The following is a 56,533-nucleotide window of genomic DNA, read 5'->3' as shown; positions in this document are numbered from 1 at the left end:
AGTCGTCGATCACGTTCAGGATGCGGAACCGGCGCCCCTCGGAAAGTGTGTCTGACACGAAGTCCAGGCTCCAGCGCTGGTTTGGCTCCTGTGGGATCGCCATCGGCGCTCTGGTGCCAATGCCAATGATTTGCACTTCGCTGAAACGGCTTCTCTTCATCGTCTGTCTCCTCAGTTGGAGAACAGCCTAACCTCAAATCGAGGACTTTTCAGGGGAGCACGTCAGCACCTAAAGCGACCAGATCCGCCGCGCGTTGCCCGAAAACAGCGCGCGGCGTTCGGCGTCCGAGGCTTCCGAGAACAGCGCGCGGGTTGCGGCGACCCATTGGCTGAGGCTGGCATTGAGCGTGCAAACGGGGCTGTCCGACCCCCAGACAACCCGCGACCAGCCAAAGCTGGCGATGATATGTTCGGCATAGGGGCGCAACGTGTCCAGCGTCCAGTCCGGCGCGGCATAGGCCGATATGCCCGAGATCTTGGCGCTGACATTGGGGCGCTTCGCAAGCTTGGTAATGTCGCGCGCCCAATCGTCAAAGCCCTCACCCGCAATATCGGGCACACCGCAATGGTCCAGCACGAATTCGGTGCCTTCGCAGCTATCGGCCAGTGCGGCGGCAAGTGGCAATTGCCGCGCGAGAACGCAAATATCGAAGGGCAGGCCCGCTTGCCCCAGCTTGCGGATGTTGGCGCGGAACCGCGCGCCTTGCGAGACCTCATCGGGGACGACATGCAGCACCCGCCGGATGCCCCTGACGACCGCGAGGTCCAGCCCGTCCAGAAAGGCGCCAAAGCCCTCGCTTTCAGGGCGGGCGGATGAGATCGCGCCTTTGATCAGGCTGTCGGGGCGGCGCATCAGTTCGGCAATCCACGCGGTTTCCTTGCCGATGTCGTGTGGCGCGCAATCCACCTCCATGTGCAGCGTGGCGCCGATCCCCAGACGCCGCGCCTCGGCCTCATAGGCATCATAGCTCCAGTCGCGATCCAGCGGCGGCACATCCTTGAGCCACGGATAGGCAATGCGGTCCCGGTCAATCAGATGCAGGTGAGTGTCGATCAGCATGGGGTGTCCTTTCGTGCGCGCGCCTTTTTCACAGTTCGCTTGACTCACCGGCGAAAGTCAAGTTTATATATAAAAGCCGCTTCCGAATATGAAACAACCGATCCGCAATGGCTCCGGATCGACAGACGAAACCGGGGTGCGGTTCGTTCCAACGGGAGGAAGAAATGAAGACTGTATTAGGAATGACCTGCGCAGGTCTGGCCCTGGCGATGGCGCCGGGGGTTCGTGCGGGGGAGTTCGATGGCGTGACCATCGACGCCAAGCTGATCGGTGGTCAGCAATATGAGGCGCTTTATGCGCGCATCGCGGATTGGGAGGCCGCGACGGGCGCCAAGGTCAACATCATCTCGAAGAAAAACCACTTCGAGCTGGACAAGGAATTCAAGTCAGACATCGCGGCAGGCACGACCGATTGGTGCGTGGGATCGAACCATTCGTCCTTTGCCTCGCAATATCCCTCGCTTTACACCGATCTGACCGCTCTGGTTCCGGCGGCAGAGGTCGCGGGCTTTGTGCAGGCGAATATCAAGGCGGCAACGCTTGATGGGCGTCTGGTGATGCTGCCGCGTGCGCAGTTCGACGTTTCGGCGCTGTATTACAACAAGAGCCTTTACGAAGACGCCGCAAGCGCCAAGGCGTTCGAGGCGAAATACGGCTATCCGCTGGCCGTCCCCGAGACCTGGGCGCAAGTCAAGGATCAGGCGACCTTCTTCTCGGACCCGCCGAACCGCTATGGGACGCAATACGCAGGCAAGGACGAGGCCATCGTCGGGCGTTATTACGAAATGGTCGTGGCCGAGGGCGGCACGCTGTTCAATGATGATTTCTCGCCCGCGTTCAATTCGGATGCTGGCAAGCGCGCGCTCCAGTGGTTTGTCGATCTGTATAATGCCAAGGCGGTTCCGGCAGGCACCACGAACTATCTGTGGGATGATCTGGGTAACGGCTTTGCCTCTGGGACCATCGCGCTGAACCTTGACTGGCCGGGCTGGGCGGGTTTCTTCAACGATCCGGCAAGCTCGAAGCTGGCGGGGAAGGTGGGCGTTGCGCCTGCGCCCAAGGGATCGGCAGGGGTGCGCACCGGCTGGTCCGGTTTCCACGGGTTCTCTGTGACCGAGGATTGCGCCAACAAAGAGGCGGCGGCTTCGCTGGTGGCTTTCCTGACGAACGAAGACAGCCAGAAGCTTGAAAGCGCCGCTGGCCCGCTGCCGACACGCACCGCCGTTTGGGATTATGTTTCCGAGCAGGCCAAGGACGATCCCTATCGTTCCGAAGTTCTGGCCGCCTTCAAGGAAACGGCGGCAACCGCCTTTGCCGTGCCGCCAACGCCGCTGTGGATCGAGGCGACGAACCTCATCTACCCCGAGCTTCAGGCCGCGATCCTTGGCGACAAGACCGTGGACGAGGCTCTGGCCGATGCGGCCGATGCCGTTGACGGTCTGATGCGCGAAGAGGGCGTCTACTAAGGCACCCGGTTTCGGGCGGCGCGTTTTGCAAGGGCGCGCCGCCTGTCATTTTTTTGTTGATCCGAAGGCGGGGCCGCGCCCTGCCGATGCACGGGATACCGCAATGAAGCACCTGAAACTTCCGCCGTGGCTTGTGCTGCTGCTGCCTGCCATCGTTATTCTTATGGCTGTTGTGCTGGTCCCGCTGGTGCTGTCGCTTTATTCAAGCTTCACGCCCTACCGCCTGACCAAACCTGAAAGCCTTTATCGCTGGGTCGGGCTGTTCAACTATGAAAAGGCGGTGGGGGATGCGAAGTTCTGGGCGGCCTTCGGGCGCACGGTTCTGCTGCTGACAATCGCGCTGAATCTGGAAATGCTGTTCGGCCTTGGGCTGGCGCTGATGGTGTCCAAAGTGACAAGCGGGCAGCGGGTGCTGCGCACGATGATGATGTTCCCGATGATGTTTTCCCCGATCCTTGTGGGCTTCCAGTTCAAGTTCATCTTCAACGATAACGTGGGGCTGGTGAATAACGCGCTGCAATCTTTGGGGATGACGGATGTTGCGATCCCGTGGCTGGTGGACGGGCAACTGGCGCTGTTCTCGATTATCTTTGCCGAGATTTGGACCTCGACTTCGGTCTTCGCGATCCTGATTTTGGCGGGGCTTTACGCGATCCCGCAAGACCCGCTTGAGGCCGCCAAGGTGGACGGTTGCACGCCGTGGCAATCGTTCCGCTTTGTGACGCTGCCGTTTCTGATGCCGTTCATCTATATTGCGATGGCGATCCGCTCGCTGGATGTGGCGCGGGCCTATGACATCGTGCAGATCATGACCAACGGCGGCCCCGCGCGCCGGACCGAGCTGTTATGGACGCTGATCGGGCGCACGGGCTATGTCGATGCCCGCATGGGGTATGCGAATGCGATGGGGTATATCTCGATCTTCCTCGCGATCTTTTTCACGATCTATTTCTTCCGCAAGCTGACCAAGGCACGGCTTGAGCTTGGGATGGGGATGTAAGCCATGGCCAGCAATCTGACGCATCGAAACCGCCGCCGGACGCTGAAAGCGATGCATTTCGTGGGCCTGCTTCTGGCGATGATGGTGCTGTGTGTGCCGGGGCTGTGGGTGGTGCTGAACTCGTTTCGCCCCACGGTCGAGATTATGGCGAAGCCACCGGTCTGGATTCCGAACGAGCTGAACCTCGATCATTACCGCGCGATGTTTGGGGGCGTGGGCGAGGGCGGCGTGCCGATCCTGACCTATTTCCGCAACTCGCTGGTGATCTCGGTCACATCGACGGTGATTGCGCTTTTGGTGGGGATGGGGGGCGGCTATGCCTTCGCGCGCTACCGCTTCCGGTTCAAAGGCGCGATTTTCGTGGGGCTGATGGCGACGCGCGCGGTGCCGGGGGTTGCGCTCTCGCTGCCGCTGTTCATCATCTTTGCGCGGGTGGGGATCATCGACACGCATTTCGGGATGATCCTTGCCTATGTCGCGATGAATGTGCCCTTCACGATCTGGCTGATCGACGGGTTCTTCCGCCAAGTGCCGCCCGAACTGGCCGAAGCCGCCGAGATCGACGGGTGCACGCGCTGGCAGGCGTTCTGGCGGGTGGAATTTCCGGTTGCGCGTTCTGGCATCGCCTCGGCGGGGATCTTCGCCTTCCTGACCTCGTGGAACGAATATGCGCTCGCCTCGCAGCTTACGCGCTCGGTGACGTCGAAAACGATGCCGGTCGGGCTTTTGGATTTCACTTCGGAATTCACTCTTAACTGGGGCGGAATGTGCGCGCTGGCGGTGCTGATGATTATCCCCGCGCTCATCCTGACCTTCCTTGTGCAGAAACACCTCATTGCCGGCCTGACCTTCGGCGGCGTGAAAGGATAAAGACGATGGCTCAGGTCCAGCTTCGGAATGTGGTCAAGAAATACGGCGCGCTGGAGGTTGTCCACGCGATCAACCTTGAGATTGCGGATAACGAATTTGTCGTGCTGGTCGGCCCGTCGGGCTGTGGGAAATCCACGACTCTGCGGATGATCGCGGGGCTGGAGGATATTTCCGGCGGCGCGGTTCTGATCGGGGATCGGGTGGTGAATGATCTGCCCCCGCGCGAGCGCAATATCTCGATGGTGTTTCAGAACTACGCGCTTTACCCGCATATGACCGTGCGCCAGAACCTTGGGTTTTCTCTGAAAATCGCCAAGCATTCTCAACCCGAAATCGACAAGGCGGTGGATGAGGCCGCCGAGATCCTGTCGCTGACCCCGTTGCTGGATCGCAAGCCCGGCGCGCTGTCGGGCGGGCAGCGTCAGCGGGTTGCGATGGGCCGCGCGATTGTGCGGCATCCGGATGTGTTCCTGTTCGACGAGCCGCTGTCGAACCTTGACGCCAAGCTGCGCACGCAGATGAGGGTCGAGATCAAGAAGCTGCACCAGAAAGTCACCTCGACCATCGTTTATGTGACCCATGACCAGATCGAGGCGATGACGCTGGCGGACCGGATTGTCATCATGAAGGACGGCTATATCGAGCAGGTCGGCACCCCGCTTGAGGTCTTTGAAAACCCCGTGAACACCTTTGTCGCGACCTTTATCGGCTCGCCGCCGATGAACCTTTTGGATGGGGTGATCGAGGGCGGGCAGGTGGTGCTGGCCGATGGCACGCGCATACCCGTGCCGCCCGCGTGTCACGGGCGCGAGGGGCAGGCGGTCCAGTTCGGCGTGCGCGCGGATAACATCATGCCCGAGGGCCACGCGCTGCCGCCCGGCGCGCATATGGCCGGGGTCGAAATGACCGTGAACCTGACCGAGCCTTTGGGCACCGAGACCCTGTTGTTTGCCGAACTGGCGGGGACCGAGGTGCAGGCGAAGATGCTCAACCCCCGTCCGGTGCGCGCGGGCGAGCGGATGGTCTTTCAGATCACGCTCGACAAATGTCACCTGTTTGACGCCGAAACTGGTCTGACGCTGAAAGGGTAACGCATGGCAAGGGTAACACGCGCGCGGGCCTTTATGGTGGATCTGGTGCCCAAGGTCCGACGCACCGATGCGATCCAGTCGTTCAAGTCGCAAGAAACGATCTTTGTCGTGGTCGAGGATGCCGAGGGCGCGCGCGGCATGGGTTATTCTTACACGATCGGGGACGGTGGCCCTTCGGTTCTGGCGCTCTTGCAGCATACGCTTTTGCCGCGCCTGATGGGGCAGGATGCCGACCGGATCGAGGCGGTCTGGCGCGACCTTCTGTTTCATACCCACGCGACGGCGGTGGGGCCGATCATGTCGCTGGCGCTGGCAGCGGTGGATACGGCGCTGTGGGATTTGCGCGGGCATAAGACCGGCCTGCCGCTGCATGTGCTGGCGGGTGGGGCCAAGGCCGAAGTGCCGATGTATACGACCGAGGGCGGCTGGCTGCACCTGTCGCCCGAGGCGCTGGTCGAGGACGCCTTGGCCGCGCAGGCGCAGGGGTTCCGCGGATCGAAGGTCAAGATCGGCAAGCCCGCACTGTCCGAGGATGCGGCGCGTTTGGGCGCGGTGCGCGCGGCCCTTGGGGACAGCTACGAAATCATGACCGACGCCAACCAGTCGATGACCGCCGCCGAGGCGTTGCGGCGCGTGCCGATGCTGGAGCAGTTCAATATCGGCTGGTTCGAAGAGCCTTTGCCTGCCGATGACATCGCGGGGCATCGGCGTTTGCAGGCGCTCTCGCGGGTTCCTGTGGCGGTGGGCGAAAGCCTCTATAGCCCCGGTCAGTTCGCCGATTACATCACCACCGGCGCCTGCGGCATTGTTCAGGCCGATGTCGCGCGGGTGGGGGGCATTACCCCTTGGCTGAAGGTCGCGCATATGGCGGAAGCCTGCAACATGGCGATCTGCCCCCACTTCCTGATGGAACTGCACGTCAGCCTTGTCTGCGCCGTGCCGAATGCGCCGTGGCTGGAATACATCCCGCAGCTTGAGGACATCGCCGCACCAATGGGACGCGCGGACGGTATGGCGCTTGCGCCGCAAGCGGCGGGGCTGGGGATCGAGTGGGACGATGACCGCCTGCGCGCGCAGACCGTTGCGGGCAGCGCGTTCGAGATAACGGAGGGGACACCATGACGCGCCACGGACAGCTTATCGGCATCGGGGCCGAGGCAATCGCCGAATACAAACGCCTTCACGCCGAGGTCTGGCCCGGCGTTCTGGCCAAGATCTCCGCGTGCAATATCCGCAATTACTCGATCTACCTGAAAGAGCCGGAAAACCTGCTGTTCGCCTATTTCGAATATATCGGCACAGATTTCGCCGCCGATATGGCGCAGATGGCGGCCGACCCGGAAACACAGCGCTGGTGGGCGGTTTGTATGCCGCTGCAAAACCCGCTGGACACCCGCGCCGAGGGCGAATGGTGGGCCGAAATGGAGGAGGTGTTCCATCATGACTGAGCTGCGCCAAAGCATCGAGATGCCCGCCACGCCGACGCCTGTGGTGATTTTCGGCGCGGGGTCGATTGTGACGGACGCGCATCTGCCAGCCTACCGCGCGCTGGGCGTGCCGGTCGCGGGAATTTTCGACCCTGACACCGCCAAGGCCGAAGCGGTTGCCGCGACATGGGGAGTGCGCCCCTTTGCCTCGCGCGCGGAGGCGGTGGCGCAGGCGGGCGTGGTGTTCGATCTGGCCGTTCCGCCCGCCGCGATTGCCGATCTGCTGGAGGCTCTGCCCGAGGGCGCAATCGCGATTATCCAAAAGCCGCTTGGGTCCGATCTGGCGGCGGCGAACCGGATTATCTCGGTTCTCCGGCGTAAGAAGATCAAGGCTGCGGTGAATTTCCAGCTTCGCTTTGCGCCGATGTCGCTGGCGCTGAAAGATGCGATTGCGCGGGGGCTTTTGGGCGAAATCGTGGATTTCGACGCATGGCTTGCGCTGGATACGCCGTGGCACCTTTGGGCGTTTCTGGCGAACCTGCCGCGCGTCGAGATCTTGCTCCACTCGATCCACTATCTTGATTTCGTGCGCGACCTTTTGGGCACTCCGAAAGGGGTCCATGCGCGCACGATGGGGCACCCGTCGTCAACCGTGTCGAATACGCGCAGCTCGATGATGCTGGACTATGGGCCGGATGTGCGTTGTGCGCTGTCGATCAACCATAACCACAGCTTCGGGCGCAAGTTTCAGGCCTGCGAGTTCCGCATCTGCGGCACCAAGGGCGCGGCTTATCTCAAGCTGGGCGTAAATCTGGATTACCCCAAGGGCGAGCCGGACGAGCTTTGGCTGAACACCGATGGCGCGTGGCGGCAAATCCCGCTGCAAGGCAACTGGTTTATCGAAGCGTTCCTGGGCCGTTTCGCGCAGGTCCAGCGGTTTGCCGCAGGGCTTGATACAGCGCTTGAAGGCTCGGCCGAGGATGCGTGGCACACGATGGCGCTGGTCGAGGCCGCCTATGAAAGCGCGGCCCGACCAATGCACCCGATTAAGGAGACCCCCGATGCTTGAGCAGGTGAAATACTACGAGGATTACGCCATCGGCGAGGCACGCGATACCGTCGGTCGCACCATCACCGAGACCGATTTTGTCGTCCACGCGGGCCATTCGGGCGACTTTTTCCCGCATCATCTGGACGCCGAGTTTTGCAAGACGCTCCCCTTCGGGCAACGTATCGCGCATGGTACGATGGTGTTCACAATTGGCGTCGGGCTGACCGCGACGATCATCAATCCGGTTGCTTTTTCCTATGGCTATGATCGGATGCGCTTTGTGAAGCCGGTGTTCATCGGGGATACGATCAAAAGCCACGTCGAGATCATCGGCAAAGAGCTGATGGAAAAGCGCCCCGGCTTCGGGCGTGTGACAGAGCGATTGACTGTCACCAAACAGGATGGCGCGACCGTGCTTGTCGCGGATCATATCTACATGGTGGAAACGCAGGCGTAATAGCCGGCGGCATGAAAGGAAAACGGATGCAAAGACTGACTGGAAAGCTGTGTCTGGTGACGGCTGCGGGGCAAGGGATCGGGCGTGCGTCGGCCGAACGCCTGGCCGCCGAGGGTGCGCGGGTGATCGCGACCGACATCAACGATACGGCGCTGGCGGAACTGGATGCAATCGACGGGATCGAGGCGCGCAAGCTGAACGTGCTGGACGGCGCGCAGATCACGGCTTTGATCGAAGAGATCGGGCCGGTGGATGTGCTGTTCAACTGCGCGGGCGTGGTCCACAACGGCACTATTCTGGAGGCGACCGAAGCCGAGTGGGACTTTGCCTTTGACCTGAACGCAAAGGCGCAGTTTCGCATGATCCGCGCGGTTCTGCCGGGGATGATCGAACAGGGCAAAGGCTCGATCATCAATATGGCATCGGTTGCGGGTCCGGTGACGGGTCCGGTCAATCGCTTTGTCTATTCAGCCTCGAAGGCGGCGGTCGCGGGGATGACCAAAGCGATTGCGAACGACTATGTGACCAAAGGCATCCGCTGCAACGCCATTGCGCCGGGCACCGTGGACAGCCCCAGCCTGCACGAGCGTTTGCGCGCCACCGGCGATTATGACGCCGCGCTGAAGGCTTTTGTCGCGCGCCAGCCGATGGGCCGGATCGGCAAGCCCGATGAGGTGGCCGCATTGGTTGCCTATCTTGCCTCGGACGAAAGCGGATTCACGACAGGCGCCATCCATGTAATCGACGGCGGCTGGACCGCCTGAACCAGAAAGGAATAGCCATGAAACTGGCTCGTTACGGCGAAAGCGGCGCCGAGAAGCCCGCGCTTGTGGATGCACAGGGCAACCTGCGCGATCTGTCGGGGCATGTGGAGGACATCGCGGGCGATGTGCTGACGCGGCTTGCGGATCTGAAATCCATTGATCCTGAAACCCTGCCATTGGTGGAGGGCACCCCGCGTCTGGGACCATGCGTCGGGCGCACCGGCAAGTTCATCTGTATCGGCCTGAACTATGCCGACCATGCGGCGGAATCGGGGATGGAGGTTCCGCCCGAGCCGGTGATCTTTGCGAAATACACCTCGGCCATCTGCGGTCCGAACGATCCGATCATCATTCCGCGCGGTTCGGAAAAGACCGATTGGGAGGTCGAACTGGGCTTTGTTATCGGCAAGAAGGCAAAATATGTCTCCGAGGCCGATGCGATGGATCATGTTGCGGGGTTCTGCCTGATCAACGATGTGTCGGAGCGCGCCTATCAGATCGAGCGCGCGGGCCAGTGGTCGAAGGGGAAATCCTCGGATAATTTCGGGCCGACGGGGCCGTGGCTGGTGACACCCGACGAGGTGGGCGACTACGACAATCTGCGCATGTGGCTGGATGTGAATGGCGAGAGGATGCAGGACGGCTCATCTGCGACAATGGTCTATCGCATCCCGCATCTGGTCTCGTATCTGTCGCAGTTCTTCACGCTGCATCCGGGCGATATTATCTCGACCGGCACGCCGCCCGGTGTTGGCTTGGGCTTCAATCCGCCGCGGTATCTGAAAGCGGGCGATGTGGTCGAACTGGGCATCGAAAAGCTGGGCACGCAGCGGCAGGTCTGCATCGACGACGCATGAAGAAGGGGGCCACTGGCCCCCTTCGACGGCTTGCCTGACGGGCATCTGGGATACGCCCGTCAGCCCCAGCCGCGTTCCAAAAGCGTGTTGGCGTCGCCCAGTTCCGGTGCTGCGCGCCCCGAGGCCGGACGCGTGCCATCAATCCGCAGCGGCAGCTTGGTTGTCTGCATCGCGACCTCTCCGCGCGCGATGTCCTGCACCATATCCAGCGTTTGCAGCACGCCGCTTTCGATCACCCCGTTCCAATCCATCACCGGCGCGGCCCAGATATCGGCGGCGACGAATTTCTCCATCCACGCGCCCGAGTCCGCCGTTTTCAGCCGCTCGGCAAGCGCCGCCTTGATCCGGTCGCGGTGTTCAAACGCATCCAGAGCCGCCGTTGCCGGGTCGATGCCTGTGATTTGCGCCAGAAGCTCCAGCTTGCCCATCGCAATCGCGATATGCCCGTTTGCGGTTTCATAAACGCCATAGGGCGCGGCCAGATAGGCGTGCGCGGGATTATTGGCCGAGCGTTTGGGCGTGCGCCGCCCGTCATTCAGCCATGTCGTGAGCAGTTCAAACTGCAAATCCGCCAGCACCTCGATCAACGAGGTCTCGACCATCCCGCCGATCCCCTGCGTCGCGCGCCGATACAAAAGCGCCAGCACCCCATGCGCCAGCGACGATCCCGCCAGCACATCGGCCACCGGCAGGCCCATCGCGACCGGCCCGTCATTCGCCCCGCCCGACAGCCACATGACGCCAGAGCGCGCCTGCGCCAGAAGGTCTTGACCCGGCAGGTCCACCCACGGCCCTTCCGACCCGTAGCCCGTCACTGTGCCATAAACCACGCTCGGGTTGATCTTGCGCACGGCCTCATAGCCAAAGCCCAAGCGCTCCATCACGCCGGGGCGGAAGTTCTGCAAGATCACATCCGCGCCTTCGACCAGCTTGCGCAGGCGCGCTTTGTCGTCCTCGGATTTGAGGTCCACCGCGACCGAGCGCTTGTTGCGGTTGATCGCGTGGAAGATGGTGCTTTCACCGCCGATTTTCGTGTCGGTAAGATACAGATAGCGCGACAGATCGCCTAGTCCCGCGCGTTCGACCTTGACCACATCGGCCCCCAGATCGGCCAGCTTGAGCGCGCAATACGGCCCCGCCAGAAATTGCGAGAAATCCAGAACTTTCAGGCCACTAAGCGGAAGGGGAGAGGTCATTCGGGGAAACTTTCGTCAAAAGCCTTGCGCAGCGCCTCCAGCGCCGCCGGATGGGCGGTCTTGCCGGTGATGGCGTCCAGAATGATTTCGGAGCCAGCCTCCTGAAAGCCCATATAGCCATTGTGACGCGGGCGCAGCCAGGCGGCCTCGTGGCTCATCCGGGTGTTGGCGTAGGCGCCGCCCGTCGCCGCGTTGACCTCTGCGTCGGCCCAGGCAATCGCGTTGCCGGGCTGGCCGTTGTGGTCGCTATAAAGCCCGCGCTGGATGACGGCCGAGGCGACCCAAAGCGTGAACTCGGTGCACAGCTCGGGGTGCGCGGTGCGGGCCGAAATTGCCAGCCCCGTGCCGCCAAGCGCCGAGCCAAGCGGCCCCGATGCGCCAAGCGCCGGAATGTCGTGAAAGGCAAGCCGATGAGCGCGGTGTCCCGCGCGGGCATAGGGGGCGTAAAGATAGGCGAAGGGTGACATTGCAAAGCGCGTCCCCTCGCTGAGCGCGTCATAAACGGCGATCGGGTCCATGCCACGACAGGCCGGATCGACATTGCTGGCAAGGCTGTGCATCGCCGCCAGAACCCGCAGCGCGACCCCTTCGTCAAGCGGCGTGTCACGGGTCACGGGGAAAGGCGCGCCCGCATTGGCCATCATGGTAAAGAACGACATCAGCACATGCGGCGGGCGCAGCGTCCACAGCACGCGCCCCTCTTGTGCCAGCGCCAGCACATCGTCGAAGCGCCGCAAGGGGGTGTCCAGCAGATCGGGCCGGATCGCCTGCACCTGCGTCGCCGCATCGACCGGCAGCGCCCATTGATGCCCTTTGTAGAAATAGCTCTGATAGCTTTTGCCCACGGTTTCCGAGGCCAGACGCTCCAGCGTGGCGGGCGGGGCATGGGTGTCCAGCGGCAAGAGGCAATTCTCGGCAACAATCGCCCCGACATGCGGGTGGTCGATAATCATCAGGTCATATGCGCGCGCAAGCTCATCGACCGGCGTGCTTTCAAACCCCTGCAAAGAGCGCTTGTCCCAGTGAATCGCGACCTCGGGGTGGGTTTCCGCAAAAGCCGCGCTTGCCGCTACCAGCGGGTCATAGCCGCGCGGGTCTGACCAGGTCATCCCCTTCAATCTGATTTTTTCCGGCATCCGAGGCTCCTCGTTTTTGACAGAGTAGCAAGGAAAATTTACATGTAAAAGCAGATTTTATATGTGATAGCGATTTTGCCAAGGTTGCAAGCCGCTCATGCGCAAGCCTATATAATCAGAGGCAAAACCCCCTTTGGCAAAGCGATGGACGATATGACCGATAAGACCGAAGACCTGACGGCCGAAGGCAAATACCGCGCGCCGGCCTTGTCCAAAGGGCTTGATATTCTTGAGCTTCTCGCCTCGGTGGCCGAAGGTCTGACGCAGGTTGAAATCGCCAAGAAACTGGGCCGGACCACGCCCGAGATCTTTCGCATGGTGATGGTCCTGTGTGAACGCGGCTATGTCGAACAAAGCGGCGAGGATGACCGCTATTACCTGACGACCAAGATGTTCGAGGTTGCGCATCGGCACCCGCCGATCCGGCGGCTGACCTCGATTGCGGGCGAGGCGATGCAGCGGCTTGCCGATCAGCTGAACCAGTCGATCCACCTGAGCATCATCAATTCGGGCTGTGTGCTGGTGATCGCGCAGGTCGATTGCCCCGATAACAACATTACCTCGGTGCGGTTGGGCGCGAATATCCCGATCTACGATACCGCCTCGGGGCGGGTGCTTGCGGCATGGATGGAGCCGCCTGCGCTGGAGGCTTTGCTGGCCGATGCAGGCGACGAGCCGAAAGACCGCCGCGCCGCGTTTGTGGCCGACCTGCCGGATGTGCGCGCGGCGGGCTATTGCGAGTCCCCCTCGCTGACGATTCAGGGCGTCAAGAACATCGCCGTTCCCGTGTTCGACTTTTCGGGCAAGGTGATCGCCTCGGTGACGATGCCGTTTATCCACCGCCTGAGCGGCACCTCGATCGCCACGGCCGAAGAATGTCGCGAGCAGATGATCGAGGTCGCCGCCGGTATCTCGCGCCGTCTGGGGGCGGGGGTGCGCTAGGACAGCGCGCGGATCACGCCGCGCAGCTCGGCCAGCCCGCGCAGACGCCCGACCAGCGGATAGCCGGGGAAAGCGCCGCGCCCGATGTCGGGGCCAAGCTCGTGGCCGTGATCGGGGCGGAAGGGGATGCTCCAATCGCTGCGCCCTTGCGCCTTGCGCCGCGTTTCCTCGGCCAGCAGCACGCGCAGAACCGCGACCATGTCGGTATCGCCATCCAGATGCGCGGCCTCCTCGAACGAGCCATCGGCATCTTTGCGCACGTTGCGCAGATGGGCGAAGTGGATGCGCTCCGCAAAGCGCGCGGCAATCGCGGGCAGATCATTTGCGGGGTTCGCGCCAAGCGAGCCGGTGCAAAGCGTCAGGCCATTGGCGGGGCTGTCCACCGCGTTCAGAATCCAGTCGATGTCTTCGGCGGTGGAAACCACACGCGGCAGGCCCAGAATATCGCGCGGCGGGTCGTCGGGATGGACGCAAAGCCGCAGGCCGACCTCTTCTGCCGTAGGGATGACTTCTTCCAGAAAGCGGCGGTAATTGGCGCGGATCCCCTCGCGCCCGATCCCGTCATAAAGCGCAAGCTGCGTGCGCAGCCCGTTGATGTCATAGCGATCAAAGGCACCTGGCAGCCCCGCCATGATGGCATAAAGCAGCGCCTCACGTTCGGCCTCGGTCGAGGCAGAGAACCACTCTGTCGCGCGGGTCTGAACCTCGGGGTCGTAATCATCGCGCGCGCCCTCGCGCCCGAGCATATGGATTTCGAAGGCCGCCATCCGATACGCCTCGAACCGCAGGCAGGTGCCGCCGCGCGCGACGGGGGCGGCCAGATCGGTGCGCGTCCAGTCAAGCACCGGCATGAAGTTGTAGCAGATTACCTGCACACCCTCGGCGGCAAGGTTCACCATCGACTGACGATAGGCGGCGAAAAGCGCCGACAGATCGCCATCGCCGCGCTTGATCCGTTCGTGGATCGGCAGGCTTTCGACCACCTCCCAGCGAAAGCCCGTGTCCTCGATGATCCGGCGGCGCGCGGCGATGGCCTCGCGGGTCCAGACCTCGCCATAGGGGATTTCGTGGAGTGCGTTCACGATGCCCGTCGCGCCGGTCTGCGCAACCTCGGACAGGGAGATCGTATCAAGGTCGGGGCCATACCAGCGCCATGTTTCGATCATGCAAAGACCTCGTGGGTTGCGGCCCGTGCGCCCTTGTCCAGAAGGGCCAGATAGGCGGATGTAAGGGGGGCTTCCAGCGGGACGGCCAGCGCGGGCGGGAAGATTTCAGAAACGGACAGAAGCGCCTGCACTTTGCCCTCGGGCGTGTCTGCCCCGTCCGACAGCGCGCGCAGGCGGTCGGCCAGCGGGTCGCGCACGTCGATCGGGGCGCCTGTCTCGTCGATGCCGCCGACGTAGCGCATCCACGCGGCGACGGCCAGCATCAGCCCCGGACACGCGCGGCCTGTGGCTTGGGCCTCGGCCAAGGTGCCAAGGATGCGCTGCGGGAGCTTTTGGCTGCCATCCATCGCGATTTGCCATGTCCGGTGCCGGATTGCGGGGTTGGCATAGCGCCCGAACAGCGCGGTGGCATAGTCGGCAAGCGAAACCCCGGGCGGCGGTGTCAGGGCGGGGATGATCTCGTCTTGCCAAAGCCGCCGGACAAAGCCCGCAAACACCGGATCTGCCACCGTGTCGGCAATCGTCTCATGCCCCGCCAGATACCCCAGATAGGCCAGCGCCGAATGGGTGCCGTTCAGCATCCGCAGCTTCATATGTTCGAACGGCGTGACATCGCGCACCATCTGCGCGCCCGCCGAGGCCCAGTCGGGCCGCGCGCCCGAGACAAAGTCATCCTCGATCACCCATTGGCGGAAGGGTTCGTGCAGGACGGGCGCGGCGTCGTGGGTGCCGGTGAGGGTGGCGACGGTGGCCAAATCCTCGGGCTTGGTGGCGGGGACAATGCGGTCCACCATCGTTGCGGGAAAGCGGCCCTGTTGCGCGATCCAGTCGGCCAGCGCAGGGTCGATCTGTTGCGCGAGGGCCAGCACGACGCCCCGCACCACGCGCCCGTTCTCGGGCAGGTTATCGCAAGACAGGACGGTAAACGGCGCAAGCCCGCGCTGCCGCCGCAGCTCTAGCGCGCGGACCAGAAATCCGGGAGCCGAGCGGGGCAGGGGGTTGCCCAGATCGTGCTGAATATCAGGATGCGCAAGGTTGAGTGCGCCAGTCGCGGGGGCGTGGCAATAGCCCTTTTCCGTCACCGTCAGCGAAACGATGCGGATCGCGGGGTCGGCCATTTTCTCTAGCACAGCCAAAGGGTTGTCCTGCGCGACCAACACCTCGGTCACGATCTGGACATGGCGCGGCTTTGCTCCCTCGGGGGCAAGCTCTAGTGCGGTATAGGTGCCGCCCTGCGGGGTGAGCGCATCGTGCATCGTGGGCGATTGCAGCGAGACACCGATGATCCCCCAATCGCCGCCCGAGTGCGCCACAGCCTCTTCGGTATAAATCGCCCCGTGCGCGCGGAAAAATGCGCCAAGGCCAAGATGCACGATACCCGTCTTCGGCGCGGGCGCAGTGCGGGACAGGCGATCAGCGGGCAAGCCAGCCTCCATCAACATTCAGAACCGCGCCCTGAATATAGGTTGCGGCGGGTGAACACAGGAACGCCGCCGTCCAGCCGATGTTAGAGGGCGCACCCCAACGGCCTGCGGGGATGCGCTCAAGGATCGCCTGATTGCGGACAGGATCTCCGCGCAGCGCTGTCGTGTTGTTCGTCTCGATATAGCCCGGCGCGATGGCGTTGACGTTGATCCGCTTTGCGGCCCACTCGTTCGCCAAAATCTTGGTCAGCCCCGCGACCCCATGTTTCGCCGCCGTATACGAGGGCACCCGGATGCCCCCCTGAAACGACAGCAGCGAGGCGATATTCACAATCGCCCCGCGGCTCTCGGCTTCCGCGCCCTGCTCCAGACAGGCGCGGGCAAAGGCTTGGGCCGTGAAGAACACGGCCTTGAGGTTAAGGTCCATCACCGCATCCCAATCGTCCTCGGAAAAGTCGAGGCTCTCGTCGCGGCGGATGATGCCCGCGTTATTGATAAGGATCGAATAGCCCTGATCCGCAAACACATCGCGCGCGGCCATCGGGTTTGACAGATCAAGCGTGATCTCATCGGCCGTGCCGCCCGCGGCGTGGATGCGCGCCACAGTCTCGGCGGCGGACGAGCGGCCCGCGCAGGTCACATGCGCGCCTTGTGCGGCCAAGGCTTCGGCAATCGCCTGCCCGATGCCGGTATTCGCGCCGGTGACAAACGCGCGGCGGCCTTCAAGGGAAAACGGGTTCATTTCATCTCTCCGGGCTGCACAAAGTCCATGTCGGTGTAATCGACGTTATCGCCCGCCATCGCCCAGATGAACTTGTAGGCTCCGATCCCCGCGCCCGCATGGATCGACCAAGGCGGCGAGATCGCGGCCTCTTCATTCGCGGCGATCAGGTGGCGGGTTTCCTGCGGTTCGCCCATCAGGTGGACAACGCGGGCGGCCTCGTCCATGCCCCAATACAGATAGGCCTCCATCCGGCGGTCATGCACATGCGCGGGCATGGTGTTCCAGACCGAGCCATCCAAAAGCGTCGTATAGCCCAGAACAAGCTGGCAGCTTTCCATCACAAGCGGGTGAATAAACTGGTTGATGACGCGCTTGTTGGCGGTGGCGGTGTCGCCAAGGCGGATTTCGTTTGACTCGCCGATGCGGATCAGGCGGTTGGGGAAGGTGCGATGCGCGGGCGCCGAGGTGATGTAGAACCGCCCCTCTCCAGCAAAGGTCACGGGGCCAGCGCCCATGCCCAGATACAGGACGTCGCCCGTCTCCATCTGCCAGCTTTCATCGCCCGCCGAAACGGTGCCGGTCGCGCCGATATTCACGATGCCCATCTCGCGGCGCTCAAGGAAGGTTGCGGTGCGGGTTTCCGCGACCTTGTCCAGCGTAAGGGGCGCGCCCGCAGGCACCGCGCCCCCGATCACAAAGCGGTCGTAATGGGTGTAGATCAGCCGGATTTGCCCCGCCTGAAACAGCCCTTCACCCAGAAAATGTTTGCGCAGATCCGCCGTGCCCATCGTGCGGGCGTGATCTTGGTGGATGGCGTGACGGGTTTCGACATGGAGCATGTGCGGTCCTTTCAAATGGCGGATAGGGGTCACAGCCGATAGGCGCGACGCGCCAGCCGGTGTGCAAGTTCGTGAATAAGATCAAAGGCTTCGTCCTCGGCCAAACGTCCGGTGCCGACAAGTCCGGCAAGAAAGGCCGCATCCACACGCCGCGCAACATCGTGGCGCGCAGGGATCGAACAGAAGGCGCGGGTGTCATCGTTAAAGCCGACGGTGTTGTAAAAGCCTGCGGTTTCGGTGGTCATCTGGCGAAATCGCATCATGCCCTCATAGCTGTCATGGAACCACCATGCGGGGCCAAGGCGCAGGCAGGGGTAGACGCCCGCCAGCGGGGCAAGCTCGCGCGCGTAGGTGCTTTCGTCCAGCGTGAACAGGATTAGCGTCAGATCGGGGCTTTCGCCCACCGCCTCCAGCAGCGGGCGCAGCGCGGTGACGTAATCGGTGCGGGTGGGGATGTCATAGCCCTTGTCGCGCCCGAAGCGGCCCAGAACCGCATCTGAATGGTTGCGCGACGCGCCGGGGTGAAGCTGCATCACAAGCCCGTCTTCCACCGACATCCGCGCCATTTCTGTAAGCATCTGGCCGCGAAATGCCTCGCGTTCGGCGGCATCGGCGCGACCGGACAGAACCTTGTTATACAGCGCCTCGGCCTCGGCGGCGGGCAGGTTTTCGGTGCGGGCGGTCGGGTGGCCGTGGTCGGTCGAGGTGGCTCCGAAGGATTTGAAACAGGCGCGCCGTGTGCGGTGGGCGTTCAGATAGGCCGTCCAGCCGGTACCCGCCTGCCCGCCAAGCGCGCAGAAGGTTTCGACATTGGCGGCAAATCCCTGAAAATCGGGGTCCACCACAGGATCGGGGCGATAGGCGGTGATGACCCGCCCACCCCAGCCGCTTTCGCGGATTTGCCGGTGCCAGCGCAGATCGTCGAGGGGGCTTTCGGTCGTGGCGATGACCTCGATTCCGAAGCGGTCGAACAGGGCGCGCGGGCGGAACTCGGGGCGGGTGAGGCAGTCGGCGATATGGTCGTAATAGGCATCGGCAGTGGCGGCTGACAGGCGCTCGGTCAGGCCAAAGACCTCTTGGAACGAATGGTCCAGCCAAAGCCGCGAGGGCGTGCCGCGAAACAGGTGGTAATTTTGGGCAAAGAGCTGCCAGATCGTGCGGCCATCGGTTTCGACCGACCCGCCATCGCTGCGCGGAATCCCCAGGGTGTCCAGCGGAACGCCCTGCGAATGAAGCATGCGGAACACGTAATGGTCAGGCGTCACGAAAAGCTGCGCAGGGTCGGGGAAGGGCGCGTTTTGCGCAAACCAGCGCGGGTCGGTGTGCCCGTGGGGCGAGACGATCGGCGCGGCCTGCACCGTCTCATACAGCCCCCGCGCCAAGGCCCGCAGCCCCGGATCAACAGGGAAAAGACGGTTTTCATCCAGCAATGCCATGACATTTGCCCCGTTTGGCTGATAATTCCGCAGGTGGACTTTCGGTTCGCTGATAGACTAATATTCTAGAATAACGAAGCCCGTCAATGAGAGAGGCCGATGACTGATCCTGTCCACTTGCCGCAACTGGATATTGCCGCGCGCCCCTCGGTGGCTGACCTTGTGTTTAACGAGCTGCACCGGCAGGTGTTGACGCTTGAGCTGAAGCCGGGGGCGAAGATGTCCGAGGTGGAGGTCGCGCGGCAGATGGGTGTCTCGCGCCAGCCCGTGCGCGACGCGTTCTACCGGCTTTCCAAGATGGGGTTCTTGCTGATCCGGCCTCAGCGGGCGACGACAGTCACGCTGATTTCACCCAAGGCCGTGATGCGCGCGCGGTTTATCCGCGCCGCGCTTGAGGTCGAAACGGTGCGCGTGGCCGCAACCGTTCTGACGGAGGCCGATCTTGACGCGCTTGGACAGATCATCGAGGCGCAGGACGCGGCGATCAACCGCGATGACCGGGCGGAGTTTCACAAGCTGGACGAGGCGTTCCACCGCCAGATTTGTGTTGGTGCGGGGCTGGGGTTCACCTGGGATATGATTGCCGAGAACAAGGGCCATATGGACAGGGTGCGGATGCTGTCGCTCTCGTTCGGGTCGCGCGTGGCGTGGGAGGAACATGTCGCGCTTCTGGCGGCGCTACGGGCGCGCAACCCCGATACCGCAAGCGACTTGATGCGTGCGCATCTGGGCCGGATCAAGGATCAGCTTGGCCGCATCCGCGCCGAGAATGAGGCGCTGTTCGAGGCCGAAAGCGCCTAGGCGACCAGCGCGCCAAGCCACATTCCAAGCCCGAACCATGTATGCGCGATCAGGCCCATGATGCGGCCTTTCCACGGGGTTGCCGTGCGCGACAGCGCCACGCCAAGCCCAAGACCGGGGTGCAGGAAAAACCAGCCCGCCGCGATTGTGACCAGCGCGAAAATCCAGATCGGCACAAAGGCGGGCGCGGCAAACCACGCGGCCCCCGCGCCGATGGCGAAGGCGATGCCGTAGATCACACCGACGACATAGTGAAACACCCAGCCGATGGCGGTTTCGTTCGGGATGGCCGAGGCCGCCGAGATGTCGTCGTGAAACACCTTGCCGTTGAACAGATGCACGACCCACCGTCCGACATTGCCCCAATTCGCCAGCGGCACCCTCGCCGCGCGGTTCAGCGCCAGCGCCCAAAGGTCCATTGCAATCGTCCCGCCAAGCCCCATCACAAGGCCGACCCAGATCAGTGACATCTTCCTCTCCCTTGAAGATTGCCCCTTTGGTAAAGGCTTTTCGCGGGGCTGTCTCGGGCGAAAACGCCGATCCGCAAAAAATTGTATACCAAATTCATTTCACCCTTGGCATCCGCCTCAAGGCATAGCAGCATCGCTCCATTCCGCCCGATACGGGGGGGAGGCCCGAATCCGGCTGGCCGAATATTTCTATCTTTTCAAAGGATACGCCTGATGCCTTCGATCCCGCCCGAAGCGCGCCGCCAGTCAAATACGCTTGGCATTGCGCTGATGGCGACGGCGGTCTTCTTTTTTGCCGGGGCCGATACTGTCGCGAAGTTTTTGGCGGGGGCTTATCATCCGCTTCAGGTGGCGGGGATGCGGCAGGTGGGGCTTGTGGGCGGTGTGGTGCTTTGGCTGTTGCTGCGCGGCACCGCCGAGCTGCGCACGCGCCAACCCAAGATGCAAATCCTGCGGGGGCTGTGCGCGGGTGTATCGGCGTCGCTTTTCGTGATTTCGCTACGCTACATTCCGCTAACCGATGCCACGACGATTGCCTTTGTCGCGCCGTTCTTTGTGACGATCCTTGGCGCTGTTTTGCTAAAAGAGCCGATCGGGCCGCGCCGCTGGTTCGCGATTGTCGCGGGGTTCTCGGGGACGCTGGTCGTGATGCGGCCCGGCTTTGCCGCCTTCCATCCGGCCTATCTGCTGGTGATGGGCTCGGCCTTTCTGTTTGCGGTGCGGCAGGTGATTTCGCGCAATCTGGCGCGGACGGAAACCACGGTGGCGACGGTTGCCTTTACCGCAGGCGTCAGCGCGGCGCTTCTGGGGCTGGTGCAGCCCTTCGTCTGGGAGCCGATCGAGACGGGGCATATCGCGCTGTTCGTGATGTATGGCGCTTTTGCCGCGATGGGCGAGTTTCTGGTCATCAAGGCGTTGGAGATCGCGCTGGCGGTCGTGGTGGCGCCCTTGCAATACACGATGATCCTGTGGACCAGCTTTTTCGGCTATTCGGTCTTCGGGCATGTGCCGGACGGGTTCACCATTCTGGGGTCGATCATCATTATGACCTCGGGCGGGTTTACCCTCTGGCGCGAACACCAGATCGGCAAACGCCGCGCCGAGGAAGCCAGACTTAGCGCGGAAGCGACGCCCGGATCGCCTCAAGAATAACCACGGCCGAGGCCGCGCCCGGATCGACATGCCCGACCGAGCGCGCGCCCAGTTTGGCAGAACGCCCGCGGCGGCTTTCGATGGTGGCGGTGTAGTCGCGCCCCTCGCGTGCGCCGGAGCAGGCCGCGTCAAGGCAGGCGGCCAGATCACCGCCCGATTGCAGCGCCTCTTTCGCGGCAGCCACCGCAGGCACCCAGGCGTCGATCATGGTTTTGTCGCCCTGAGCCGCGCCGCCGCGCGACAGGATGCCTTCGCAGATGCCCGCAACCCAAGCGACCATCGCGCCCGCATCAAGGTTAAGCCGGTCCGAAACCGCCGCCCCCGCACTGCGGAACGCCGAGGCATACAGCGGCCCCGAGGATGCCCCGACCGCGTCCAGAAACGCCTTGGCCATGCCCTCGGACATCTGCGAAATCGTCGCGTCCTGTGCATCGGCTAGGGCGGGACGCACGGCGCTCCAGCCGATGTCCATCGTGATGCCGTGGTCGCCGTCCCCGATCACGCCATCAAGTTCGGACAGCCAGTCGCGGTTCGCGCGGATCGCATCGGCCACGTTCAGCATCATTGCGCGAAAGACCTCTGGCGTCACCGCTCCGTCGGTCGCCAGCGTGCCGCGGTCAACCTGCGCCGCAGCCGCCGCGCCTGCGTGATCGCGCCGGGTGTGCGTCCCCTTGGGGGGCAGCGCGCCCGCAACCGTCAGGGCCGGTGTGCGGCATGGGGTATCCAGAAGCGATTTCAGATCGTCGTCCAGCTTGAGCAGCGTCACCGACGCCCCCGCCATCTCCAGCGAGGTGCAATACTCACCAACCCACGAGTGATGGATCGAAACACCGCGTTCGGCCAAAATCTGCGCGACCCGGCGGTGCAGGATATACAGCTCCAGCGGACCGGTTGCGCCCAGACCATTGACCAGCACCGCCACCTCGTCGCCTTGCCCCAGCGGCATATCGGCAAGGATTGTCGCCATCAGCTCATCGGTGACCGCATCGGCGGTTTCCAGTTTGCCGCGCCGCATCCCCGGCTCGCCATGCACGCCCATGCCGATTTCCATCTCGTCATGGCCGATCTCGAAATTCGGCTTGCCGGTCTGCGGCATCGAGCACGCGGTCAGCGCGACGCCCATCGAGCGGCAGTTGTCATTCGCGTGCCGCGCAGCCGCAAGGCAGGCGGCCAGATCGCGGCCTTGTTCGGCGGCCGCTCCGGCGATCTTGAAGACAAAGAAATCGCCCGCAATGCCGCGCCGTTCGCCCTCACGCCCCTTCGGAGCCGAGGCCACATCATCCGTCACCTGAACCGAGCGCGCGGGTATCCCGATGCTTTCACATTCCTCGGCGGCCATGTCGAAGTTCATCACATCGCCGGTGTAATTGCCGTAAAGGAACATCACACCCGCCCCGCCATCGGCAGCGCGCGCGGCATCCATGATCTGTTCGGGCGAGGGCGAGGCAAAGACATTCCCCACCGCCGCCGCATCGGCCAAGCCACGCCCGACATAGCCCGCAAAGGCAGGCTCGTGCCCCGAGCCGCCGCCGATCACGATGCCGACCTTGCCATCGCGCGGGCCATCCATGGCGACTACCGCGCGGCGCGTCGCGCCCTCGACCGTCAGCATATCTGGGTGCGCGGACAGCATCCCTTCGATTGCCTGCGAGATGATGTCCTCGGGCGCGTTTATCAGCTTTTTGGTGCGAATATCCTCGGTCATGTCAGCGCCCTTTCACAAAGGTTTTCGCCGCCGCAACGGTCTGTTCGATCCACGGTTGTTCTTTCGCAATCGCCGCCTCAAGCCCGTCGTGCTCCAGCATCAGCCAATGTTCGAGGATCACGCTCATATCTGCGGGGCAATGCGTTAGCTGGTCGAGAATCCAGTCGATCGGGGCGCGGCCCGTCCCCAGCGGAACCCCGTGAATACGGAAGCCGACACCGTATTTGTCGGGTGTGATCCGGTAGTCCTTGAGGTGCAGGTTGATCGTATAGGGGGCCAGCAGGCGGATCGTTTCCTCGGGCCATTCGCCCGCACAGATCGAGTTCGCCACATCAAGACAAACGCCCAGATGATCGTCGTTCACCGTATCCAGAAGCTCGACCATGCGCGGTGAGGGGTAATTGAAGTGGTTTTCAATCGCGATCTTCATGCCCGCGGCTCGGGCCTTATCGACGCGCGGGCGAAGCTGCTCGGCCAGATCTGCGACGGGGATATGGCCGTCGGCCTCGTCCAGCGCGACGCGCATGATTTTCGAGCGCAGCCGCTTGCCGATCTCAAGGTAACGGTCCACCTCGCCGGCATCGAAACATTGGGTGCCAAGCTCAAGGATCAGCCCCTTTTCCTGCGCGACCTCATAAAGGCGGTGATGGTCGGCCTCGGAGTAGCGGTCCAGCGGCATGTTGTCGGCATATTGCACGACCTCAAGGCCCAACGCCTCGGCGCGGTCCAGCAGGTCAAACGCGGTCATCGGCGCGGTGGGGATTTGATCTTTGATACCAATCGACCAGCGATAGGCGTAGCTGCCAAGCCCGAGTTTCATGCAATCCTCCATCTGTGCGCGCGGGGGGGGGGCGATGCCTGCTCCCCATCGGTTGACCCAGAGTCTTAGCCAAAGCACGGGCTTCGGGGAACGAAAACCCACGGCGCAACAGTTAAGAAATGCAATGGGTATTGTGAAGTTTTGCTAATCTATTGCTTTGGCCGGGCCACTTTACAGCGGGGCACGAGGGGCTAACATCGGCGCTGCCAGCCCGCCGGTTTCGGGATGCGCCTTTGAACCGACCAATACGAGGCCGCCCCGATGCTGCATGTGCTGACCCATGATATTCTGCCGGTGTTCTCGATGCTGGCGCTTGGGTTCATCCTTGGGCGCTTGGGCAAGGTGTCGCGCGCCGAGGCAGCAGCGCTGAACCGGATCGCCTTTCTGGTGATGCAGCCCGCGCTGATCTTTCCGCTGATCAACGGGCTGGACTGGGGTAGCTTCCGGCTTGATGCGATTGCGGTCTATGCGGGCAGTCAGGTGGCGCTGTTCGCGCTGGCCTTCTGGATCGCCTATCGGCTTTTGCGCCACGAGATGCTGGAGGCGTGGCTTCTGGCGATGACCACGATCTTTGTGAACACGCTGCTGTATATCTGGCCGATTTCCTATCTGATCTACGGCGAGGCAGCCTCGTTGCCGATCACCAGCCTTGTGGCGTGGGATGCGGCGGTGACGTTTGCGTTTTTCATCGTCTCGACCGGCGTGATTGCGCATCGCGATGTGTCGGCGGTGCAGATGGTCAAGCGGGTTGCGATGAACCCCGTGCTGATCGCGATTATGCTGGGGTCGTTAAGCAATGTCTTGCGGATCACCATTCCCGAGCCGCTGCTGGCCGCGATGAAATTCACGGGGGCTGGCGCGCCGCCGATTACTCTGTTCGCGCTTGGAGTGGTGCTGTCGGGCCATGCGCTGCGGCCCTCGGTGACGATTGGCGTGATGTCGGGGTTGAAACTGCTGGCATTTCCGGCGCTCGTCTGGGGCGGGTTGCAGCTAGGTGCCCGCCCGCCTGAATGGAACACGCTTTCGGTGCTCTGCGCGGCGGGGCCGTCTGGGGCGATGGCCTTTGCGCTGGCGATGCTGCACGGGGTCAAGACCGATCAGATCGCCCCGATTATCATCTGGACCTCGATCCTGTCGCTGTTCTCTCTGGCCTGGCTGGCCTGAGCCAAAACGCAAAACGGCGCCCCGATGGGACGCCATTTTTCGCAATGTGAAGCGCGTTCAGGCGGCTTCGGGCAGGCCCGCACCAAGCGACACTGTGCTTTGACGCGTGGTGATCGCTTCGGCCAGATCGGCTTGCAACCCTGCGTTCAGGTCACGCAGAAAGGCCTTACGGCTGGTGCCCATTGCGGCGAAATCGGCGTCGCGCATGGTAAGCATCATCTCACGGGCCACACGCATCTGACGGGTTTCCAGATAGCGGGCGAAAAGCTGTTTGAACATAGTCGGATATTCCTTTGGTCTGTTGGCGCTAACTAACAAGGGTCATGCGCCCTGACATCCCGTTGAATCGGTAATGCCGCCATGCAGCAATTGCATGCCGCAGGCGCAAACCGCTTTCGGCTTGCCCGGGCCGGGATTGCCAACGTGTTTTCTCCTGTTTGAGAGGAGCGAGCCCTCTGCCTGTCAGGCGTTCATTTCGGCAACACAGACTCTCCAGAGGTCGAACGCATCGGCCCTGGCGTGGCGATATGAGATGGCGGAGAGTTGATAGCGTCGTGGGCGGAAAACGATGTTGATCTGATCATGTGTCGCAAGAAATCTCTGAGCCTGTTGGGGATATTTGAGCCGCCCCATCAGCTTCTCGCGCTTTCGAGTTGGCCTGTGTGATCCTTCGATCCGGTTGTTCAAGCCCTTGTGTGCGCGATGATCCGCGCCCGGTGCCAGATCCCGGATCGGCCTGAAATAGCAGCGAAGCTTGTCCATGATCACGACACGGGGTTCACCGAACCGGTCGATCAGCCTTGCCAAGAAACGTCTTGCTGCTTTGGCGTAGCGTCGAGGCTGAACGAGAATATCAAGCACGTCGCCGTTCGCGTCGACCGCCCTCCAGAGCCGGTATTTTCTGCCGTTGATCGGGATAACGACCTCATCCAGATGCCATTTGTCAATCGCAGCAGCTCTGTCCCGTTTGATACAATCGGCGAAGTGGCGGCCAAAGCGGTTCACCCATTTCCGGATCGTTTCCCGGCTGACCATCACACCCCGATCGGCGAGAAGGTCTTCGACATCCGCCGCACTGAGCGCGAAGTGATGGTCGACCCAGACGGCATTCTTGAGGGAAGCGGTAGCCTTTCAGGCGCGGCGTGGAGGATGGCATATTCATACACAACGCCCAACCAAGCGCCGCACCGCAAACAACTTGGCAATACCAGACGCAGTGATCTTGGTTAGCAAATCGCTACATTCACAATTCTCATGAACTTCCGCAATTTGGCCAGATTTCATCCGCACCGGCGGCCCGTTTTCGGCGCGCAATAGGCGGGTGTGGTGAATAGTGGGGGGCCGTTATGGGGCTCGTGTTCGGTGGTCGGTTCGCGTCGGGGGTGGGTGCTCTCGATCGAGGTATTCTGGATCTGTTCGTTGTGCAGGAGGGAGGCTCCACGCGGCTCTATTCGATTGGAGGGGCAAATGGTGGCGTTGTCAGCTACGCCCTTACAGGGGGCAGGCTTTTGGTTCTGGACACGGATTACTATTCGTCCAGCGACCTTGTTGATCCGGTCGCTCCGATGCTCTTGCCGCTTGCTTCGGGTGTTCTGGTTTATGGCGCAACGGATGCCGGAGATCTGGTCGGACTGAATCTTTCTTCAGCAGGTATTCCTGGCCAGACAACCACTATCCAGATGCCTTCTGACGGGATCGCAGGACCGCAATCGGCCATACTTACGACCAGTCTGAACAACGGCCAAACGGCACTTTACGCGATAGATCAGGCGCAAGGCGGGCTGCATCTGTATCTCCAAGGCGCGTCTGGCTGGATGGCAAGCGGGCAAAACTACGCTTTCCAAAGCGTAGGGCCGGATGCCGGTGATGCGCTTCTGGACAACCTTCGCGTTGGCAACAGCGAATTCCTTCTGGCAGCGACAAGTTTTTCCGATTCTGTCGCGGTGTTTCGCATCTCCGGCACGACTGGAGCGCTGACGCAAACCGACAGCCTTGGAAGCACGGATGGGCTTGGAATCAATACACCTACCGCAATGGAAACCTTCACGGCTTTCGGCTCCGGTTGGGTCGTTCTGGCCGCCTCTGACAGCAATTCTCTTTCCGTGATGAGGCTCGGAGCGGATGGAACGTTGACGCCTGCCGACCATGTGATCGACTCGCTTCACACACGCTTTGCGGGGTTGACCGCGCTGAGCGCCGTCACGGTCGGCGAGAGAGTTTATCTGGTCGCGGGCGGTGCGGATGACGGGATCAGTCTGTTTACGCTCCTGCCGGACGGGAGGCTCGTGCATCTGCAAACGCTGGTGAATGCAGGCGGGCTGGGTCTGGATAACGTTCAGTCGATCGAGACCGCTCTGGTGGGGGAGGCACTCCAGATCGTTGTCGCTTCCGGCACTCAGGCCGGCTTGTCGCTGTTTACCCTCGACCTGTCCGGATCGGGGGCTTTCCGGGAGGCCAGCGGACTGGTTGCGGGTAGTTCGGGTGATGATCTGCTGGTGGCAGGCGGCACCAGCGACACGCTTCAGGGCGGCGCGGGCGATGATATTCTCGCCTCGGGTGCCGGTCGCACCGTGATGACTGGCGGTACAGGAAGCGACCTGTTTGTGCTGCGACCCTCCGGCCAGCGGCAGATCATTACGGATTTCACCCCCGGTGCGGACAGCCTGGACCTCACGAATTGGCCGTTGTTGCGCAATATCGGGCAGCTGTCGGTTGCGACGAGTGGAGCCTCCCTGATCCTTGGATTCAACGGCAATTCGGTCGAAATCCGCTCGGGTACGGGGCAGGCACTGACGCTGGCTGACATCTTCCCTGACCAGATGCTTGGCGCGCTCGATCATATGCCGCTATTCAATCTGGATGACTGGGTGGAACCCGATTTGCCCCCCGAACCAGGGCCGGATTCCGGGTCGATAGCCCTCCCCGTGGTGATGTCCATGCCGGCGGTCTTTGTGCCGCCAATCAGTGTCCAGCCTGCAGATCTGACACGATTCCGTCAGGTTTATGGTTCAGCGCGCAGTGAAAAAATCGTGGGCTTTTCGGGCGCGGACTTGATGCGCGGCGGCGGCGGGAACGATACCCTCGTGGGGGCGGCGGGCGCCGATCGCCTGATAGGCGGGGACGGGAATGACCGAATTTTCGCGGGCATCGGCGCTGATACGATTTGGGGCGGAATCGGTGGCGATGCAATTGCAGGTGGTGCCGGAAACGATCTGATCCGGGGTGAAGCGGGACACGACTTGCTATGGGGGGGCGGGGGTGACGACACATTAATCGGCGGTGTGGGAGGTGACCGGCTCTGGGGGGGCTACGGGGGGGATATACTTTACGGATGGAGCGGCAATGATACCCTCTGGGCAGGGGCTGGAAATGACCTTGCTCTTGGTGGTCTGGGGTATGATGCGGTTTGGGGCGGCAGTGGCAGTGACACTATTTCGGGGGGGTATGGCAATGACCTGCTCGGCGGAGGGGCAGATAATGACTATGTCATGGGCAACGCAGGCGCTGATACAATCTGGGGCGGCGATGGCCATGATATGATCTGGGGCGGCGTCGGGAACGATCTGGTGGGAGCCGGGGCCGGTGACGACTACGTTGAAGGCGGCGACGGCGACGACCGTATTTGGGGCGCTGCAGGACGCGACACTATTCTGGGCGGTGCGGGGCAGGACAGTCTATGGGGTGCATATGGCGAGGATCTGATCTCAGGCGGCAACGGTAATGACACGCTTGGTGGCGGCGCAGGCACGGATACCCTAGTCGGGGACGGTGGGGACGATCTGCTTTTTGGCGGAGGGGACGCCGATGTCTTTGTATTCTCGGGCAGCTTCGGTAATGACCGAATAGAAGACTTCGAGATTGGCAGCGACAGGCTGGCCTTCGACGCCCCGTTCGGCTCGGTCGAAGATCTTGCCATCATTGCAAGCGGTGCAAATACGGTAATCCATACCGTGGCTGGCACGATTACATTAACCGGCATCAGCCCGGACAGCCTGTCGACGGACAGTTTTATCTTCGGATGGGATAGTCTTTGACCCCGGTCAGAGGAACCGGGGCCAGGGGTGTCTCGTGTCAGAAGATGAAGTCATCCGCCACAAGCGACCCTGCCGAGACGCCCAGCAAGGTTATGCTATTGCCAAGCCCGTCGCTGATCACGGCATTTGCACCCGATTGCGTCAGATGGTTGGCGGTCAGATCGGCAAAATCTGTGATCTCGGATGTCGCGGAGAGATCAACCTGATCCGAGCTGTCCCATGAGTAGACGCTATCCACGCCAGTGCTGAACACGAACACATCGACCCCGATGTCGCCGTAGATGGTGTCGTTTCCGGTGCCCCCGCCAAGCCGGTTTGTTCCCGTCCCGCCGTAAATGATGTCATTGCCTGCGCCGCCCCAGATCGTGTCGTTGCCGCCACCACCTCGGATAAGATCGGCCCCGGTATTACCGAATATGCGATCTGCGTGCGCGGCCCCCCAGATGGTATCGTTGCCGCCCCCACCCCAGATGCGATCGGCCCCCGCATCACCGATGATGCGGTCCTTACCTGCCGCGCCCCAGATGGTATCGTTCCCGTCGCCGCCGTAGATCGTATCGTTACCAGAGGCACCGCCGATCCGATCGGATTCAGTTCCCCCATCAATCCAGTCGTTGCCGTCGCCGCCCCAGATGGTGTCAAGCCCCGCGCCGCCCAGCAACGTATCATTGTCGCCTTCACCGCCGATCAGATCGTTTCCAGTGTCCCCCGAAACGGCATCGTTGCCGTCGCTGCCCCAAATCGTGTCATTGCCATCATGCCCATAGAGCGCGTCATGACCATAGCCCCCATAGATCCGATCGTTTCCGTTGCCGCCCCAGAGCGAGTCGTTGCCGCCAGCGCCCCAAAGCGTATCATAACCACCGCCTCCACGGAGCCGGTCATTGCCTGCGCGGCCACTAATTCTATCGGCACCAGCGCCGCCCACTACAGAATCCGCTCCGCTGCCGGCATCAAGCCAGTTGTTCGCGCTATTGCCGATGATCGTATCATTGCCCGAGCCGCTGATCGCATTTTCGATCACCGCGCCACGGGCAATGCCGATAACGCCGATCAGGCTGCCGTAGTTGGAGAAGGTTTCCTCCTCAAGGCTGAGATACAAGGCAACAGTCGCCGGGCTCAGATCAAGCGTATCGATTCCGCCGTTGTCATAGACCGTCATCGCAACGGCATCGCCGCTATAGGCCCAATAGGTCGTGCCATTCAGAATATTGTTCCACAAAGCGGGCAGATAGCCATTGAGGTTCGAATTCGCGCCCCAAGTGGTATTTCCGTTCGTCGCCGATGAGGCGCCATACATGCTCTGGATCGCGATGATGTCGGCCATCATCAGGGTCGAGAGATAGGCATAGGATGCATCGACCGAGGTGTTATCTTCCTGGCTGAAATACGACATGACCGACAACTGCCAGCTGTCGTTGAGGAAATCCGCATCGACCGGATAGGTCGCTGTTACGTTATAGTTGCTCTGGTGCCCCAGTCCCAAAGCATGGCCGATTTCATGGACGTAGGTCTGGAACGAATAGCTGTCGAGCGTGGTGCCGTAGGTCGAAAGCCACGCCGTCGAGATATTGACGAATGAATCGGTGATCGTGCCGCCAGAGGTCGTCGAGGTCGAATAGGCGCCAGTGTCGTAATCATCGAACATAATATCAGCCGCAGACGAGGTGGTCTCGACGAAATCGAGATCGGCATACAGCTCCCACGCCTGAAACGCCCAACGCGCAAGCTGCCGTCCGGCAGAGGTCAGGCCGGTAAGATTGACGGTAATCTGGTTCGAGGTGCTGACGTCGAAGGAGCGCGCAGATGACCCGTTATCGGCCCAGTAACCGGACACGAGGTAATTCGCGAGATCGTCCAGCGTGCCTTCCGGCGGGGGAGTGAATGCGCCAATATTCCCGAATTGAAGCAAATAGCTACCCGAATAGGTGTAGGAATACTCACTGACTTCGACGAAATAATATCCGCTTTGCGTGACGGTCGCCTGAATGTAGGGATCATACGCCGAGCCGGAGTCATCATCATAGGTGATAACCCTGCCGGAGGCGTCGTAAAGCACCAGGAAGCCATCCGACAATGTGCCGCCGCCGCCGCCAGCACCCGACAGATCGAAGGAATAGGTTGTCCAGGCATCAAGCCAGACGCGGACCACATCGACATCCCCGCCCGACGCCACATAGCCGCTGAAACTATCGCCAACCGACAAGGTGTAGGCGGTCGATCCTATCGTATTTGGTGCATCCGTTGTCTCGGTGACAAGCTGATAGCTGACATTGGCAGCTTCGAACGAACATTCGTCACTCTGAACCGATACAACCGAACACATGGTGCACATTTTCCAAAACCCCTCAAAACCCGCAGGCGCGCCTATTCCTACTCGAAATCGACTTTACTGTAATCCAGAAGCCGAAGCAAAAAGCCTTTTGCCATTTCGTCACTTAATGCGCGATCCATGACCGAAAGCTCGAATTCTGGCCCGGAAACCGGCGGATTGTTTCCGTTTTTCCACTCAATCCGCGCCTTGAGGCCATAGCTATCGTGCTTTAGCACCACCAGCCGCAGGTGGTCCTCCGCTGCCTGCCCCGTTTGCGCGACACGCCACTCGGGGTGTGCCTCGGAAACGGCTTCGGCAAACAGGGGGCAAAGCGATGGCTCTGCTGCGGCATCACAAAACAATCGCACCGGCATGGCAGCCTCTCCCTCACATCCGGCCAGAGATCCGGCCAGAAGCACCGCTGTCAATACGGCAGGACGAAACCCCATACGCAAACCTCTCCGCCTTACGATGACGAGAAACTCTTCTACCAAACCTAATATAGGGGCTCATCGTCCTATTCAAAACACCCTGCGCGGCCATCGCGGCGGATTGTCTCGGCTCCGTCGGCAATCTGGCGCGCGCGCCGCCGCACGAATTCAGACGGTTTGGCCGCGGAACGCCCCTTCGGATCGGGCAGAATGGCGGCCAGAAGTGCCGCCTGCTCGGCGCTCAGCCGATCCGGGGTCGTGCGGAAATAGCGAAATGCCGCCGCATTGATCCCGAACACGCCCTCATCGAATTCGGCCACGTTCAGATAGACCTCAAGGATGCGCCGCTTCGACCAGATCACCTCGACCGCAGGCGTTAGCAGCGCCTCCAGCGCCTTGCGCGGCCAGCTCCGTTCCTGCCAGAGAAAGACATTCTTCGCGACCTGCTGGCTAAGCGTCGAGGCTCCGCGGTTTGCCCCATCGTCGATCGCCTGCCGGATCGCGCGCATGTCAAAGCCCCAATGCAGGCAGAAATTCGCGTCCTCCGCCGCCACGACCGAACGCGCCATAACGGGGGCGATTTCGTCAAACGCGGTCCACTGCTTGTCGACGCTTCCCAGACGGCGGGCTTCGGACCAGATTGTCAGCGTCGTCGGCGGGTTGAGAAAGCTGTAAAGCACAACCAGCGCCAGCAAAGCCGCCGCTGCGCCAAGCGCAAAGCGCGCCAACCATTTCGCCACCCACAAAAGCGGCGCGCTGGCCGAGGCCCAAAACCCCGTCGCAGCCCCGGATCGGCGCGTGTTCTTTCTGCTTTTGCTCTTACCTGCCATGCGCCCCATAAGTCATTTCGCACGGGTGCAGGTCAAGCGGCGAAACACATCCCCTCCGAGCGGCACGCCACTTTTCGCGCAGTGCTCCAACTCGACTGCCGCTGTGGCAAGCCCGCCCGCGTGATTGCCGCAGCGATTTGCGCGGACAGCCGCGGATCGCCGTCAAGGAGACTGTCGCCGGGAAAGAAGCTTTCGGTTGCTGTGCCATTCGATGTCAGGATGTGGTGCCCGCGTAAAAGCAGGTGGTGGTAGCTCACCTCGGTGCAAGGCTCGATCCGGATCGACCCGCCGTTGACCAGATGTTTGGCGGCCACCAGAACCTCATCGGTGCCGCAATAAAGCTCGGCCTTCCACCCGCTTAGCAAAATCCGATGCTGTTGCGAGACCCACAGCTCGCGATCATTGCCAATCGCGCCCTTGGCAAACCGCACCGGCGCGCAGACGCCGCGCCCGAGAACCACGCGACGGCCGGCCCACAGGATCGGCTGCACGCCCGCGTTCTGCGTCATCACTTGATCGCCCTCACGCAAGGTTTCGACGGGGGCTTCTCCGTTCGGGGTCAGGATCATCGTCCCTGCGACAAAGCAGGGCGGCCCAAGGCTGGAGACAGGGGTTTGCGTCGAGGAATTCACCCATGTCGAGCTAAGGAAGGTTGCTGGTTCGAGAACGGTTCCATCTGTCGGCGTAAAGACCGCACGCCCGTCGGCCAGATAGAAGGTTACGCCAGAAATCGTCTGCGTCGAGCCATCCGGGTAGCGCACATTGATCGTATCCCCGACCCAAACGTTATTCACCGTCGAGCCGTCGATACTGTCGATCCCGTTCGAGGTCAGCCAGTTATCATTGTTGCTATCGACAATCGAGAATTTCACCGGTGTCAGCGCGGTGCCGCCCGGCGGCGGATTGCCAGGGTCCATAACATAGAACTGGTCAAGATATGTAGCCATGCAACGGCCCTCCTTGGCTGACACCTTTGGGGCCGAGGCGGGCCATTTGGCGGCGCGATTGCGAAAATTTAAGGGAAATTAGCGCGGAATGTGGCGACGCGGTGAAACGAAACAGACGGGCGTTGATGGTCACACCCGTTGCGGCTTTATGCGCTTCGCGAAATCTCTGGATTTTGCGGCTGTTAACCAATCCTCAAGGCGGGCGTGAGATTCTCCTTTGGGTTGTTACCCAGCGGAGGCACAAATGTCCCGATTGCAGATTGTGCGTGAATGGTTCGATGAGGTCTGGATCCGGCAGGAACTGGATGCTCTGGGTAGGTATTTCGTCGATGAAAATGCGGCTCAGGGCGTTCGTGGCCTTGACCTGCGCCCCGAGGATTTTCGCGAGCTGGTCCCCGCGATGCGCCGGATGATCGCCAGTCCGGTGATCGAGATACTCAAACATTTCGAAAGTGCGGATTGGCTTTGGGTTCTTGTGCAGGTTGCCGGGAAGTGCCCGCGCAGCGCCGCCCCGATCGAGTTTTCGGGCCAGATGGCGATCAGGTTTTCCGGCGATCAGATTGCCGAAGCCTATAACCACTTCGATTTCATCGGCTTCTTTGAGCAGGCGGGCGCATTGCCGCCCGAGACGATGGCCCTGTGCCTGTCAGGAGAGACGCTGGGGCTGTAATCGTCCTTGCCAGTCGGAGCGCGGGGCGGCACCTTGCGCGCATCATGGATACGCACACCGCTCCCGCTTCGCCACCAAGCGTGCACGATTTGCACCGCGCCTTCGCACGGATCGGCCTGCTGTCTTTCGGTGGGCCTGCGGCGCAGATCGCGCTGATGCATCGCTGCCTCGTGGACGAGAAGCGCTGGCTGACCGAGGCCGAATTCCTGCGCGCGCTGAGCTTTTGTATGGTTCTTCCCGGCCCTGAGGCGATGCAGCTGGCGACCTATGCGGGTTGGCGGCTGCGCGGGGTCACGGGCGGGCTGATCGGCGGGCTGTGGTTCGTGGGGCCGGGGGCGCTGGTGATCCTCGCGCTTGGCCTTTTGTATGGCGGTCTTGGCGATAGCCCGCTGGCGCAAGGGGCGCTTTGGGGGCTGAAGGCATGTGTCATGGTGATCGTGGTGCAGGCACTCGCCTCTATGGCACGGCGTGCGTTGCACGGGCTCGCGGCCTACGCGCTGGCAGCAATGGCCTTTGTCGCCCTGTTCGTCTTTGGCCTGCCCTTTCCGCTTGTGGTGCTGGTGGCTGGCGCGTGGGGCTGGCTGTCCGCCCCGAAACAGCAATCGCCCGAACGCTACGCCATCAGCACCGGCGCACTAGGCGCCGCGCTCCGCCGAGCGGCCCCTTGGGCTGCCTTGTGGGCGCTGCCTCTGGTGGTGCTGGCGATCAGTGGCTCGACTTTCCTGGTGCAGCTCGGGTTGTTTTTTTCAAAGCTCGCCGCGCTCAGTTTCGGCGGCGCTTATGCGCTGCTCGCGTGGATGGCGCAGGCGATGGTTGCGGATCACGGCTGGCTGACCACGCCCGAGGTCATCGACGCCCTCGGTTTTGCGGAAACCACCCCCGGCCCGCTCATCCTTGTGACCGCGTTTGCCGCGCTGATTGCGGGGTTGAAAACCGGTATCGGAACGGGGATCGCCGCATGGGCGCTCACGCTTTGGGTCACGTTCATTCCCTGTTTCCTGTGGATATTCACCGGTGCGCCGCTGATCGAGGCATTGACCCACCGCCCGCGCCTTTCTGCTGCCTTGCAGGCCATCACCGCCTCGGTCACCGGCGTAATCGCATCGCTCTCCCTTTGGTTCGCGCTCCATGTCGTCTTTGCAACTCTAACGCCCGGACCCTTCGCGCTCAGCCTGCCGAGCCTTCCCTCCGCCCGCCCCGAGGCACTGGCCCTTGCCGCCCTTGCCGCGCTTCTGATCCGCTTCGTGCGCGCGCCCCTCTGGCTGGTGTTGGGGGTAGTTTCGGCAGCGGGCGTTGTTCTCTGCGCACTACTCTGACCCCTCTTCCCTTGGCCGACGAATCCCCTATGCTGAACGCGATTACGCAGGGGAGACGCATGTCGCATTCGATTGATTACGGAAGCCTGATGCACGCCGCCATGCGCGGCCTGATCCAGACGGTCTTGCAGGACATCTCCGAGCACGGCCTGCCCGGAGCGCATCATTTCTTTATCACCTTCGACACCCGTCACCCCGATGCCGAGCTGGCGGACTGGCTGCGCGACCGCTATCCCGAAGAGATGACCATCGTCATCCAGCACTGGTTCGATAATCTTGTTGTCGATGACGACGGCTTTGCGATCACGCTGAACTTTGGCGATGCGCCCGAGCGGCTGGTCATTCCCTTCGATGCGGTCTCGACCTTTGTCGACCCCTCGGTCGAGTTCGGCCTGCGGTTTGAAACACAGTCGTCGGACGAGGATGACGAGGAAGACGAAGAAGAGGACGGGGACGAGCCGCCGCCCCGCGGCGATGCCGAGGTCGTCAGCCTCGACAAATTCCGCAAATAGGCCGCAAGCCGCGCTCCGATAGCGTTAAACCTTGGTATGCAGCCGTATACCAATTGCAAAACGCGCGCGCGCGGACTATCACGCGCGTGTAGATTCCTGCTCGCATGCTTGGAGGCCCAACATGACCGCGACCCGCACCGAAACCGACAGCTTCGGCCCGCTCGAAGTTCCTGCCGACAAATACTGGGGCGCGCAAACGCAGCGCTCGATCATGAACTTCCCGATCGGCTGGGAGCGCCAGCCCGTTCCGGTGATCCGCGCGCTTGGCGTGATCAAGAAAGCCGCCGCCGTCGTCAACCAGGGCTTCGGCGATCTGGATGCGGGCCTGTCGGATGCCATTCAGGCCGCCGCGACCGAGGTGATCGACGGCAAGTTTGACGACAACTTCCCGCTGGTCGTCTGGCAGACCGGCTCGGGCACGCAGTCGAACATGAACGCGAACGAGGTGATCTCGAACCGTGCCATCGAGATGATGGGCGGCGTGATGGGCTCGAAAAAGCCGGTTCACCCGAACGACCACTGCAATATGGGGCAGTCGTCGAACGACACTTTCCCGACCGCGATGCACGTTGCCATCGGTATGCAGGCGCGCGACGTTCTGCTGCCCGGCCTGCGCAAGCTGCACGCCGCGCTCGCCGCAAAATCCGAAGAGTTCAAGGACATCATCAAGATCGGCCGCACGCACACGCAGGACGCAACGCCGCTGACCCTTGGGCAAGAGTTCGGCGGCTATGCGCATCAGGTGGCTCAGGGCATCAAGCGCGTCGAAATGTGCCTGCCCGACATCTACGAGCTGGCACAGGGCGGCACCGCTGTCGGCACCGGCCTGAACACCCGCAAGGGCTTTGCCGAGAAGGTCGCCGCCGAGATCGCGAACATCACCGGCCTGCCTTTCGTCACCGCGCCCAACAAGTTCGAAGCACTGGCCGCGCATGACGCGATGGTGATGTTCTCGGGCGCGCTGAAGACGGTTGCGGCCTCGCTGTTCAAAATCGCCAACGACATGCGCCTTCTGGGTTCGGGCCCGCGTTCGGGTCTGGGCGAGCTGATCCTGCCGGAGAACGAGCCGGGCTCGTCGATCATGCCGGGCAAGGTAAACCCGACGCAGGCCGAAGCGCTGACCATGGTTTGCGCGCACGTTATGGGCAATGACGCGGCTGTCGGCTTTGCCGGCTCGCAAGGCCACTTCGAGCTGAACGTCTACAACCCGATGATGAGCTATAACGTCCTGCAATCCATGCAGCTCTTGGGCGACTCGGCGTCGGCCTTCACCGACAACATGGTTGTTGGCACACAGGCGAACGTCGCGCGCATCGACAAGCTGATGAAGGAATCGTTGATGCTGGTAACGGCTCTGGCGCCGACCATCGGCTATGACAATGCGACCAAGGTTGCCAAGACCGCGCACAAGAACGGCACGACCCTGAAGGAAGAGGCAATCGCGCTTGGCCTTGTGGACGAAGAAACCTTCGACCGCATCGTGCGCCCCGAGGACATGATCGGCCCGAAAGGCTGATCCCTTCCGAACGACGGCTTCAAAGGGCGGCCCTCGGGTCGCCCTTTTGCATGAGCGGGCTTCCCGTGTCGCCCTGAACAGTGCAGAATACGCCCATGTCGAACGTCACGAACCTGAACAAGTTTCGCAAGGACCGCGCCCGTCAGGAGCGCCGGACCGAAGCCGATAGCAATGCGGTGAAATTCGGCCGCACGAAAGAGCAACGCGTTTTGGAAGAGACGCAGGAACGGCAGGCCCGCGAGCGGCTGGACCAGCACCTGCGGGATGCGCCCGAAACATGAGCCGACCGAAGAAGCATTCCCTGACACTGGGTGGTCACCGGACCTCTGTCTCGCTGGAGGATGAATTCTGGCAGGCGTTTCGTGAAATCGCGCGCGCGCAGGGCTGCGGCATCAACGAACTGGCCGCCGAAATTGACGCGGCGCGCGGGGTGGAGGCTGGCCTAGCGACCGCGATCCGTTTGCATGTGCTTGGGTATTACCGCGCGCGCGTGGCTAATTCCAAACCACCGCGCACGACATCCTCGCAATAGCGCGCCAGCTCTTTGCGGGACGGAAAGGCGCTGACATCCACCGGATCGTGAAAGCGGATTTCCACCGCTCCGTGACGCGGGGCGGCCAGAATTTGCACAAGGTTTACGCCAAAGCTCATATCTGCCCACCAGCCGTAAAAGCGCGGATCTTCGCCTTTGGGCGCCATATAGATCACGCTCACCGGCTGGATCTGCATCACCTTATCCAGCCCGTGCGTAAAGAACGGCTGGAACAGCGGCGTCTTGAAGGGCAGCACGCGGCGCGAGTCGGTCGAGGTGCCTTCGGGGAAGAACAGCAGATGGTGGCCCGCGCGGATACGCTCTCCCATCATGGCCTGCTGGATGCGGGCCTGTTTCGGATCGCGGTCAATGAACAGCGTGCCAGTCGCGCGCGCCAGCCAGCCAATGCCGGGCCAGCCCGCCACCTCGGATTTTGAGACAAAATAGACCCGCTGGCAGGCATTAAGCGCGAATATGTCAATCCACGAGGAATGGTTCGCGACCACTGCGCCGATATGCTCCATCGGCTTGCCGCTGACCTTATAGCCGATGCCAAGGATAGGCATCGCCGCACGGCAGACCACCTGCGTCAGGCGTGCGGTCCAGGGGCGCTGAACCCCGTGCAGAGGGCGTTCCAACAGGCGCATGGCCAGATAGAACCCAAGCCCGCCAAATACCACCACTCCGAGGATGGCGCCGCGCGGAGCGGCCCGCAGCCAGCCGCGTGGGCCGATCGGTTTTGCTTCGGGCTGAGGCTCATCACCGTTCCAGGTTACCATCAATCCCGCCCCTCAGTCTCTTTGCCCTCGACACGGCGCGTGTAGAAACTGCGGTGTTTCTGGCTCATGGCCTGCGTATCCATCAAAAGCAGCACATCGGTCGTGTTGAACGGGCGGTCGATAAACGCGCCTTCGCCGACGAATCCCCCTAGCCGCAGATAGGCTTTTATCAGATTGGGCATCCCCGCCATCGCGGCGCGGCGGTCCAATCCGGCCGCGGGCAAAAGATCCATCGGCTGGAAATGCTCGGCCCGCGCGCGAGCGCGCAACTCGGGAGGGGCCAGATGGTGATGGTGGAGCCACGCCAAGGGCTGACGCAATGCCCCGATGTCCGTGCCATGAAACGAGGCGACGCCGAACAGCAGTTCGATCTCGCGCCCCAGAATATAATCCGCCAGCCCGTTCCAGAGCATCAGCATCGCGGCGCCCCCGCGATGCTCGGGCAGAACGCAGGATCGCCCCAGCTCCAGCATCTTGCGGGCCGTCTTTTTAAGCGGCTCCAGGTCGTATTCACTATCGCAATAATAGCGCCCGAAAGCGGCGGCCCCTTCGGGTGGCAGCAGGCGATAGGCGCCGACCACATGCTCGCCCTCCGGACGGGTTCGGTCGATCAGCAGAAGATGGTCATACACGTCGTCGAATTCGTCGCGTTCAAGGCGTTCGGCATGATCGACCAGCGGCCCGTTACCGCCCAGTTCCTCGACGAATACCTCATAGCGAAGCCGCTGTGCTGCCCGTAAATCGGCCTCGCTGTGCGCAAGGCGGGTTTCGTAAACTATGTTCGGTTCGCTCATGTCCGGCCTTTATGCAAGGGCTGCCATCACAGTTATGCAGCCAAAACCGCGATTGCAACAGGAACGCTGCGCCGGGTCATTCGGGCTGTCGCGACGCCAAAGCAGGTCAGGCCGTCCCCCGCGCGAGGGATAGCTGGGTTCAATGACCCGGAACTTTGATAAAGTCGGGGCTTATCTGATCGAAAATGACATCAACCGCCCCAGGATGGTGCTTGCAATGCATCACCCTGGAGACTTCGATAGGTGTCTTCGCGCTCAATTTCTTGAGGCGCGCCTTTCCAACCCTCTGACAACGCTGGAATGTTTCCAGAGTCGTCAGGGGCTGAAAATGTGCGCCTGACTTATTCAGCCGGAACCGCGCTGGCTTCGTCACTCAGCGGATGCGGAAGATGGATCAGCATCTCTTTCGGGCAGACCTGCAGGAAGTTGGCTTTCTCGGCCTCCCAGTGCTGCAGGATCTCGGCGGCTTTGCGCGAGCCGGTTTCGGCGGCATGACGCTCGATCAGGGTTTTCAGCTGATGCTCCCAATGCGCATGGCCAAGGCCACAGGTCACAAGGCTTTCGAGGTTCATAAAGTCCTCGGCAACGCCTTCGGGATCATAAAGATAGGCCATGCCACCCGTCATACCGGCACCGAAGTTCGGCCCGATCGACCCAAGGATCACCGCAACACCACCGGTCATGTATTCACACCCGTTGGAACCACAGCCCTCGACCACAACCTTCGCACCCGAGTTGCGAACGCCGAAACGCTCACCCGCGCGGCCAGCTGCGAACAGATAGCCGTCGGTCGCCCCATAAAGAACGGTGTTACCGATGATCGTGTTCTCGGAGGCCACCAGCGGCGAAGCCATCGGCGGGCGCACAACCACGGTGCCGCCGGACAGACCCTTGGCCACATAGTCGTTCGCGTCGCCCGACACCTCGATCTTCAGGCCCGGAGCCGCAAAAGCGCCAAGCGACTGACCGGCCGACCCCGTCAGCTTCACCGTCAGGTGGTCGGGCTGCAGCGCATTGCGCATCCCGAAGTTCTTGACGATGTGGCTGGATGCACGCGTCCCGATGGTCCGCAGCGTGTTCCGCACCGCATAGGAAAGCTGCATCTTCTCGCCATCCTCGAAGAAGCGCGCGCCATCGCGGATGATTTCCGCATCCAGCGTATCAGGCACATAGTTGCGCGGCTTCGAACGGTCGTAGACGATCTTGTCCCAACCATCGACGGTGATCAGCAGCGGGTTCAGATCGAGGTCGTCCAGGAAGGCAGACCCACGGCTGACCTGCGTCAGAAGGTCGGCGCGACCGATGATCTCGTCCATCGAACGGGCACCGATCGAGGCGAGGATCTCACGCACTTCCTGCGCGTAGAAGGTGATCAGGTTCACGACCTTATCGGCCGATCCCGTGAACTTCGCGCGCAGGGCCGGATCTTGCGTACACACGCCCACGGGGCAGGTGTTCGACTGGCACTGACGCACCATGATACAGCCCATCGCGATCAGCGCTGCGGTGCCGATGCCGTATTCCTCGGCCCCCATCATCGCCGCCATGACAATATCGCGCCCCGTGCGCAGACCGCCATCGGTGCGCAGCGTGACCCGCTCGCGCAGGTTGTTCATCGCAAGCACCTGATGCGCCTCGGTCAGGCCCATCTCCCACGGAAGACCGGCATATTTGATCGAGGTTGCGGGGCTTGCGCCCGTGCCGCCGTTATGGCCCGAAATCAGGATCACGTCGGCCTTGGCCTTGGCCACACCAGCCGCAATCGTGCCAACACCCGACGAGGCCACAAGCTTCACCGTCACCTTACAGCGCGGGTTGATCTGCTTGAGGTCGTAGATCAGCTGCGCGAGGTCTTCGATCGAGTAGATGTCGTGGTGCGGCGGCGGCGAGATCAGCGTGACGCCTTTGGTCGAGTGACGCAGGCGCGCAATCAGGTCGGTGACCTTCATGCCCGGAAGCTGGCCACCCTCGCCAGGCTTGGCACCTTGGGCGACCTTGATCTCAAGCTCTTCGCAGTGGTTGAGGTATTCGGCAGTCACACCGAAACGACCCGACGCCACCTGCTTGATCTTGGCCGACGGGTTGTCGCCGTTCGGTTCGGGCACAAAGTGCGCCGGATCTTCACCGCCCTCACCCGAGTCCGACTTGGCGCCGATCCGGTTCATCGCGACGTTCAGCAGTTTGTGCGCCTCGGGCGACAGAGCCCCCAGCGACATCCCCGGCGTGACGAAACGCTTACGGATCGAGGTGATCGATTCCACCTCTTCGATCGGGATCGACTTACCCAGCGTCTTGATGTCCAGAAGGTCACGGATATGGATCGGCGGGTTCGCCCGCATCAGCGAGGAATACTGCTTCCACAGATCATAGGACGCGCGGTTACAAGCCTGCTGCAAGAGGTGCATCGTCTGCGCGCCCCAAGCGTGGCTCTCGCCCGAACGACGCGCCTTGTAGAAGCCGCCAATCGGCAGGACTTCCTGGCCCATTTCCCAGCCCTTCTGGTGAATCTCTTCCAGCTTGTGCTGGATACCATGCAGGCCGATCCCCGAAATACGCGAATGCATACCGGGGAAATACTCGGCAACCATCGCGCGCGACAGACCTACAGCTTCAAAGTTCAGACCACCGCGGTAGGACGAGATCACTGAGATCCCCATCTTCGCCATGATCTTCAGAAGACCCGCGTCAATCGCATCGCGATAACGGCGCATGTTGTCCAGAAGCGAGCCTTCCAGAAGGCCGCGCTCGATCCGGTCGGCGATGGTGTCTTGCGCCAGATAGGCGTTGACCGTCGTCGCACCGGCACCGATCAGAACCGCGAAATAGTGCGGGTCGATGCATTCCGCCGAACGCACGTTGATCGAACAGAAGGTGCGAAGCCCCTTCTTGGTCAGCCACGAATGCACCGCCGATGTTGCAAGGATCATCGGCATCGCGATTTTTTCGGCGTTCTGGCCTTCGTCGGTCAGAACAAGGTGCATCGCGCCCGAACGCACAGCATCTTCGGCCTCGTTGCGGATGCGGGTCAGTGCATCACGCAGGGCGTCCTGATCGGCGCCCACGGCGAAGGTGCAGTCGATCTCGGCGACTTCGGTGCCGAAATGCTTGCGCAGCGATTCAAACTCGCCATTCGCCACAAAGGGGCTTTCCAGAACCAGAATTTCGGTCTGCGAGCTGTCTTCGTCGAGCACGTTCTTCAGGTTGCCGAAGCGCGTCTTCAGGCTCATCACGCGGGTTTCGCGCAGGCTGTCGATCGGCGGGTTCGTCACCTGAGAGAAGTTCTGACGGAAGAAATGCGACAGCGGGCGATACTGCTTGGACAGAACCGCAGGCGGCGTATCGTCGCCCATCGAGGCAATCGCCTCTTTTCCGTCTTCGGCCATCGGCGCGAGGATCTGCTCGATTTCTTCGATCGAGTAGCCCGCAGCAACCTGACGGCGGCGCAGATCAGCCCCCGAGAAGAGCGCCGTTTCCGGCACTTCCTTCAGCATTGTGTTCAGATCGACAACCTTCTCGATCCATTCACCGAACGGCTGGCTGGACGCCAGACGGTTCTTGATCGCGGCGTCGTGGTATAGCTTGCCCTCTTTCATATCGACAGCAATCAGCTGCCCCGGGCCAAGCGCGCCCTTCTCAACCACCGACGCTTCATCGGTCGGCACCATGCCAACCTCAGAGCCCGCGATCAGCATACGGTCGCCGGTCACAACGTAACGCAGCGGGCGCAGGCCGTTACGGTCCAGGCCGCCACAAACCCAGCGACCATCGGTCATTGCCAGAGCTGCGGGGCCGTCCCACGGCTCCATCACGGCGTTGCAATAGGCATACATATCCTGCCACGCCTGCGGCATCTTATCCGAATGCGAATAGGCCTCGGGGACCAGCATCGTCTTGGTCATCGGCGCCGAACGGCCAGACCGCACCATCACCTCGAAAACGGCGTCAAACGCGCCCGAATCCGATGCGCCCGCCGGAATGATCGGCTTGATGTCCTCTGCCATGTCGCCAAAGGTCGAGCTGGCCATACGGATTTCGTGCGACTTCATCCAGTTGATGTTGCCCTTGATCGTGTTGATCTCGCCGTTGTGGGCCAACATGCGGAAGGGCTGCGCCAGCCACCATTCGGGGAAGGTGTTGGTCGAATAGCGCTGGTGGTAAATCGCAAAGGCGCTCTCGAAGCGGTCGTCTTTCAGGTCGGGATAGAATTCCGCAACCTGCTCGGCCAGCATCATGCCTTTGTAGATGATCGAGCGGCACGACAGCGAGCAGATATACAGCCCCTTCACCTGCGCGGCGATCGCGGCTTTCTCGATCCGGCGGCGGATGATGTAAAGCTCGCGTTCGAACTGGTCGTCGTCGATGTCCTTGTCACAGCGGATCAGGATTTGCTCGATCTCGGGGCGGGTGGCGTTTGCCTTGTCGCCCAGAACCTCGGTGTTCACCGGAACGTGGCGCCAGCCATAGATATAGTGCCCCATACGCAGCACTTCGGATTCGATGATCGTGCGGCAACGTTCCTGAGCACCGAAATCGGTGCGCGGCAGAAAGACCTGACCAACGGCAATCAGCTTGGTCTCATGCGGCTCGTGGCCGGTGCGGCGCACCTGATCGTAGAAGAAGGGAACCGGAATTTGCACATGAATGCCAGCGCCATCACCGGTCTTGCCATCCGCATCCACAGCGCCACGGTGCCAAATGGCCTTAAGTGCGTCGATGCCGTTTTCAACGACCTTGCGGCTGGCTTTACCGTCCAAAGACACAACCAGACCGACCCCGCACGAGGCCTTCTCGTCGTCCGCCTTATAGAGCGAATGCTCGGCCATAAACTGGCGCTTTGCCTCCTCGGCGGCCACCCAGGCGTCATCATATTTGGTCATCATTGTGCCTCCTCGAAGAGTGCGAAGTCGTAGGTATTTCTGATCTGTTTTCAAACTGCGCGCGGATCAACCCGCCCGCGTTGTGCACCGCCTGGCGGGCAACCGCGGGGCGCCCCTCAAGCGAGGTTGTCACGATCGGCTCAAGCTGCCCCTTGTCATGTAAGGAACGCGCAAGGGAATGCCCCTGATCGGGGAAGATATAGTGATGATAGCCCGCATCCGTCGGAAAGCGCTGTGCGTGCATCTGCTCGTCCGCGCTACCGCCATTCAGCAGTGTCACCACCGTATTGCGGTCGCGCAGGTCGGGCGCCTGCGGATAACGCCAGTCCGCGATCTTGTCGCGGAAGAACTTCCAGCGCCATTCGTCGGGCATAATGTCGGGATGGACGGAGAATTGCGGACCAATCGCGACCACCGCCTCGACCTCGGTCTCGGCTGCCAGAACCATCGCGGCAAAACCACCCATCGAGTTTCCGACCGCCACAAGCGAAGTGATTCCCAATTCGTCGGTAATATCCTCGATGGTTTCCAGAACTTGCTCGACGATTCCCGGCCCGTTCATCCAGCTACGGCTTTGATCCGAGACATAAAGAACGTTGTTCGCGCCATTCCCGTGCGCCACCCGCGGGAGTTCGACCGGCGGCATCTGGTGGCGTTTGGTGCCCACCCCCGCGAACGAGACAACCAGCCGCGACGAGGTGCCGGGCGTGAAGTGCATCGCCAGCGGCGCCTCGGAGGGCAGCGGGTTAATTTTCAGATCGGGGCGCGCATCTGCGTTCATGACGCCCCCCTTTCCATCAGGTCGCCGGTCATCAGCATATCGCAGCCGAATTTCGGCTCGGCTGCGCCAAAGTCGGCATCGCCGGGAAACGCAAAGGTGACGGGCGTATCGGATGTGTCGAAGGTCTCGCCCTGTGCGTTCTCGAACCGCTCGGAATCGCCAAAGAAAATCCGCTGGTCGTGCGAGATATACTGGCTACCCTCGCGCCGCGACATAAACTGCCCGTCGGCGTCGTAAGACGTCACCTCGAAGGTGCAGCGCTCCAGCACGACACCATCAATCGAGACCTGCTCACCCGTCAGGCGGTCGATACCGACATAGCGGCGGGCATCGCCGAAATTGTTACGCGTGACGAAATCATAATCATCCGCGCCCGTCGCCAGCAGCGCGTCGAACGACGCATGATCGGCCGAACCAGCCAGATCAAGCCGGTCGATCTCGCCGCTCTCAAGGCTGACGCTCTCGATCCAGCGGGTCTGGTGGTCGATCTGCGAGAGGAAGAACTCGCCCTCGCCATCGGCATAGGAAATCCAGCGGTCCCCTTCTGCGCCCGTGCAGGTATAGACATTCGCCACCTGACACGACCGCATCTGCACCGTCATTTGCAGATCGCACCCTGCGGGCGGCGTGAACGGACCGGCGGCATGGCCGGGCAGGGGGATCAATATCCCCCCGATCAATGCCAGACCTGCCGCTTGCATGTTCACTGTCGTGCCCTACTGTTCAGAGGAGTCAGCCACCTGACCCGACCGGATTACTCGGCCGCGACTTTCGCAGCCGCATCGAGATACTTGATGATCGAAGCTCCTGCTTCGCGCCCGTCACGGATTGCCCAGACCACAAGGCTGGCGCCGCGCACGATGTCGCCCACAGCGTAAACGCCGGGGATCGAGGTCTCGTGCGTGCCGAATTTGGCTTTGATCGTATTCCAGCGCGTAGTTTCCAGATCGTCCACGCCCCATTGCTCGGGCAGGTCTTCGGGTTCAAAGCCAAGTGCCTTGATCACAAGGTCCACCGGCTCTTCGTAAAGGCCACCTTCGATCGGCTCGGGGCTTTGGCGGCCCGAAGCGTCGGGTGCACCAAGGCGCATCTTCTGGATCGTCATCGACGACACCGGATTGCCGGCAAAGCTGCTTGGCGCGGCCATCCAGACGAATTCCGCGCCTTCCTCCTCGGCGTTTTGCACTTCGCGCTGCGAACCGGGCATGTTGGCGCGGTCGCGACGATACAGGCACTTCACCGAGGTCGCGCCCTGACGCAAGGCAGTGCGCACGCAGTCCATTGCGGTGTCGCCACCGCCGATGACCACAACGCGCTTGCCTGCCGCGTTCATCGTGCCGTCTTCGAATTCGGCCACGTCATCCCCGAAGGACAGCTTGTTCGAAACGGTCAAATAGTCGATTGCACGCTCGATGCCTGCCGCATCGGCACCCGGATCACGCAGATCGCGCGTCTTGTAAACGCCTGTCGCAATCAGCACGGCGTCATGCTTGCCGCGGATAGCATCAAAGGAAATATCGGTGCCGACATTGCAGTTCAACACGAACTCGACGCCCGATGCCTCAAGCTGCTTGACGCGCTGCATGACGACGTCTTTCTCAAGCTTGAAACCCGGAATACCGTAGGTCAGCAGGCCGCCAGCGCGGTCGTAACGATCATAAACGGTCACCTGAACGCCCGCACGACGCAGCGCATCCGCCGCAGCCAGACCACCCGGGCCAGCGCCGATGATGCCAACGCTTTCTGTGCGTTCGGTCGAGGGTTTAACCGGTTTCACCCAGCCCATGTCCCAAGCGGTGTCAGTGAGGTATTTCTCGACTGCGCCGATGGTCACGGTGCCGTGGCCCGACTGTTCGATCACGCAGTTACCTTCGCACAGACGGTCCTGCGGGCAAATGCGGCCGCAGATTTCGGGGAAGGAGTTGGTCGACTGGCTCAGCTCGTATGCCTCTTGCAAGCGGCCCTCGGCGGTCAGACGCAGCCAATCGGGGATATTGTTGTGCAGCGGGCAATGCGAATGGCAGTAGGGCACACCGCACTGCGAGCAGCGCGAGGCTTGCTCGGCCGCTTTCGCATCCGCGAATTCGCGGTAAATCTCGTCGAAATCCTGAGTGCGCACGGTCGCGTCACGCTTCTCCGGCATCTCTTTTGCCGTCGTGACGAACTTCAGCATGCGTTGCTTGGCCATGGCTGCGCCTCCCAGTGAAAAACTAAGCGCGCAACCTCTACACCCGGTTCCGGGAAATTAAAAGTCAATAATAATGACCTAAATCGCTGTTTTTGATCGCCGTGGACTTTTGCGAGGTGGATTTCTTGCGATTTTAGGTCAGCATAGCTTCCATTTATGTCAGTAACCCGCAGCAATCGCCAGCAGCACAAGGGTTCCAAGAATGATTCGCCACCAGCCGAACAGGCCATATCCATGGCGACTTACAAAGCTCAGCAACCCGCGCACAATAAACACCGCCGAGACGAACGCCGCGACAAACCCAATGCCGATCAAACCAAGATCATCGGAATTCAGAGCGTCACGATTCTTGTAAAGATCATAAGCGAAAGCCCCAGCCATCGTCGGCATCGACAAGAAAAAGCTGAACTCTGCCGCCGCACGCTTGGACACCCCCATCAGCATCGCGCCCACAATCGTCGCACCCGAGCGCGAAGTGCCAGGGATCATCGCGAGACACTGAATCACCCCGATCTTGAACGCGGTCGCAAGCGGCAGCTTCGTCGCATCGTTGTGACGCACCTCGAGCTTCCAGCGGTCAACAAACAGCAGCACGACACCACCAAGGATCAGCATCACCGCAATCAGAACCGGCGTCTCAAAAAGCACCCGCTTGATGAAGTCATGCGCCAGAACGCCAATCACCACGGCAGGCAGAAACGCAATCAGAACCGAACCGATAAACCGCCGCGCTTGCGGGTCGCGCGGCGCAGCCACGAATGTTTCGATCAGCAGCTTGGCGTAAACCCCGAAAATCGCCAGAATCGCACCAAGCTGGATTAGCACCTCGAAGGCGCGGCCCGTGCTTTGGAAGCCAAAAAAATGACCGGCCAACAAAACGTGGCCGGTCGATGATACCGGAAGAAACTCGGTCAGACCTTCAAGCAGACCAAGCAGCCCCGCAATAATCGTATCGTTCATTACGAAGGCTTGCGCAGGTTCTTCGCAGATGCGCGCAGCGCCTCATACTGCCCGTTCGGACGGAAGCGCCACAGGTAATCGGGCAGAACAGTCGCCGCCGGAACCGGCTTGATCCCCAGATCGGCAAAGCCCTTAGCGCCCTCGGCAACCACGTTATCATTAGCAAGATTCTTGACCTGATCGCGGGTAAGGATCTTGTTCACGATCAAGCTGCCGGTCGCAGCCTGCACGAGATCGAGAACGCCGCCGATAAGCGCGCCAACACCGAACGGCAGGTTCAGAACAAGGCGGCGGCGGTTCGTCACCTCAAGCATTTTACCCATCAGACCGCGGAATGTTTCGACATCCGGACCGCCGAGTTCATAGGTGCCGCTCGCCTTGCCGAGCACGGCAACCTCTGCCGCCTGCGCCACATCATCAACCCAGACGGGCTGGAACCGGCTATTGCCACCGACGATCGGCAGCACCGGCGTGTAGCGCGCCATCGCGGCGAATTTATTGAAAAAGCCGTCCTCAGTGCCAAAAATCACCGACGGACGCAGGATGACAGCCGAGGGGAAGGACGCCAGCACGGCGGCTTCGCCTTCGGCCTTGGTGCGGGCGTATGCACTTTGCGCCATCGCATCAGCGCCAATTGCAGAGATATGGATAAGATGATCTACGCCCTGCTCAGCAGCGATACGGGCAATGCGGCCGGCGCCCTCGACCTGAACGGCCTCGAACTTATTCTTGCCGCAGGTCACAAGGATACCGACGCAGTTCACCACCGCATCCGCGCCAGCCATCGCGGCCCGCACACTGGCGTCGTCGCGAATGTTGCACAGGACGGGTTCGACCTGACCCACGGCACCGTAGGGCTTCACGAAAAGCGCTTCATTGGGGCGACGCACAGCGACTCGCACCCGCCAGCCCTGCTTTGCCATACGACGCGCGATATAGCGCCCGACAAACCCCGACCCGCCGTAAATCGTGACCAGCTTCGACATCGCCTTCGGCCTTTCATTCTGCAAAATCCGCACTCTGATTAGCGCCATGACCCTTGCAGAACAAGGGCAAAGGCCCGGTGTTGAAAGAAAGACGCGAAAAACTTTCAAACACCCGTTGACACTCTGCACGACCAAGGATATTTCGCGCTCCACGACACCTGCCCAGGTGGCGGAATTGGTAGACGCGCACGGTTCAGGTCCGTGTGCCGCAAGGCGTGGAGGTTCGAGTCCTCTCCTGGGCACCAAGACTTCGGTCTTAAGTGAAAGAAACCCAAGCCTAGCTTGGGTTTTTTCATTTCCGGGGACCAGTTTTGGGACCACTTCCGGGACCACTTCGTCAGGTTTGGGATGTGAAACGTCAGGTTCGGACGGTCGATTCTGCTTGCCTGCGGTCATGCTCGGGGGAATGGTTTCCCCATGGATGATCCGATGCCCAAACTCCCCCGCTATGTCTTTCGCCGTGCCAACGGATCGTTCCGCTACAAGCGCAATATCCCAAAAACGTTACGAGGGGTGTTCGGCAAGGACACGCTCTATCGTCAGTTGGGGAAGACCTATGACGAAGCAATCCTGAACCTGCCAAGGGTGCATCAGGAGGTCGAGGCGCTGTTCCGGTATGAGGCGATGGTGCATCCGGGCGAGAAGGCGGCAGCTCTGATTCGGACCCATCTGGGTGAGGTTTGGGTGCGGGCGGCAGAGGAGGGCAAGGTCGGGCAGGAAGCGGATACCTTGCCACAGGATGACTACATGGACTTAGCTGAGGAGCTGGAGGGGACGGTTCCGCCAGAGGTTCTGCGTCGTGTGCGGGGTGGCTATATCGACAAGCCCGCCATGACGCTGGAGCGAATCTTCGCGATTTACCTGAAAGACAAGGCACTTGCCCCGAAGGCACGGCATGACTTGGAATTGCGGATCGAGCGGATACGGAAACAGGTGGTGGCCTGCCTTGGCCCTTCGTTCTGGACCTACACGGCGCTGGGCAACATCCGGCGGCGGGATGCCTCTGCCTTGAGGGATAGTATGCTGCAGGGGATGGCCCCGAACTCGGTGGCGCGCACCCTCAACATCCTGAAGGCGGCTATTAACCATGTCATTCGGGAAGAAGAGCTGGATGAGAAGAACCCCTTCGTGGCGCTCAAGATCGAAGGTGCCGGGGCCTCGAAGACAGATCGCCTGCCCTTGAGTGAAGAGGATATGGCGGCCTTGGATAAGACCTTCGACACCAATCCAATTGCCCGGGCCTTGTTCATTACCCTCGCCGATACCGGGGCGCGTCTGGCTGAGATCACAGGGCTACAGGTGAAGGACATAGATGTGGAGGGGGCCACCCTAGAGATCCGGGCCAATGGCCTGCGCAGGCTCAAGACCCGAAACAGTGAGAGGACCATTCCCCTCAGTCCCCGAGCACTGGCGTGCCTTGCACCATTCCTCGAAGGGCAAGATCCCGGGGCACCGATCTTCGAGCGCTATAGCGGCCCCCGTGGCAATGACACCGCCTCGGCCATGCTAATGGGGCGGCTCCGGTCTCAGATCACCGACAAGAAGAAAACCATCCATTCCTTGCGGCATCGGATGAAGGACAAGCTGCGGAACTCTGGCTGCCCGGAACACCTCTCGATGGCCATCATGGGGCACTCTACCAATTCAATCGCTGCTAACTATGGCTCAGGCTATGCCATCACCGTTATGAAGGACGCGCTCGAGAAGGTCTGGCAGGGCTAAGGTTCCCTGCGCGGAACACCTGCCCAAGCCCCGATCCGGGGACACCACTTAACATCCCCTTCCCCGATCCTAAGGTGGTTCCCAAAATAGCGCCGCCTAATGATGATATGTCTACTTACTGACTTTCTATCATTTAAAAACCAACAGAGGGATGTGGGCACCCCATACCCTTATATATTATATATTACGTATTATTCATTAAGTATTATCAGTTACTTATTAGATATTACCCTTTCCGTATTCCCCATTATCAGGATCTCATTCATGACCAATTCATACATTCACCTCACCTTCTCCCCAGACACCCTCAAGGACTTCCAAGGCTACAACCTTCAGGCCTTCGCCTCAGGTCGGCTGAAGCTCTCCTTCCACACCACCACCCCCAAGCGGGTGGAGTATTATGCCGATGCCCCAAAGCGTGATCGGGAAGGCTATGCCCGCCAGAAGACCCGCTCCATCACCCTCTGTGCGGACCACTTCACCGCCATCGACCACCTTCTTGCCGCGCATGACGATGCCCGGGTCTTCCGCCTTCACTCTCTCGGCGACAACAACGCCACCGCCGATAACGCCCACGTTCTTGTCAGCTATCGCACCTCTACGATCTTCATGGTCCTGAATGGGTTGGTGCATGAGTGGCAGGTCGGAGCCGAGGTCATCGAGCCCCTTCTGCGTGGTAAGGGCCGACGCCAAGGCACCTCCAGCATCTTCAATGAGTATGCCCCCAGTTATGACCATGACTGGCAGCCGATCAGTTTCCGGGAGGAGGACTACCGTAAGGGGTTCCGCCAACATCAACCGCGCATCACCAAGCCAACACCCGGCAGTAGCTTCGAAGATGATTTTAACCTTTAAGGGCTTGGGGGGCTCGCGGCGTTCTTCCCAACTACCACCTCACCACTGCCCACCCACAATGATTATCGCGGAAGATTTGGTAAGCACCCAGCAATCAGTGGGCAATGAAGGTTGCATAAGCCTCGAAGTAGGATTGAATATTGGTTCTGCGTTCTTCGACATTCTACCCAAGGCATTGCATTCTCATGACCTCAGAAACTCCTTCCTCCCCACAGGCTGCCACTCCTGCCACAGATGACTTCGAGGTCGTTGAGATGGTCGTTCAGCCGGTCGCAACCGAGGGTGAGACGCTGCCCAAGGACGCCCCAACCAGCTCTGAGGCCGCCACCACCACCGAGACATCAGAACAATCACCTTCATCAACCGAAGATGCCACTCAGACCGAGAAGGCCGACAAGACGGTAAAATCGGGAGACAAGAACAGGCAGCCGCGCGAGGAAGCCCCCGAAGACGCGCCGCAATTCTGGCCTCCAGACCCACCAGATCACCTAGAACGGTGGGATGAAAACCTTAGCCAGCACATCGAGAAATTCGCCTACATACCCGGGCCCGACGAACCTGACTTCCATACGCTCTCAAACATCTTGCAGACCATTGCCCAGTGGTATGTCCGAAAAGACAGCCGATATTATGACGTGGAAGAGCCGGGGCCAGCCTTCTCACGCGATGACGTCGAGCGCCTTATCATTCAACGGATCAAGGAAGAGTTCCCGGGGGCAGACCTAAGCGAAGATGCCATCCGCCAGTTGTTGCAAGTGCTCATCAAGGACATCTTCGTGGACCCCCGGCGATCGATCCCGATCTGGTCAGGCTTGAGGCAATCCATGCCCGGCAATCCCAATCGCCTGACCTTCAAGCGGATGGCTGCGACCATCAACACCTGGCGCGAACCAAGTTATCGTCAGCTGAGCGGGGTCACCGCAAATTGGGGTCTCTTCGGCAAGTTCATGGAGACCACATTCCAGCGTCAAGATGAACGCGACATGCTAATCAACTGGCTCGCGTGGTGCTTGCAGAATGAAGATGATAAGCCCGGCTGGGCTCCGTTCCTGTTCTCGCTCGAAAAGGGCTCGGGCAAGAGCACCTTCGCCAAGGTGGCCGGGCTTCTCTTCGGTGAGCACAACTTTGCCACAGAAAATAACATCAACAAGCTCGTCTCCCGCTTCAATGCGCCCATACTCGAGAAGAAACTGGTGATCTGCGAGGAGCTCTACCTTCCACCCGGGTCTGACAAGGCCAATGCCATAAAGACCTTCATTACTGAGCGCCAAGCCGTCACGGAGCATAAGTTCAACGCTGTGCAGCAAGTAGATCAGGTTTGCTGCTTCATCTTCATTACTAACCACAAGCCAATCTGGCTCGAAGAAGGGGATCGGAGGTTTTACGTTGTCCATGTCGATCACGAGGGCCATCGCCTAGGCCCACAGGGGGCACAGTATGCCGCCTTGGTCGCGGACTTGCTGGAAGAACTCCGAGATCCGAGGGCGCTCGCCGCACTCTATGCAGCCATAATGGCTCACGCGCTTCCAAGTGACTTCAATGCCCACTCTCTTGATGTGAATGCCAAAGCCACTGCATTGATGCGTGAGCTTCAGGAAAGCAGCATCGATGTCAGCCGTAAAGGCGTAGAAGAATACCTCAACGCACAGAACGTGATCGCTGTTACCTTCAATGGGCTCAAGGATCTCGTTGAGCAGCGTCTCGGAACCAAGGTAACAGCACTAAAACACGTGTTGGCCGACCTTGGCTGGAGCAACAAGAACGCCAAATGGGGTAATTCTGATTACAGGCGCGTTATATGGCTACGACCCGGATATCAGTTGGTTGGAGACCGCATCAAGGGTCCGGGAAATTGGGAACTGGATACAGGACGAAGATCAGTCAAGAGCGCCCTCGACGAGGATGACATCTTCTTCAAGCGCCCCAATCTCTTCTCGGACCACTCAGATGATCGATTCTAACGCTGAACGGGCGCGCATTGTCGAACGACATGCAACCTACATCCGGGAACGCATGCAACTGCCAATCAGTGATCGTCAGTATCTCTGGTGGGATCACATCTTCCTAGAAAAGATGCCTGAAGCCCTTGAGCTCTACCATACCCTCATCTTCGATCGAGCGTCCTATACCAAGCGGGAATGCTTCGAGCTGGGGGACCTGCCTCGCGTGAAGGTCAGTTTCCAAGGCGTGAAACTGCGCGCCTATCGCTTCACTTATGCGGTTGCGACCGTCCTGCCGCTAAGCACGAAAGACATCATGCGTCACGAGTGCAACAACCCATACTGCATCAATCCGCGCCACCTCATGACAGGCGATCAACGAGAGAACTTCGGCGATTTGGTTGCGACACGTGCCTATGGAACGAGATGGAAACTCCTTAAAGGGTGGCACGACTGATAATTCTGTAGCTCCATCACCCTACCCCACCTTTCCACCCCCAGAATGCACCCTTTCTCTAGCTGCACCTTCTCCTCTGATCGCCCTCCGCCCTCCCCCGGAAACTGAGAAATCTCGGGCATCTATGATGGTACCAACCCATCATGGAGATCACAGATGATGACCCTGTTCTTGCTGCTCGCGCTTGCGGGTGGTGTGCTTCGCTTTGTGCTGACCGTCGTCTTGCGCCGACACTTCGGCCTCGTTCTGGCTGTGCCGCAGGTGCTGGCCTTGGCTCTGCTGGGCCTCGCCCTTCTGCCGGAGCCCCTGTCCCCTCTTCCTGTCTCGCTCCCCCTCGGCCTGATGCTCGGGCTCTTCTTGCCTGACCTCCTGTTCGGGAGGCTCTGACATGCAGGCATTGGAACTTCATACGGGCGCAATCGTGCTGATCTGCGCCTTCGATGACATTCCAGAGCACCTCTTCCAGATCGACGAGGTGTTCGAGGATTGCGTCACCGGCCAAGCCCTCACCGGCCCCTTCGCGGGCGAATACGGTGAGCCTGAGATTGAGATGATCCTGCGGGTCGTCTCCGAGGGCTAAGCGGCAGGGTTCTGGGCAATCCCAGCAACGCCCTGAACCTTATCCCCAATCTTCCCATTCATCGCCAAAGCGGGGCCGCTGCCCCGGAAAGGAGCCTCATGTCCACGGTCATGAGATATGCGCAGTTGCGCCATAATACGTGGGTCTATCGCCGGACCTACCCCCGAGACGTTCAGCCGATCTTGGGCACTGCCCTGAAGAAGTCCCTCAAGACCCCCGACGCGCGCGAAGCCAAGGCGCGGATCAGTGAGCTGAATGCCACCTTCACCCGGCTGGTGGCCGAAGTGCGGGCTTCCCGGTCCGCAGTCAGTTCCACCCCCTCGGGTGGGGTGCGCATCACCGTGCCCATGCCGCAGTATCGGCGGGTGCAGTTCCAAGGGGAGGCCTTGGTGAAGGCTCTGGCCTCTACCTACCTGCAAGAGCGGGCCAAGGCTTTGCGTCCCGGAAGCTATAAGGGGGTGCGCTATGGCATCGGCCTCTTTGTCGATCGCTTCGGGTCACGTCCCATTGGCTCCCTTGAGCGGGGGGATGGTCTGGCCTTCCTCCAGCTCCTCTCGGGGCTCATGCGCCAACCGCATGGGCAGGGCACTCTATCCCAGACAACGCAGGCGCATCTCTGGGGGGTTGCCCTGCGCTTCCTGACTTGGGCGGAACGACAGGGGCATCTGGGGGCCGCTCCCTTCGCAGGCGTTGAGGGGCCCAAGGTGGATCACCAAAGCTATGCGGTCCTCACCGATGACGAGGTCTGTCGCCTCTTGGCGGAGGGGTCATCTCTGCTCAGGCCTCTTCTGTTGCTCTGTCTGCTGACAGGTCTAAGGTCTGGCGAGGCACTGGTGCTTCGGGCTGAAGAGGTGGTGTCAAAGGGCAATCTCGGGCGGGTGCTCCGGGTGGTGCCCAATGACATCCGTGCGCTGAAGTCGAAGGCGGCAGAGCGCGAGGTGCCCGTCCATGAGCTGCTGGAGCGGCATCTCTTGCCGAGACTGCCTTCCTCAGGGCCTCTCTTCCCGCAGCTCTCTGTGGGCAAGGTCGTGAAGCTCTTCGCGGCAGATCGACAGCGGCTGAACCTCACGCGGGAAGGGCTGGTGTTCCACTCCACCCGAAAGTGGTTCGTCACCCAGTGTGAGCGCACAGGCGTCCCTGAGCACTTCACCGCCTCGCTGGTTGGGCATCAATCCGCCCGCTCGCAGAACCGCCTCACCTATGGGCTCTACTCTGCGGGGATCTCGCTCACCCAGAAGCGCGAGATCATAGACCAGATCAGGCTGCCTGCCGGAGTGGTGCTGTGATGGCCACTTCTCCCTCACATCCCCCTGTCCCCGACATCGACGCCTTCGAGGAACGCGCCGCCATTGCCGAATATGATGGTGGGCTTTTGTCCGTCGTCAGATAATTTGGGACAGTTGAGCGCGCTTTCGTTTGGAGGCTCTGGCTCATCCTTGATTGAGTTTATGCGTTTTCAGTTTGGTGGCGCAAGCGCCGCTTGAGCATGGTTTT

At 61.2% G+C, this 56,533-nt stretch carries 52 protein-coding genes, 1 tRNA gene and 2 pseudogenes; 29 read left to right on the top strand and 26 right to left on the bottom strand.

What is annotated here, in order from left to right; genetic code table 11:
- Both RYZ20_RS14900 and RYZ20_RS14895 read right to left on the bottom strand, forming a co-directional pair.
- Positions 1-121: pseudogene (locus tag RYZ20_RS14900) on the bottom strand (IS3 family transposase); the annotation flags it as partial.
- A 108-nt stretch (positions 122-229) separates the two neighbouring features.
- The gene (locus tag RYZ20_RS14895; protein WP_317674855.1) at positions 230-1,060 is read right to left on the bottom strand and encodes an amidohydrolase family protein; all 831 of its coding nucleotides are present in this window, start codon (positions 1,058-1,060) and stop codon (positions 230-232) included.
- 164 nt (positions 1,061-1,224) lie between these two features.
- Here RYZ20_RS14895 and RYZ20_RS14890 point away from each other — a divergent pair, with 164 nt between their 5' ends.
- The 10 genes from RYZ20_RS14890 to RYZ20_RS14845 all read left to right on the top strand — a co-directional run bounded on the left by RYZ20_RS14890 (position 1,225) and on the right by RYZ20_RS14845 (position 10,043).
- On the top strand, positions 1,225-2,526 hold the full coding sequence (locus RYZ20_RS14890; protein WP_317674853.1) for an ABC transporter substrate-binding protein: 1,302 nt from the start codon (positions 1,225-1,227) through the stop codon (positions 2,524-2,526).
- Positions 2,527-2,629: 103 nt separating this feature from the next.
- Positions 2,630-3,526: a carbohydrate ABC transporter permease gene (locus RYZ20_RS14885; RefSeq protein WP_317674851.1), complete on the top strand. Its 897-nt coding sequence runs from the start codon at positions 2,630-2,632 to the stop codon at positions 3,524-3,526.
- A gap of 3 nt (positions 3,527-3,529) precedes the next feature.
- Positions 3,530-4,396, top strand: coding sequence for a carbohydrate ABC transporter permease (locus tag RYZ20_RS14880; protein ID WP_317674849.1), 867 nt, complete (start codon positions 3,530-3,532; stop codon positions 4,394-4,396).
- Positions 4,397-4,401: 5 nt separating this feature from the next.
- On the top strand, positions 4,402-5,487 hold the full coding sequence (locus RYZ20_RS14875) for an ABC transporter ATP-binding protein (protein ID WP_317674847.1): 1,086 nt from the start codon (positions 4,402-4,404) through the stop codon (positions 5,485-5,487).
- A 3-nt stretch (positions 5,488-5,490) separates the two neighbouring features.
- Positions 5,491-6,609, top strand: a complete 1,119-nt coding sequence (locus RYZ20_RS14870) for a mandelate racemase/muconate lactonizing enzyme family protein (protein ID WP_317674845.1) — start codon at positions 5,491-5,493, stop codon at positions 6,607-6,609.
- Positions 6,606-6,935: an L-rhamnose mutarotase gene (locus RYZ20_RS14865; RefSeq protein ID WP_317674843.1), complete on the top strand. Its 330-nt coding sequence runs from the start codon at positions 6,606-6,608 to the stop codon at positions 6,933-6,935. Before RYZ20_RS14870 ends, RYZ20_RS14865 begins: the two co-directional genes overlap by 4 nt.
- Complete coding sequence (locus tag RYZ20_RS14860; RefSeq protein ID WP_317674841.1) at positions 6,928-7,983, top strand: Gfo/Idh/MocA family protein; 1,056 nt, start codon at positions 6,928-6,930, stop codon at positions 7,981-7,983. Before RYZ20_RS14865 ends, RYZ20_RS14860 begins: the two co-directional genes overlap by 8 nt.
- Positions 7,976-8,422 (top strand): MaoC family dehydratase, encoded by a 447-nt coding sequence (locus tag RYZ20_RS14855; protein ID WP_317674839.1) that lies wholly within the window; start codon positions 7,976-7,978, stop codon positions 8,420-8,422. The genes RYZ20_RS14860 and RYZ20_RS14855 overlap by 8 nt, the downstream gene beginning before the upstream one ends.
- Positions 8,423-8,448: 26 nt before the next feature.
- A complete protein-coding gene (locus tag RYZ20_RS14850; RefSeq protein ID WP_317674837.1) occupies positions 8,449-9,186 on the top strand; it encodes an SDR family oxidoreductase in 738 nt (245 codons plus the stop codon).
- 17 nt (positions 9,187-9,203) lie between these two features.
- A complete protein-coding gene (locus RYZ20_RS14845) occupies positions 9,204-10,043 on the top strand; it encodes a fumarylacetoacetate hydrolase family protein (protein ID WP_317674835.1) in 840 nt (279 codons plus the stop codon).
- Positions 10,044-10,102: 59 nt separating this feature from the next.
- Here the strand turns inward: RYZ20_RS14845 and RYZ20_RS14840 are convergent, their stop codons facing one another.
- Together RYZ20_RS14840 and RYZ20_RS14835 are read right to left on the bottom strand one after the other, a co-directional pair.
- On the bottom strand, positions 10,103-11,239 hold the full coding sequence (locus tag RYZ20_RS14840; RefSeq protein WP_317674832.1) for a CaiB/BaiF CoA transferase family protein: 1,137 nt from the start codon (positions 11,237-11,239) through the stop codon (positions 10,103-10,105).
- Complete coding sequence (locus tag RYZ20_RS14835) at positions 11,236-12,375, bottom strand: type 2 periplasmic-binding domain-containing protein (RefSeq protein ID WP_317674830.1); 1,140 nt, start codon at positions 12,373-12,375, stop codon at positions 11,236-11,238. Before RYZ20_RS14835 ends, RYZ20_RS14840 begins: the two co-directional genes overlap by 4 nt.
- A gap of 153 nt (positions 12,376-12,528) precedes the next feature.
- On the opposite strand from RYZ20_RS14835, the gene RYZ20_RS14830 reads away from it, so the two are divergent.
- Entirely contained in the window at positions 12,529-13,317 is a 789-nt protein-coding gene (locus tag RYZ20_RS14830) for an IclR family transcriptional regulator (protein WP_317674828.1), read from the top strand.
- Here the strand turns inward: RYZ20_RS14830 and uxuA are convergent.
- From uxuA to uxaC, 5 genes are read right to left on the bottom strand one after another with little or no spacing between them, the layout of a single operon-like run.
- Positions 13,314-14,483, bottom strand: coding sequence for a mannonate dehydratase (gene uxuA, locus RYZ20_RS14825; RefSeq protein WP_317674826.1), 1,170 nt, complete (start codon positions 14,481-14,483; stop codon positions 13,314-13,316). The genes RYZ20_RS14830 and uxuA overlap by 4 nt on opposite strands.
- The gene (locus RYZ20_RS14820; RefSeq protein ID WP_411572360.1) at positions 14,480-15,907 is read right to left on the bottom strand and encodes a mannitol dehydrogenase family protein; all 1,428 of its coding nucleotides are present in this window, start codon (positions 15,905-15,907) and stop codon (positions 14,480-14,482) included. The genes uxuA and RYZ20_RS14820 overlap by 4 nt, the downstream gene beginning before the upstream one ends.
- On the bottom strand, positions 15,897-16,649 hold the full coding sequence (kduD, locus tag RYZ20_RS14815) for a 2-dehydro-3-deoxy-D-gluconate 5-dehydrogenase KduD (RefSeq protein ID WP_317674824.1): 753 nt from the start codon (positions 16,647-16,649) through the stop codon (positions 15,897-15,899). Before kduD ends, RYZ20_RS14820 begins: the two co-directional genes overlap by 11 nt.
- Positions 16,646-17,470: a 5-dehydro-4-deoxy-D-glucuronate isomerase gene (kduI, locus tag RYZ20_RS14810; protein WP_317674822.1), complete on the bottom strand. Its 825-nt coding sequence runs from the start codon at positions 17,468-17,470 to the stop codon at positions 16,646-16,648. Before kduI ends, kduD begins: the two co-directional genes overlap by 4 nt.
- 29 nt (positions 17,471-17,499) lie before the next feature.
- Positions 17,500-18,906, bottom strand: a complete 1,407-nt coding sequence (uxaC, locus tag RYZ20_RS14805; protein ID WP_317674820.1) for a glucuronate isomerase — start codon at positions 18,904-18,906, stop codon at positions 17,500-17,502.
- 99 nt (positions 18,907-19,005) lie between these two features.
- On the opposite strand from uxaC, the gene RYZ20_RS14800 reads away from it, so the two are divergent.
- A complete protein-coding gene (locus RYZ20_RS14800) occupies positions 19,006-19,707 on the top strand; it encodes a GntR family transcriptional regulator (protein WP_317674818.1) in 702 nt (233 codons plus the stop codon).
- Here the strand turns inward: RYZ20_RS14800 and RYZ20_RS14795 are convergent.
- Positions 19,704-20,177, bottom strand: coding sequence for a DUF2938 family protein (locus RYZ20_RS14795; RefSeq protein ID WP_317674816.1), 474 nt, complete (start codon positions 20,175-20,177; stop codon positions 19,704-19,706). The two genes, RYZ20_RS14800 and RYZ20_RS14795, sit on opposite strands and share 4 nt — an antisense overlap.
- 213 nt (positions 20,178-20,390) lie before the next feature.
- Here RYZ20_RS14795 and RYZ20_RS14790 point away from each other — a divergent pair, with 213 nt between their 5' ends.
- On the top strand, positions 20,391-21,329 hold the full coding sequence (locus RYZ20_RS14790; RefSeq protein WP_317674814.1) for a DMT family transporter: 939 nt from the start codon (positions 20,391-20,393) through the stop codon (positions 21,327-21,329).
- On the opposite strand, the gene dhaL is transcribed toward RYZ20_RS14790, so the two are convergent.
- A complete protein-coding gene (gene dhaL / locus RYZ20_RS14785; protein WP_317674812.1) occupies positions 21,292-23,034 on the bottom strand; it encodes a dihydroxyacetone kinase subunit DhaL in 1,743 nt (580 codons plus the stop codon). The genes RYZ20_RS14790 and dhaL overlap by 38 nt on opposite strands.
- A gap of 1 nt (position 23,035) precedes the next feature.
- Positions 23,036-23,854 (bottom strand): sugar phosphate isomerase/epimerase family protein, encoded by an 819-nt coding sequence (locus RYZ20_RS14780; RefSeq protein WP_317674810.1) that lies wholly within the window; start codon positions 23,852-23,854, stop codon positions 23,036-23,038.
- A gap of 261 nt (positions 23,855-24,115) precedes the next feature.
- On the opposite strand from RYZ20_RS14780, the gene RYZ20_RS14775 reads away from it, so the two are divergent.
- Complete coding sequence (locus tag RYZ20_RS14775; protein ID WP_317674808.1) at positions 24,116-25,018, top strand: AEC family transporter; 903 nt, start codon at positions 24,116-24,118, stop codon at positions 25,016-25,018.
- Between the two features lie 57 nt (positions 25,019-25,075).
- Here RYZ20_RS14775 and RYZ20_RS14770 read toward each other — a convergent pair whose 3' ends face one another.
- Both RYZ20_RS14770 and RYZ20_RS14765 read right to left on the bottom strand, forming a co-directional pair.
- Positions 25,076-25,297, bottom strand: coding sequence for a hypothetical protein (locus RYZ20_RS14770; protein WP_317674806.1), 222 nt, complete (start codon positions 25,295-25,297; stop codon positions 25,076-25,078).
- Between the two features lie 183 nt (positions 25,298-25,480).
- Positions 25,481-26,180, bottom strand: a pseudogene (locus tag RYZ20_RS14765) (IS6 family transposase).
- 184 nt (positions 26,181-26,364) lie between these two features.
- Between RYZ20_RS14765 and RYZ20_RS14760 the strand changes: the two are divergent.
- Positions 26,365-29,052 carry a calcium-binding protein gene (locus tag RYZ20_RS14760; protein WP_317674804.1) on the top strand — a complete coding sequence of 896 codons (2,688 nt, stop codon included), beginning with the start codon at positions 26,365-26,367 and terminating at the stop codon, positions 29,050-29,052.
- Positions 29,053-29,089: 37 nt separating this feature from the next.
- Here the strand turns inward: RYZ20_RS14760 and RYZ20_RS14755 are convergent, their stop codons facing one another.
- The 4 genes from RYZ20_RS14755 to RYZ20_RS14740 all read right to left on the bottom strand — a co-directional run bounded on the left by RYZ20_RS14755 (position 29,090) and on the right by RYZ20_RS14740 (position 33,574).
- The gene (locus RYZ20_RS14755; RefSeq protein WP_317674802.1) at positions 29,090-31,378 is read right to left on the bottom strand and encodes a M10 family metallopeptidase; all 2,289 of its coding nucleotides are present in this window, start codon (positions 31,376-31,378) and stop codon (positions 29,090-29,092) included.
- A 47-nt stretch (positions 31,379-31,425) separates the two neighbouring features.
- The gene (locus RYZ20_RS14750) at positions 31,426-31,740 is read right to left on the bottom strand and encodes a hypothetical protein (protein WP_317674800.1); all 315 of its coding nucleotides are present in this window, start codon (positions 31,738-31,740) and stop codon (positions 31,426-31,428) included.
- A 143-nt stretch (positions 31,741-31,883) separates the two neighbouring features.
- On the bottom strand, positions 31,884-32,627 hold the full coding sequence (gene mtgA, locus RYZ20_RS14745; RefSeq protein WP_317674798.1) for a monofunctional biosynthetic peptidoglycan transglycosylase: 744 nt from the start codon (positions 32,625-32,627) through the stop codon (positions 31,884-31,886).
- 32 nt (positions 32,628-32,659) lie between these two features.
- Positions 32,660-33,574 (bottom strand): Hint domain-containing protein, encoded by a 915-nt coding sequence (locus RYZ20_RS14740; protein ID WP_317674796.1) that lies wholly within the window; start codon positions 33,572-33,574, stop codon positions 32,660-32,662.
- A 244-nt stretch (positions 33,575-33,818) separates the two neighbouring features.
- Here RYZ20_RS14740 and RYZ20_RS14735 point away from each other — a divergent pair, with 244 nt between their 5' ends.
- The 6 genes from RYZ20_RS14735 to RYZ20_RS14710 all read left to right on the top strand — a co-directional run bounded on the left by RYZ20_RS14735 (position 33,819) and on the right by RYZ20_RS14710 (position 38,120).
- Positions 33,819-34,244 (top strand): hypothetical protein, encoded by a 426-nt coding sequence (locus RYZ20_RS14735; RefSeq protein ID WP_317674794.1) that lies wholly within the window; start codon positions 33,819-33,821, stop codon positions 34,242-34,244.
- A gap of 44 nt (positions 34,245-34,288) precedes the next feature.
- Positions 34,289-35,560, top strand: coding sequence for a chromate efflux transporter (gene chrA / locus RYZ20_RS14730; RefSeq protein WP_317674792.1), 1,272 nt, complete (start codon positions 34,289-34,291; stop codon positions 35,558-35,560).
- A 59-nt stretch (positions 35,561-35,619) separates the two neighbouring features.
- Entirely contained in the window at positions 35,620-36,072 is a 453-nt protein-coding gene (locus RYZ20_RS14725; protein WP_317674790.1) for an SspB family protein, read from the top strand.
- Between the two features lie 121 nt (positions 36,073-36,193).
- Positions 36,194-37,588: a class II fumarate hydratase gene (fumC, locus tag RYZ20_RS14720; protein WP_317674788.1), complete on the top strand. Its 1,395-nt coding sequence runs from the start codon at positions 36,194-36,196 to the stop codon at positions 37,586-37,588.
- A gap of 80 nt (positions 37,589-37,668) precedes the next feature.
- Positions 37,669-37,869 (top strand): DUF4169 family protein, encoded by a 201-nt coding sequence (locus RYZ20_RS14715; RefSeq protein WP_317674786.1) that lies wholly within the window; start codon positions 37,669-37,671, stop codon positions 37,867-37,869.
- Positions 37,866-38,120 carry a ribbon-helix-helix domain-containing protein gene (locus RYZ20_RS14710; RefSeq protein WP_317674784.1) on the top strand — a complete coding sequence of 85 codons (255 nt, stop codon included), beginning with the start codon at positions 37,866-37,868 and terminating at the stop codon, positions 38,118-38,120. Before RYZ20_RS14715 ends, RYZ20_RS14710 begins: the two co-directional genes overlap by 4 nt.
- Here RYZ20_RS14710 and olsA read toward each other — a convergent pair.
- The 8 genes from olsA to RYZ20_RS14670 form a co-directional block, all read right to left on the bottom strand.
- Positions 38,066-38,899 carry a lyso-ornithine lipid O-acyltransferase gene (gene olsA, locus RYZ20_RS14705; RefSeq protein WP_317674782.1) on the bottom strand — a complete coding sequence of 278 codons (834 nt, stop codon included), beginning with the start codon at positions 38,897-38,899 and terminating at the stop codon, positions 38,066-38,068. The two genes, RYZ20_RS14710 and olsA, sit on opposite strands and share 55 nt — an antisense overlap.
- Positions 38,899-39,693, bottom strand: a complete 795-nt coding sequence (gene olsB, locus RYZ20_RS14700; RefSeq protein ID WP_317674780.1) for an L-ornithine N(alpha)-acyltransferase — start codon at positions 39,691-39,693, stop codon at positions 38,899-38,901. Before olsB ends, olsA begins: the two co-directional genes overlap by 1 nt.
- A gap of 341 nt (positions 39,694-40,034) precedes the next feature.
- Complete coding sequence (gene gltB / locus RYZ20_RS14695; RefSeq protein ID WP_317674778.1) at positions 40,035-44,570, bottom strand: glutamate synthase large subunit; 4,536 nt, start codon at positions 44,568-44,570, stop codon at positions 40,035-40,037.
- Positions 44,557-45,351, bottom strand: a complete 795-nt coding sequence (locus RYZ20_RS14690) for an alpha/beta fold hydrolase (protein WP_317674776.1) — start codon at positions 45,349-45,351, stop codon at positions 44,557-44,559. The genes gltB and RYZ20_RS14690 overlap by 14 nt, the downstream gene beginning before the upstream one ends.
- Positions 45,348-46,052, bottom strand: coding sequence for a hypothetical protein (locus RYZ20_RS14685; protein ID WP_317674857.1), 705 nt, complete (start codon positions 46,050-46,052; stop codon positions 45,348-45,350). The genes RYZ20_RS14690 and RYZ20_RS14685 overlap by 4 nt, the downstream gene beginning before the upstream one ends.
- A gap of 53 nt (positions 46,053-46,105) precedes the next feature.
- Positions 46,106-47,539: an NAD(P)-dependent oxidoreductase gene (locus tag RYZ20_RS14680; protein WP_317674774.1), complete on the bottom strand. Its 1,434-nt coding sequence runs from the start codon at positions 47,537-47,539 to the stop codon at positions 46,106-46,108.
- A gap of 159 nt (positions 47,540-47,698) precedes the next feature.
- On the bottom strand, positions 47,699-48,499 hold the full coding sequence (locus RYZ20_RS14675; protein ID WP_317674772.1) for an undecaprenyl-diphosphate phosphatase: 801 nt from the start codon (positions 48,497-48,499) through the stop codon (positions 47,699-47,701).
- A complete protein-coding gene (locus tag RYZ20_RS14670; RefSeq protein WP_317674770.1) occupies positions 48,499-49,485 on the bottom strand; it encodes a complex I NDUFA9 subunit family protein in 987 nt (328 codons plus the stop codon). Before RYZ20_RS14670 ends, RYZ20_RS14675 begins: the two co-directional genes overlap by 1 nt.
- A 160-nt stretch (positions 49,486-49,645) precedes the next feature.
- Here RYZ20_RS14670 and RYZ20_RS14665 point away from each other — a divergent pair.
- The 8 genes from RYZ20_RS14665 to RYZ20_RS14630 all read left to right on the top strand — a co-directional run bounded on the left by RYZ20_RS14665 (position 49,646) and on the right by RYZ20_RS14630 (position 56,325).
- Positions 49,646-49,730: transfer RNA gene (locus RYZ20_RS14665), tRNA-Leu, on the top strand.
- A 172-nt stretch (positions 49,731-49,902) separates the two neighbouring features.
- Positions 49,903-51,207, top strand: coding sequence for a tyrosine-type recombinase/integrase (locus tag RYZ20_RS14660; RefSeq protein WP_317674768.1), 1,305 nt, complete (start codon positions 49,903-49,905; stop codon positions 51,205-51,207).
- Positions 51,208-51,471: 264 nt separating this feature from the next.
- Positions 51,472-52,062 carry a hypothetical protein gene (locus RYZ20_RS14655; protein WP_317674766.1) on the top strand — a complete coding sequence of 197 codons (591 nt, stop codon included), beginning with the start codon at positions 51,472-51,474 and terminating at the stop codon, positions 52,060-52,062.
- Positions 52,063-52,247: 185 nt separating this feature from the next.
- Entirely contained in the window at positions 52,248-54,023 is a 1,776-nt protein-coding gene (locus RYZ20_RS14650; RefSeq protein WP_317674764.1) for a primase-helicase family protein, read from the top strand.
- Entirely contained in the window at positions 54,010-54,459 is a 450-nt protein-coding gene (locus RYZ20_RS14645; RefSeq protein ID WP_317674762.1) for a hypothetical protein, read from the top strand. The genes RYZ20_RS14650 and RYZ20_RS14645 overlap by 14 nt, the downstream gene beginning before the upstream one ends.
- Positions 54,460-54,615: 156 nt before the next feature.
- Positions 54,616-54,846, top strand: a complete 231-nt coding sequence (locus RYZ20_RS14640) for a hypothetical protein (protein WP_317674760.1) — start codon at positions 54,616-54,618, stop codon at positions 54,844-54,846.
- 1 nt (position 54,847) lies between these two features.
- Positions 54,848-55,039: a hypothetical protein gene (locus tag RYZ20_RS14635; protein WP_317674758.1), complete on the top strand. Its 192-nt coding sequence runs from the start codon at positions 54,848-54,850 to the stop codon at positions 55,037-55,039.
- A gap of 98 nt (positions 55,040-55,137) precedes the next feature.
- Positions 55,138-56,325, top strand: coding sequence for a DUF6538 domain-containing protein (locus RYZ20_RS14630; protein WP_317674756.1), 1,188 nt, complete (start codon positions 55,138-55,140; stop codon positions 56,323-56,325).
- The last annotated feature ends 208 nt before the right edge of the window (positions 56,326-56,533 follow it).

The sequence above is a fragment of the Pseudothioclava alba genome (assembly GCF_033100795.1).
Classification (GTDB): domain Bacteria; phylum Pseudomonadota; class Alphaproteobacteria; order Rhodobacterales; family Rhodobacteraceae; genus Pseudothioclava.
Note: the sequence above shows the minus strand (reverse complement) of the source record. Positions and strands in the feature narration are given on the sequence as shown.

Bases quoted from the DNA above. Each gene is read 5' to 3' on its own strand.
- RYZ20_RS14895 (WP_317674855.1), bottom strand. From the start codon at position 1,060: ATGCTGATCGACACTCACCTGCATCTGATTGACCGGGACCGCATTGCC.
- RYZ20_RS14890 (WP_317674853.1), top strand. From the start codon at position 1,225: ATGAAGACTGTATTAGGAATGACCTGCGCAGGTCTGGCCCTGGCGATG.
- RYZ20_RS14885 (WP_317674851.1), top strand. From the start codon at position 2,630: ATGAAGCACCTGAAACTTCCGCCGTGGCTTGTGCTGCTGCTGCCTGCC.
- RYZ20_RS14880 (WP_317674849.1), top strand. From the start codon at position 3,530: ATGGCCAGCAATCTGACGCATCGAAACCGCCGCCGGACGCTGAAAGCG.
- RYZ20_RS14875 (WP_317674847.1), top strand. From the start codon at position 4,402: ATGGCTCAGGTCCAGCTTCGGAATGTGGTCAAGAAATACGGCGCGCTG.
- RYZ20_RS14870 (WP_317674845.1), top strand. From the start codon at position 5,491: ATGGCAAGGGTAACACGCGCGCGGGCCTTTATGGTGGATCTGGTGCCC.
- RYZ20_RS14865 (WP_317674843.1), top strand. From the start codon at position 6,606: ATGACGCGCCACGGACAGCTTATCGGCATCGGGGCCGAGGCAATCGCC.
- RYZ20_RS14860 (WP_317674841.1), top strand. From the start codon at position 6,928: ATGACTGAGCTGCGCCAAAGCATCGAGATGCCCGCCACGCCGACGCCT.
- RYZ20_RS14855 (WP_317674839.1), top strand. From the start codon at position 7,976: ATGCTTGAGCAGGTGAAATACTACGAGGATTACGCCATCGGCGAGGCA.
- RYZ20_RS14850 (WP_317674837.1), top strand. From the start codon at position 8,449: ATGCAAAGACTGACTGGAAAGCTGTGTCTGGTGACGGCTGCGGGGCAA.
- RYZ20_RS14845 (WP_317674835.1), top strand. From the start codon at position 9,204: ATGAAACTGGCTCGTTACGGCGAAAGCGGCGCCGAGAAGCCCGCGCTT.
- RYZ20_RS14840 (WP_317674832.1), bottom strand. From the start codon at position 11,239: ATGACCTCTCCCCTTCCGCTTAGTGGCCTGAAAGTTCTGGATTTCTCG.
- RYZ20_RS14835 (WP_317674830.1), bottom strand. From the start codon at position 12,375: ATGCCGGAAAAAATCAGATTGAAGGGGATGACCTGGTCAGACCCGCGC.
- RYZ20_RS14830 (WP_317674828.1), top strand. From the start codon at position 12,529: ATGACCGATAAGACCGAAGACCTGACGGCCGAAGGCAAATACCGCGCG.
- uxuA (WP_317674826.1), bottom strand. From the start codon at position 14,483: ATGATCGAAACATGGCGCTGGTATGGCCCCGACCTTGATACGATCTCC.
- kduD (WP_317674824.1), bottom strand. From the start codon at position 16,649: ATGAACCCGTTTTCCCTTGAAGGCCGCCGCGCGTTTGTCACCGGCGCG.
- kduI (WP_317674822.1), bottom strand. From the start codon at position 17,470: ATGCTCCATGTCGAAACCCGTCACGCCATCCACCAAGATCACGCCCGC.
- uxaC (WP_317674820.1), bottom strand. From the start codon at position 18,906: ATGGCATTGCTGGATGAAAACCGTCTTTTCCCTGTTGATCCGGGGCTG.
- RYZ20_RS14800 (WP_317674818.1), top strand. From the start codon at position 19,006: ATGACTGATCCTGTCCACTTGCCGCAACTGGATATTGCCGCGCGCCCC.
- RYZ20_RS14795 (WP_317674816.1), bottom strand. From the start codon at position 20,177: ATGTCACTGATCTGGGTCGGCCTTGTGATGGGGCTTGGCGGGACGATT.
- RYZ20_RS14790 (WP_317674814.1), top strand. From the start codon at position 20,391: ATGCCTTCGATCCCGCCCGAAGCGCGCCGCCAGTCAAATACGCTTGGC.
- dhaL (WP_317674812.1), bottom strand. From the start codon at position 23,034: ATGACCGAGGATATTCGCACCAAAAAGCTGATAAACGCGCCCGAGGAC.
- RYZ20_RS14780 (WP_317674810.1), bottom strand. From the start codon at position 23,854: ATGAAACTCGGGCTTGGCAGCTACGCCTATCGCTGGTCGATTGGTATC.
- RYZ20_RS14775 (WP_317674808.1), top strand. From the start codon at position 24,116: ATGCTGCATGTGCTGACCCATGATATTCTGCCGGTGTTCTCGATGCTG.
- RYZ20_RS14770 (WP_317674806.1), bottom strand. From the start codon at position 25,297: ATGTTCAAACAGCTTTTCGCCCGCTATCTGGAAACCCGTCAGATGCGT.
- RYZ20_RS14760 (WP_317674804.1), top strand. From the start codon at position 26,365: ATGGGGCTCGTGTTCGGTGGTCGGTTCGCGTCGGGGGTGGGTGCTCTC.
- RYZ20_RS14755 (WP_317674802.1), bottom strand. From the start codon at position 31,378: ATGTGTTCGGTTGTATCGGTTCAGAGTGACGAATGTTCGTTCGAAGCT.
- RYZ20_RS14750 (WP_317674800.1), bottom strand. From the start codon at position 31,740: ATGCCGGTGCGATTGTTTTGTGATGCCGCAGCAGAGCCATCGCTTTGC.
- mtgA (WP_317674798.1), bottom strand. From the start codon at position 32,627: ATGGCAGGTAAGAGCAAAAGCAGAAAGAACACGCGCCGATCCGGGGCT.
- RYZ20_RS14740 (WP_317674796.1), bottom strand. From the start codon at position 33,574: ATGGCTACATATCTTGACCAGTTCTATGTTATGGACCCTGGCAATCCG.
- RYZ20_RS14735 (WP_317674794.1), top strand. From the start codon at position 33,819: ATGTCCCGATTGCAGATTGTGCGTGAATGGTTCGATGAGGTCTGGATC.
- chrA (WP_317674792.1), top strand. From the start codon at position 34,289: ATGGATACGCACACCGCTCCCGCTTCGCCACCAAGCGTGCACGATTTG.
- RYZ20_RS14725 (WP_317674790.1), top strand. From the start codon at position 35,620: ATGTCGCATTCGATTGATTACGGAAGCCTGATGCACGCCGCCATGCGC.
- fumC (WP_317674788.1), top strand. From the start codon at position 36,194: ATGACCGCGACCCGCACCGAAACCGACAGCTTCGGCCCGCTCGAAGTT.
- RYZ20_RS14710 (WP_317674784.1), top strand. From the start codon at position 37,866: ATGAGCCGACCGAAGAAGCATTCCCTGACACTGGGTGGTCACCGGACC.
- olsA (WP_317674782.1), bottom strand. From the start codon at position 38,899: ATGGTAACCTGGAACGGTGATGAGCCTCAGCCCGAAGCAAAACCGATC.
- olsB (WP_317674780.1), bottom strand. From the start codon at position 39,693: ATGAGCGAACCGAACATAGTTTACGAAACCCGCCTTGCGCACAGCGAG.
- gltB (WP_317674778.1), bottom strand. From the start codon at position 44,570: ATGACCAAATATGATGACGCCTGGGTGGCCGCCGAGGAGGCAAAGCGC.
- RYZ20_RS14690 (WP_317674776.1), bottom strand. From the start codon at position 45,351: ATGAACGCAGATGCGCGCCCCGATCTGAAAATTAACCCGCTGCCCTCC.
- RYZ20_RS14685 (WP_317674857.1), bottom strand. From the start codon at position 46,052: ATGCAAGCGGCAGGTCTGGCATTGATCGGGGGGATATTGATCCCCCTG.
- RYZ20_RS14680 (WP_317674774.1), bottom strand. From the start codon at position 47,539: ATGGCCAAGCAACGCATGCTGAAGTTCGTCACGACGGCAAAAGAGATG.
- RYZ20_RS14675 (WP_317674772.1), bottom strand. From the start codon at position 48,499: ATGAACGATACGATTATTGCGGGGCTGCTTGGTCTGCTTGAAGGTCTG.
- RYZ20_RS14670 (WP_317674770.1), bottom strand. From the start codon at position 49,485: ATGTCGAAGCTGGTCACGATTTACGGCGGGTCGGGGTTTGTCGGGCGC.
- RYZ20_RS14660 (WP_317674768.1), top strand. From the start codon at position 49,903: ATGGATGATCCGATGCCCAAACTCCCCCGCTATGTCTTTCGCCGTGCC.
- RYZ20_RS14655 (WP_317674766.1), top strand. From the start codon at position 51,472: ATGACCAATTCATACATTCACCTCACCTTCTCCCCAGACACCCTCAAG.
- RYZ20_RS14650 (WP_317674764.1), top strand. From the start codon at position 52,248: ATGACCTCAGAAACTCCTTCCTCCCCACAGGCTGCCACTCCTGCCACA.
- RYZ20_RS14645 (WP_317674762.1), top strand. From the start codon at position 54,010: ATGATCGATTCTAACGCTGAACGGGCGCGCATTGTCGAACGACATGCA.
- RYZ20_RS14640 (WP_317674760.1), top strand. From the start codon at position 54,616: ATGATGACCCTGTTCTTGCTGCTCGCGCTTGCGGGTGGTGTGCTTCGC.
- RYZ20_RS14635 (WP_317674758.1), top strand. From the start codon at position 54,848: ATGCAGGCATTGGAACTTCATACGGGCGCAATCGTGCTGATCTGCGCC.
- RYZ20_RS14630 (WP_317674756.1), top strand. From the start codon at position 55,138: ATGTCCACGGTCATGAGATATGCGCAGTTGCGCCATAATACGTGGGTC.